Source organism: Nocardioides ganghwensis (assembly GCF_014779655.1).
Classification (GTDB): domain Bacteria; phylum Actinomycetota; class Actinomycetes; order Propionibacteriales; family Nocardioidaceae; genus Nocardioides; species Nocardioides ganghwensis.
This window is the reverse complement of sequence record NZ_JACXYX010000009.1, coordinates 1-56,189: the sequence shown is the minus strand read 5'-3', so window position 1 is coordinate 56,189 and position 56,189 is coordinate 1. Positions and strand designations below refer to the sequence as shown.

Annotated in this window: 49 protein-coding genes, 5 tRNA genes and 1 other RNA gene (1 of these 55 running past the window's edge); 20 read left to right on the top strand and 35 right to left on the bottom strand. The window is 71.4% G+C overall.

All coding sequences use genetic code 11. The features are described from left to right. On the bottom strand, positions 1–1,667 hold the 5' portion of the coding sequence (locus IEZ24_RS12255) for an OmpL47-type beta-barrel domain-containing protein (RefSeq protein ID WP_165356018.1). It extends 5,269 nt beyond the left edge of the window; only the first 1,667 of its 6,936 coding nucleotides appear in the window; its start codon is at positions 1,665–1,667; its stop codon lies beyond the left edge, outside the window. 197 nt (positions 1,668–1,864) lie between these two features. On the opposite strand from IEZ24_RS12255, the gene IEZ24_RS12250 reads away from it, so the two are divergent. Further along, positions 1,865–2,890 carry an ArsA-related P-loop ATPase gene (locus IEZ24_RS12250; RefSeq protein WP_191192855.1) on the top strand — a complete coding sequence of 342 codons (1,026 nt, stop codon included), beginning with the start codon at positions 1,865–1,867 and terminating at the stop codon, positions 2,888–2,890. Further along, positions 2,887–4,038, top strand: coding sequence for an ArsA family ATPase (locus IEZ24_RS12245; RefSeq protein WP_129454137.1), 1,152 nt, complete (start codon positions 2,887–2,889; stop codon positions 4,036–4,038). The genes IEZ24_RS12250 and IEZ24_RS12245 overlap by 4 nt, the downstream gene beginning before the upstream one ends. Here IEZ24_RS12245 and IEZ24_RS12240 read toward each other — a convergent pair. Further along, entirely contained in the window at positions 4,028–4,315 is a 288-nt protein-coding gene (locus tag IEZ24_RS12240) for a WhiB family transcriptional regulator (protein WP_129454136.1), read from the bottom strand. The genes IEZ24_RS12245 and IEZ24_RS12240 overlap by 11 nt on opposite strands. A gap of 195 nt (positions 4,316–4,510) precedes the next feature. On the opposite strand from IEZ24_RS12240, the gene IEZ24_RS12235 reads away from it, so the two are divergent. Beyond that, entirely contained in the window at positions 4,511–6,925 is a 2,415-nt protein-coding gene (locus IEZ24_RS12235) for a penicillin-binding protein (RefSeq protein WP_191192854.1), read from the top strand. Positions 6,926–6,927: 2 nt separating this feature from the next. Here the strand turns inward: IEZ24_RS12235 and IEZ24_RS12230 are convergent, their stop codons facing one another. After that, positions 6,928–7,386: a GatB/YqeY domain-containing protein gene (locus tag IEZ24_RS12230; RefSeq protein WP_129454135.1), complete on the bottom strand. Its 459-nt coding sequence runs from the start codon at positions 7,384–7,386 to the stop codon at positions 6,928–6,930. 26 nt (positions 7,387–7,412) lie between these two features. On the opposite strand from IEZ24_RS12230, the gene IEZ24_RS12225 reads away from it, so the two are divergent. From IEZ24_RS12225 to IEZ24_RS12215, 3 genes are all read left to right on the top strand, one after another. Then, positions 7,413–8,336, top strand: coding sequence for a metallophosphoesterase (locus tag IEZ24_RS12225; protein WP_129454134.1), 924 nt, complete (start codon positions 7,413–7,415; stop codon positions 8,334–8,336). Positions 8,337–8,539: 203 nt separating this feature from the next. After that, positions 8,540–8,613: transfer RNA gene (locus IEZ24_RS12220), tRNA-Pro, on the top strand. A gap of 63 nt (positions 8,614–8,676) precedes the next feature. Further along, on the top strand, positions 8,677–9,264 hold the full coding sequence (locus IEZ24_RS12215; protein WP_129454133.1) for a hypothetical protein: 588 nt from the start codon (positions 8,677–8,679) through the stop codon (positions 9,262–9,264). Here the strand turns inward: IEZ24_RS12215 and IEZ24_RS12210 are convergent. The 9 genes from IEZ24_RS12210 to ffs all read right to left on the bottom strand — a co-directional run bounded on the left by IEZ24_RS12210 (position 9,216) and on the right by ffs (position 17,118). Further along, positions 9,216–9,707 carry a hypothetical protein gene (locus IEZ24_RS12210; RefSeq protein ID WP_129454132.1) on the bottom strand — a complete coding sequence of 164 codons (492 nt, stop codon included), beginning with the start codon at positions 9,705–9,707 and terminating at the stop codon, positions 9,216–9,218. The two genes, IEZ24_RS12215 and IEZ24_RS12210, sit on opposite strands and share 49 nt — an antisense overlap. A gap of 53 nt (positions 9,708–9,760) precedes the next feature. Further along, the gene (locus tag IEZ24_RS22360) at positions 9,761–10,816 is read right to left on the bottom strand and encodes a helix-turn-helix transcriptional regulator (protein ID WP_242498411.1); all 1,056 of its coding nucleotides are present in this window, start codon (positions 10,814–10,816) and stop codon (positions 9,761–9,763) included. Positions 10,817–10,826: 10 nt separating this feature from the next. Then, entirely contained in the window at positions 10,827–11,876 is a 1,050-nt protein-coding gene (locus IEZ24_RS12200; RefSeq protein ID WP_129454131.1) for an aspartate-semialdehyde dehydrogenase, read from the bottom strand. Beyond that, positions 11,873–13,159, bottom strand: a complete 1,287-nt coding sequence (locus tag IEZ24_RS12195) for an aspartate kinase (protein WP_129454130.1) — start codon at positions 13,157–13,159, stop codon at positions 11,873–11,875. Before IEZ24_RS12195 ends, IEZ24_RS12200 begins: the two co-directional genes overlap by 4 nt. A gap of 90 nt (positions 13,160–13,249) precedes the next feature. Further along, positions 13,250–13,831 carry a DUF5063 domain-containing protein gene (locus IEZ24_RS12190; protein WP_129454129.1) on the bottom strand — a complete coding sequence of 194 codons (582 nt, stop codon included), beginning with the start codon at positions 13,829–13,831 and terminating at the stop codon, positions 13,250–13,252. Further along, complete coding sequence (gene recR, locus IEZ24_RS12185) at positions 13,828–14,424, bottom strand: recombination mediator RecR (RefSeq protein ID WP_129454128.1); 597 nt, start codon at positions 14,422–14,424, stop codon at positions 13,828–13,830. Before recR ends, IEZ24_RS12190 begins: the two co-directional genes overlap by 4 nt. A gap of 12 nt (positions 14,425–14,436) precedes the next feature. Continuing rightward, positions 14,437–14,823, bottom strand: coding sequence for a YbaB/EbfC family nucleoid-associated protein (locus tag IEZ24_RS12180; protein WP_129454127.1), 387 nt, complete (start codon positions 14,821–14,823; stop codon positions 14,437–14,439). 29 nt (positions 14,824–14,852) lie between these two features. Continuing rightward, the gene (locus tag IEZ24_RS12175) at positions 14,853–16,970 is read right to left on the bottom strand and encodes a DNA polymerase III subunit gamma and tau (RefSeq protein WP_129454126.1); all 2,118 of its coding nucleotides are present in this window, start codon (positions 16,968–16,970) and stop codon (positions 14,853–14,855) included. Positions 16,971–17,027: 57 nt separating this feature from the next. Then, positions 17,028–17,118: signal recognition particle sRNA small type (ffs, locus tag IEZ24_RS12170), an RNA gene on the bottom strand. Between the two features lie 106 nt (positions 17,119–17,224). On the opposite strand from ffs, the gene IEZ24_RS12165 reads away from it, so the two are divergent. Further along, positions 17,225–17,310, top strand: a tRNA-Ser gene (locus IEZ24_RS12165). 60 nt (positions 17,311–17,370) lie between these two features. Here the strand turns inward: IEZ24_RS12165 and tsaD are convergent. The 9 genes from tsaD to IEZ24_RS12120 all read right to left on the bottom strand — a co-directional run bounded on the left by tsaD (position 17,371) and on the right by IEZ24_RS12120 (position 27,228). Beyond that, positions 17,371–18,393 carry a tRNA (adenosine(37)-N6)-threonylcarbamoyltransferase complex transferase subunit TsaD gene (tsaD, locus tag IEZ24_RS12160; protein WP_129454125.1) on the bottom strand — a complete coding sequence of 341 codons (1,023 nt, stop codon included), beginning with the start codon at positions 18,391–18,393 and terminating at the stop codon, positions 17,371–17,373. 4 nt (positions 18,394–18,397) lie between these two features. Beyond that, complete coding sequence (locus IEZ24_RS12155; protein WP_129454124.1) at positions 18,398–19,699, bottom strand: UDP-N-acetyl glucosamine 2-epimerase; 1,302 nt, start codon at positions 19,697–19,699, stop codon at positions 18,398–18,400. 51 nt (positions 19,700–19,750) lie between these two features. Next, positions 19,751–20,818, bottom strand: coding sequence for a sugar phosphate nucleotidyltransferase (locus IEZ24_RS12150; RefSeq protein WP_129454123.1), 1,068 nt, complete (start codon positions 20,816–20,818; stop codon positions 19,751–19,753). 45 nt (positions 20,819–20,863) lie between these two features. After that, positions 20,864–22,099 carry a S8 family serine peptidase gene (locus IEZ24_RS12145; RefSeq protein ID WP_129454122.1) on the bottom strand — a complete coding sequence of 412 codons (1,236 nt, stop codon included), beginning with the start codon at positions 22,097–22,099 and terminating at the stop codon, positions 20,864–20,866. Further along, positions 22,099–23,517 (bottom strand): type VII secretion protein EccB, encoded by a 1,419-nt coding sequence (locus tag IEZ24_RS12140; RefSeq protein ID WP_129454121.1) that lies wholly within the window; start codon positions 23,515–23,517, stop codon positions 22,099–22,101. The genes IEZ24_RS12145 and IEZ24_RS12140 overlap by 1 nt, the downstream gene beginning before the upstream one ends. Before the next feature lie 15 nt (positions 23,518–23,532). Further along, a complete protein-coding gene (eccD, locus tag IEZ24_RS12135; protein ID WP_129454120.1) occupies positions 23,533–24,915 on the bottom strand; it encodes a type VII secretion integral membrane protein EccD in 1,383 nt (460 codons plus the stop codon). Between the two features lie 150 nt (positions 24,916–25,065). After that, a complete protein-coding gene (locus IEZ24_RS12130; RefSeq protein ID WP_129454119.1) occupies positions 25,066–25,356 on the bottom strand; it encodes a WXG100 family type VII secretion target in 291 nt (96 codons plus the stop codon). Between the two features lie 38 nt (positions 25,357–25,394). Continuing rightward, positions 25,395–25,706, bottom strand: coding sequence for a WXG100 family type VII secretion target (locus tag IEZ24_RS12125; protein WP_129454118.1), 312 nt, complete (start codon positions 25,704–25,706; stop codon positions 25,395–25,397). 142 nt (positions 25,707–25,848) lie between these two features. Beyond that, the gene (locus IEZ24_RS12120) at positions 25,849–27,228 is read right to left on the bottom strand and encodes a hypothetical protein (protein WP_129454117.1); all 1,380 of its coding nucleotides are present in this window, start codon (positions 27,226–27,228) and stop codon (positions 25,849–25,851) included. Positions 27,229–27,342: 114 nt separating this feature from the next. Here IEZ24_RS12120 and eccCa point away from each other — a divergent pair, with 114 nt between their 5' ends. Beyond that, positions 27,343–31,341, top strand: a complete 3,999-nt coding sequence (gene eccCa / locus IEZ24_RS12115) for a type VII secretion protein EccCa (protein WP_242498410.1) — start codon at positions 27,343–27,345, stop codon at positions 31,339–31,341. Positions 31,342–31,455: 114 nt separating this feature from the next. On the opposite strand, the gene IEZ24_RS12110 is transcribed toward eccCa, so the two are convergent. Next, on the bottom strand, positions 31,456–33,078 hold the full coding sequence (locus IEZ24_RS12110) for a helicase HerA-like domain-containing protein (protein WP_129454116.1): 1,623 nt from the start codon (positions 33,076–33,078) through the stop codon (positions 31,456–31,458). A gap of 57 nt (positions 33,079–33,135) precedes the next feature. Between IEZ24_RS12110 and IEZ24_RS12105 the strand changes: the two genes are divergently transcribed. After that, positions 33,136–33,432: a type II toxin-antitoxin system VapB family antitoxin gene (locus IEZ24_RS12105; RefSeq protein ID WP_129454115.1), complete on the top strand. Its 297-nt coding sequence runs from the start codon at positions 33,136–33,138 to the stop codon at positions 33,430–33,432. Then, positions 33,432–33,935 carry a LytR C-terminal domain-containing protein gene (locus IEZ24_RS12100; protein WP_129454114.1) on the top strand — a complete coding sequence of 168 codons (504 nt, stop codon included), beginning with the start codon at positions 33,432–33,434 and terminating at the stop codon, positions 33,933–33,935. Before IEZ24_RS12105 ends, IEZ24_RS12100 begins: the two co-directional genes overlap by 1 nt. Before the next feature lie 7 nt (positions 33,936–33,942). Here IEZ24_RS12100 and IEZ24_RS12095 read toward each other — a convergent pair whose 3' ends face one another. Next, on the bottom strand, positions 33,943–35,460 hold the full coding sequence (locus IEZ24_RS12095) for a potassium/proton antiporter (RefSeq protein WP_129454113.1): 1,518 nt from the start codon (positions 35,458–35,460) through the stop codon (positions 33,943–33,945). A 201-nt stretch (positions 35,461–35,661) separates the two neighbouring features. Between IEZ24_RS12095 and IEZ24_RS12090 the strand changes: the two genes are divergently transcribed. Genes IEZ24_RS12090 through IEZ24_RS12080 form a run of 3 tightly spaced genes read left to right on the top strand, consistent with a single transcriptional unit; the run spans position 35,662 to position 38,382 of the window. Continuing rightward, positions 35,662–36,105, top strand: coding sequence for a hypothetical protein (locus IEZ24_RS12090; RefSeq protein WP_129454112.1), 444 nt, complete (start codon positions 35,662–35,664; stop codon positions 36,103–36,105). 1 nt (position 36,106) lies between these two features. Continuing rightward, on the top strand, positions 36,107–37,057 hold the full coding sequence (locus IEZ24_RS12085) for a hypothetical protein (protein ID WP_129454111.1): 951 nt from the start codon (positions 36,107–36,109) through the stop codon (positions 37,055–37,057). Next, positions 37,054–38,382: a hypothetical protein gene (locus tag IEZ24_RS12080; protein WP_129454110.1), complete on the top strand. Its 1,329-nt coding sequence runs from the start codon at positions 37,054–37,056 to the stop codon at positions 38,380–38,382. The genes IEZ24_RS12085 and IEZ24_RS12080 overlap by 4 nt, the downstream gene beginning before the upstream one ends. On the opposite strand, the gene IEZ24_RS12075 is transcribed toward IEZ24_RS12080, so the two are convergent. Together IEZ24_RS12075 and IEZ24_RS12070 are read right to left on the bottom strand one after the other, a co-directional pair. After that, positions 38,367–39,749, bottom strand: a complete 1,383-nt coding sequence (locus IEZ24_RS12075) for a vWA domain-containing protein (protein WP_129454109.1) — start codon at positions 39,747–39,749, stop codon at positions 38,367–38,369. The genes IEZ24_RS12080 and IEZ24_RS12075 overlap by 16 nt on opposite strands. Beyond that, the gene (locus IEZ24_RS12070) at positions 39,746–40,618 is read right to left on the bottom strand and encodes an AAA family ATPase (RefSeq protein ID WP_129454108.1); all 873 of its coding nucleotides are present in this window, start codon (positions 40,616–40,618) and stop codon (positions 39,746–39,748) included. Before IEZ24_RS12070 ends, IEZ24_RS12075 begins: the two co-directional genes overlap by 4 nt. A gap of 83 nt (positions 40,619–40,701) precedes the next feature. On the opposite strand from IEZ24_RS12070, the gene IEZ24_RS12065 reads away from it, so the two are divergent. After that, on the top strand, positions 40,702–41,601 hold the full coding sequence (locus IEZ24_RS12065; protein ID WP_129454107.1) for a DNA polymerase beta superfamily protein: 900 nt from the start codon (positions 40,702–40,704) through the stop codon (positions 41,599–41,601). Positions 41,602–41,737: 136 nt separating this feature from the next. On the opposite strand, the gene IEZ24_RS12060 is transcribed toward IEZ24_RS12065, so the two are convergent. Then, a tRNA-Ser gene (locus IEZ24_RS12060) sits at positions 41,738–41,822 on the bottom strand. A gap of 81 nt (positions 41,823–41,903) precedes the next feature. On the opposite strand from IEZ24_RS12060, the gene IEZ24_RS12055 reads away from it, so the two are divergent. From IEZ24_RS12055 to IEZ24_RS12045, 3 genes are all read left to right on the top strand, one after another. Then, the gene (locus IEZ24_RS12055; protein WP_129454106.1) at positions 41,904–42,365 is read left to right on the top strand and encodes a hypothetical protein; all 462 of its coding nucleotides are present in this window, start codon (positions 41,904–41,906) and stop codon (positions 42,363–42,365) included. 63 nt (positions 42,366–42,428) lie between these two features. Then, positions 42,429–42,522 (top strand) — tRNA-Ser (locus IEZ24_RS12050). Between the two features lie 163 nt (positions 42,523–42,685). Next, a complete protein-coding gene (locus IEZ24_RS12045; protein ID WP_165356017.1) occupies positions 42,686–42,862 on the top strand; it encodes a hypothetical protein in 177 nt (58 codons plus the stop codon). Positions 42,863–43,045: 183 nt separating this feature from the next. On the opposite strand, the gene IEZ24_RS12040 is transcribed toward IEZ24_RS12045, so the two are convergent. The 7 genes from IEZ24_RS12040 to IEZ24_RS12010 form a co-directional block, all read right to left on the bottom strand. Beyond that, positions 43,046–44,047: a TrmB family transcriptional regulator gene (locus IEZ24_RS12040; RefSeq protein ID WP_165356016.1), complete on the bottom strand. Its 1,002-nt coding sequence runs from the start codon at positions 44,045–44,047 to the stop codon at positions 43,046–43,048. A gap of 140 nt (positions 44,048–44,187) precedes the next feature. Further along, on the bottom strand, positions 44,188–46,035 hold the full coding sequence (locus IEZ24_RS12035; protein WP_129454105.1) for a phosphoenolpyruvate carboxykinase (GTP): 1,848 nt from the start codon (positions 46,033–46,035) through the stop codon (positions 44,188–44,190). A 185-nt stretch (positions 46,036–46,220) separates the two neighbouring features. After that, entirely contained in the window at positions 46,221–47,123 is a 903-nt protein-coding gene (locus IEZ24_RS12030; RefSeq protein WP_129454104.1) for a sulfite exporter TauE/SafE family protein, read from the bottom strand. 110 nt (positions 47,124–47,233) lie between these two features. Further along, positions 47,234–47,461: a hypothetical protein gene (locus IEZ24_RS12025; protein ID WP_207206737.1), complete on the bottom strand. Its 228-nt coding sequence runs from the start codon at positions 47,459–47,461 to the stop codon at positions 47,234–47,236. 1 nt (position 47,462) lies between these two features. Continuing rightward, positions 47,463–48,890 carry a glycosyltransferase family 2 protein gene (locus IEZ24_RS12020; RefSeq protein WP_129454103.1) on the bottom strand — a complete coding sequence of 476 codons (1,428 nt, stop codon included), beginning with the start codon at positions 48,888–48,890 and terminating at the stop codon, positions 47,463–47,465. A gap of 44 nt (positions 48,891–48,934) precedes the next feature. Further along, complete coding sequence (locus tag IEZ24_RS12015) at positions 48,935–51,187, bottom strand: putative bifunctional diguanylate cyclase/phosphodiesterase (RefSeq protein WP_129454102.1); 2,253 nt, start codon at positions 51,185–51,187, stop codon at positions 48,935–48,937. 39 nt (positions 51,188–51,226) lie between these two features. Next, positions 51,227–53,065 (bottom strand): phosphoenolpyruvate carboxykinase (GTP), encoded by a 1,839-nt coding sequence (locus IEZ24_RS12010; RefSeq protein WP_129454101.1) that lies wholly within the window; start codon positions 53,063–53,065, stop codon positions 51,227–51,229. Between the two features lie 205 nt (positions 53,066–53,270). Between IEZ24_RS12010 and IEZ24_RS12005 the strand changes: the two genes are divergently transcribed. Beyond that, positions 53,271–53,343, top strand: a tRNA-Arg gene (locus tag IEZ24_RS12005). 80 nt (positions 53,344–53,423) lie between these two features. On the opposite strand, the gene IEZ24_RS12000 is transcribed toward IEZ24_RS12005, so the two are convergent. Beyond that, positions 53,424–54,470 (bottom strand): site-specific integrase, encoded by a 1,047-nt coding sequence (locus IEZ24_RS12000; protein WP_165356015.1) that lies wholly within the window; start codon positions 54,468–54,470, stop codon positions 53,424–53,426. Between the two features lie 109 nt (positions 54,471–54,579). Further along, positions 54,580–55,221: a helix-turn-helix domain-containing protein gene (locus IEZ24_RS11995; RefSeq protein ID WP_129454099.1), complete on the bottom strand. Its 642-nt coding sequence runs from the start codon at positions 55,219–55,221 to the stop codon at positions 54,580–54,582. A 133-nt stretch (positions 55,222–55,354) separates the two neighbouring features. On the opposite strand from IEZ24_RS11995, the gene IEZ24_RS11990 reads away from it, so the two are divergent. Both IEZ24_RS11990 and IEZ24_RS11985 read left to right on the top strand, forming a co-directional pair. Continuing rightward, positions 55,355–55,552 (top strand): helix-turn-helix transcriptional regulator, encoded by a 198-nt coding sequence (locus tag IEZ24_RS11990; RefSeq protein WP_129454098.1) that lies wholly within the window; start codon positions 55,355–55,357, stop codon positions 55,550–55,552. A 41-nt stretch (positions 55,553–55,593) separates the two neighbouring features. After that, a complete protein-coding gene (locus IEZ24_RS11985; protein WP_191192853.1) occupies positions 55,594–56,151 on the top strand; it encodes a hypothetical protein in 558 nt (185 codons plus the stop codon). Positions 56,152–56,189 lie beyond the last annotated feature (38 nt).

Below are 56,189 nucleotides of genomic sequence, written 5' to 3'. Positions count from 1 at the left end.
ATGCCCGCGGGGCCGCGGGTCGCGGGGGCGTCGGTGCCGTTGTCGGGCGAGTAGTCGGCCATGCTCAGCCAGCCGGTCTCACTGTCGACGGAGAAGCGGAACGGGTTGCGGAAGCCCATCGCGTAGATCTCGGGGAGCGTCTTGTCGCGGCCGACGTCCTCGGACTCGGGGAACAGGTTGCCCTCGGGGATGGTGTAGCTCGAGCCGACACCGGGCTCGCCCGGCTCGTCGAGCGGGGTGATCCGCAGGATCTTGCCGCGCAGGTCGTTGGTGTTGGCCGAGGTCTCGCGGGCGTCGTGGAACGTGCCGGCGCGCTCGGACAGCGGGGCGTACCCGCCGGACGGCTCGGAGTGCGGGTTGACGTCGTCACCGACGCCGATGAAGAGCGTGCCGTCGTCGTCGATGTCGAGGCCGCCACCGGTGTGGCCGGGCTCGTCGGGCAGGCGCCGCGCGGGGATGCGGATGATCACTTTCTCCGAGGCGGGGTCGACCGACCCGTTCTCGAAGGTGAAGCGGGAGACGGTCGACCAGAAGTTGTCCGGGGAGGAGTCGTCGGGCGAGGCCGCCGAGCGGTAGAGGAAGATGTGGCCGTTGGTCGCGAAGTCCGGGTCGAGCGCGACTCCGAGGAGGCCGTCCTCACCACCGGAGTAGACCGGCAGCGACAGCACGGTCGTGACCGCCTGGCTGACCGGGTCGTACATGCGCAGCTGGCCGCGGACGAGCTCGGTGTAGAAGACCTTGCCGTCGTCGGCGACGTCGATGGCGAAGGGCGCCGAGGTGTTCTGGTCGAGCGGGATGCGCTCGTAGTTGCTCCACACGGTGCCGCCGCAGTCGCCCTCGTCGAGGCCCGCGACGTACTTCACGCCGCCGATGATCATGTCCATGAACTCGGGCTCGTCGTAGTTCTTGGGGAAGTGGCCCAGCGCGGTGCTCCAGAAGCGACCGCCGTCGTAGGGCTTGCACCAGGTGATCGGGTGGTCGTAGCCCTGGGCGTTGGAGCCGGGGTTGTAGGTCGACTCGTCCATCGTCTGCAGCACGTGGGCCTCGCCGCGGACGTTGCGGTTGAAGTTGTACCACTCGTCGTTGCGCATCCACCGCGTCACCTTGGCGGTGCCCTGGAAGTGCTCGGTGGAGGGGTGGGTGACGTCCTCGTTGCGCACCACCGCGGGGATGTCCTGTGCGGAGTGACCGGGCATCAGCGCGCCGATCATGCCGTCCCACCACGGGTAGTTGCCTCGCATGTCGGTGGCGTTGTGGATCGCCGCGATGCCGCCGCCGGCCTGCATCCACCGCTCCATGGCGGCCTTCTCCGCCGCGGTCCACGGGTCGCCGTTGATCTGGAAGGCGATCATCGCGTCGAACTGCGCGAGGTTCTCGTCGGTGAAGACCGAGGAGTCGGAGGAGACCGTGACGGTCATCCCCTCCGCCTCCAGCGCCGCCTTGATCTTGGGCGTGCCGTAGGCGATCGCCTCGTCGTGCCACGGACCGGCGGGCGCCTCGTTGAAGAGCAGGACGTGGCCGTGGCCCTCGTGCGCCTGCGCAGGAGCGGCGACGACGGCGCCGAGCAGCACGCTGCCGACGAGAGCCAGTACGGCGAGCAGGGCGGTGCCGGCGCGCGAGCGCCGGCCGGTTGATCCTCGCGGGATCGATCGCGGGGTGGTGGACATCCCAGGGCCTCCAGGGTGCAGACGGGTGGCAGGCGGCGAGTGAGGTCGCGCTGTGACATGGGTCACGAGTGGTGTGGCGACGCTCGCAGACTTTTGTGCGTTGGTCAAGCAAAAGTTGTCCATGAGCGTCTAGAAGACGCCGGATCAGTCGTGGAACGCGCCGACGGGTCCTCCCACCCGCTGGCTATCCTCGGCTCGTGACCGCCCCCGCCGACCGGCCTGTCGACTGGCCGAAGGTGCGCCTGCACGTCGTCACCGGCAAGGGCGGCACCGGAAAGTCCACGGTCGCCGCCGCCCTCGCCCTCGCCCTCGCCGGCTCCGGGCGCAACGTGCTGCTCTGCGAGGTGGAGGGCCGCCAGGGGATCGCCCGGATGTTCGACGTCGACCCCCTCCCCTACGAGGAGCGCCGGATCACCAAGGGCGCCCCCGACGAGGACGGCCGGGCCGGGCAGGTCCACGCACTGCACATCGACGCCGAGTCGGCGCTCCTGGAGTACCTCTCGATGTACTACAAGCTCGGTCGCGCCGGGAAGGCGCTCGACCGCTTCGGCGTCATCGACTTCGCCACGACCATCGCCCCCGGCGTGCGCGACGTGCTGCTCACCGGCAAGGTCTACGAGGCGGTGCAGCGGCCCAGGGGCAACCGCAACCGGGAGCAGGTCACCTACGACGCCGTGGTGCTCGACGCGCCGCCCACCGGGCGGATCTGCCAGTTCCTCGGCGTCAACTCCGAGCTGGCCGGACTGGCGAAGGTCGGTCCGATCAAGTCGCAGGCCGACAAGGTGATGGAGCTGCTGCGCTCGCCGCGCACCGCCGTGCACCTCGTCACGATCCTCGAGGAGATGCCGGTGCAGGAGACGTCCGACGGGATCGCCGAGCTGCGCGCCGCGGGGCTGCCGGTCGGCGGGATCGTGGTCAACCTGGTCCGCCCGCAGGCGCTCAGCACGGGCGCCCTCGCACAGGTGCGCAACGACGCGGTCGACCCCACCGCCATCACCTCCGACCTCGCCCGCGCCCGGGTCGACGTCGACGCCGCGCTGGTCGAGTCGCTCGTCGCCGAGGCCCGCGACCACGCCGTACGCCGCCATCTCGAGGACGAGCAGCGCGCGCTCGTCGCGGCGGAGGGCCTGCCGACCTACGAGCTGCCGCGCATCGCCGGCGGCATCGACCACGGCGCGCTCGTCGAGCTCGCCCAGCTCCTGCGCACCCAGGGGATGGCATGAAGGTCACCCCACCCGTGCTCGACATCGACGCGCTCCTGGACGACCGGACCACCGAGATCATCGTGTGCTGCGGGTCGGGCGGCGTCGGGAAGACCACCACGTCGGCCGCGCTGGCGCTGCGCGCGGCCGAGCGGGGCCGCAAGGTCGTGGTGCTGACCATCGACCCGGCGCGACGGCTCGCCCAGTCGATGGGCATCGAGCAGCTCGACAACACCCCGCGGCCCGTCCCGGGCGTCGGCGCCGGGGCCGGCGGCTCGCTCGACGCGATGATGCTGGACATGAAGCGGACCTTCGACGAGGTCGTCGAGTCGCAGGCCAGCCCGGAGAAGGCCCGGCAGATCCTGGAGAACCCGTTCTACGTCGCGCTGTCGAGCTCGTTCGCCGGGACCCAGGAGTACATGGCGATGGAGAAGCTCGGCCAGCTCCACCGGCAGGCGCTCGACGACGGCAGCCACGACCTGATCGTGGTCGACACCCCGCCGTCGCGCTCGGCGCTGGACTTCCTCGACGCCCCCGAGCGGCTCTCCAGCTTCCTCGACGGCCGGTTCATCCGGCTGCTGCTGGCCCCGGCCCGCGGCCCGGCGCGGTTGATGACGGCCGGCTTCTCGGTCGTCACGAACGCGCTGACCAAGATCCTCGGCGCCCAGGTGCTGCGTGACATGCAGACCTTCGTCGCCGCGTTCGACACGCTCTTCGGCGGGTTCCGGCAGCGGGCCGACCAGACCTTCGCCCTGCTCCAGGCCGACGGGACCGCGTTCGTCGTGGTCGCCGCACCCGAGCCGGACGCCCTGCGCGAGGCCGCCTACTTCGTGGACCGGCTGACCGACGACGAGATGCCGCTGGCCGGCCTGGTGGTCAACCGGGTCAGCCCGGCTGCGCGCACCGACCTGTCGGCCGAGGCGGCGATCACCGCCGCCGACCGGTTGCGGTCCGGCGACTCCTCGTCACTGACTGCCGGCCTGCTCCAGCTCCACGCGGACCGGGTCCGCATCGTCGAGCGCGAGCAGCACCTGTGCGAGCGGTTCGCGGCCTCGCACCCCCAGGTGCCGACGGCCTTCGTCCCGGCGCTGGCCGAGGACGTCCACGACCTCGACGGCCTGCGGACGATCGGCGAGGGCCTCGCGGACCAGGACGGGGTCAGACGCTGACGGAGCTGGACTCGACCTTGGTGCGGGCGGTCTCCAGGATGGAGCGCCACGACGAGTCCGGCCGGCGACGGAGCAGCGCACGGCGCTCACGCTCGGTCATGCCGCCCCAGACGCCCCACTCGATCTGGTTGTCCAGCGCCTCGGCCAGGCACTCCGTACGCACGGGGCAACCGGCGCAGACCTGCTTGGCCTTGTTCTGCTCCGCACCTCGCACGAAGAGTGCGTCCGGCGTGTCGCCCTTGCATGCGGCGCGCGCCGCCCAGTCCTCGACCCACATGATCTCAACCCCACGGTGTGTGTCGAGCCGGTCGGCCGCCCCCATAGCGGCCATCCCCGACTCCGCATGAAAAGTAAACGACCTGCCCCCGGTCCAGACAGGGCCGAGTGGCTCAAATCGCATAGTCCGATGTGACTACCCGGCTGCGCGGCTGGAATTGAAGGTGCTATGCGTCCTCCCCGTACTCTGGTGCCCATGCCAACACGCTCGTCCTCCCGTCCCGAGCGTCCGCAGGGACGCCCCGACGCCGGTCGTGTCGCCTCCCACCTCGCGGTCATGGGTGCCGTCGCGGTGGTCATGGGCGTGCTCGTGGCCTGCCTCGCCATCCCGTTCGCGGGCCTGGTGGGCGTGGCGGCCAAGGACGTCAGCAAGGGCATGGTCAACCTCCCGGAGTCCCTCGAGGCCAAGGACCTGTCGCAGAAGACCCGCATCTACGACGTCAACGGCAACCTCATCGCCTCGCTCTACGACCAGAACCGGATCAACGTCCCGCTGAGCTCGATCTCGCGGCCGATGGTCAAGGCGATCGTCGCGATCGAGGACTACCGCTTCTACGACCACGGCGCGCTCGACCTCAAGGGCACGCTGCGCGCGTTCATCACCAACCAGGCCAACGGCGGCGCCGTGCAGGGTGGCTCCTCGATCACCCAGCAGATGGTCAAGCAGACGCTGCTCTACCAGGCGGAGACCGACGAGGAGCGCCAGGCCGCCACCGAGGAGACGTACGCCCGCAAGATCCGCGAGCTGCGCTACGCGATCGCGTTCGAGAAGAACCACACCAAGGACTGGATCCTCGAGCGCTACCTCAACATCGCCTACTTCGGCGACGGCGCCTTCGGCGTCCAGTCCGCCGCGCGCCACTTCTTCTCCAAGAACGCCAAGGACCTCAACCTCCTCGAGTCGGCCACACTCGCCGGGCTGGTCAAGAACCCCGTCGGCTACGACCCGATCGACAACCCCGAGCGGGCCGAGAGCCGGCGCAACGTCGTGCTCGAGCGGATGGCGCAGCTCGGCATCCTCACCGAGAAGAAGGCCGAGCGCCTCAAGGGCAAGCCGATCGGGAAGACGCTCAAGATCGAGACCTCCCCCAACGGCTGCCAGCAGTCGCGGGCGCCGTTCTTCTGCGACTACGTCGTCAACTGGCTGCTCAAGGACCCCGTCCTCGGCGACACGCCCAAGGAGCGCCGCCGCACGCTCAACAACGGCGGCCTGACGATCAACACCACGATCGACCTCGACATGCAGAAGGCCGCCGACGAGGCGGTCTCGAGCCACGTCTTCCAGACCGACCAGGCCATCGGCGGCCTCGCCATGGTCGAGCCCGGAAGCGGCGACGTCCGCGCGATCGCGCAGTCGCGTCCGATGGGCAAGGACAAGAAGGGCGGCGAGACCTACCTCAACTACGTCGTCCCGAAGAAGTACGGCGACGCCAACGGCTTCCAGGCCGGCTCGACCTTCAAGGTCTTCGTCCTCGCCGAGGCGATCAACCAGGGCATCCCCCTGAGCACCACGATCAACTCGCCGCCTGAGATGAACATCCCCGACGAGGAGTTCGAGAACTGCGACGGCCCCTACGCCGGCGACGGCGAGGGCTGGAACGTCTCCAACTCCACCGGCTCGGGCACCTACAACCTCTACACCGGCACCCAGGAGTCGGTGAACACCTTCTTCGCCCAGCTCGAGGTGCAGACCGGCATGTGCGAGCCGCTCAAGCTCGCCGCCGACATGGGCGTCAAGGTGCCGCTCGCGCAGAAGGTGCCGTCGTGGATCCTCGGCGTCTCCGACAGCAACCCGCTCGAGATCGCCCAGGCCTACGCCACCTTCGCCGCCCGCGGCCTGCACTGCGAGCCACGTCCGGTCACCCAGGTGCTCGACTCCTCGGGCGGGGTGCTCAAGGACTTCCCCACCGAGTGCGAGCAGGTCATGCCCGGCGCCACCGCCGACGCGGTCAACGACATCCTGCGCGGCGTGATGGAGCCCGGCGGCTTCGGGTCGAACATCGCGATCGACAAGCCGTCGGCCGGCAAGACCGGCACCAACCAGAACAACATGTCGGTGTGGTTCGCGGGCTACACCCCCACCATCTCGACGGCCGCGATGGTCGCCGGCGCCAACGAGTTCGGTGAGTGGGTCAGCCTCAACGGCCAGGTCGTGGGCGGCGTACCGATCTACGAGGCCTTCGGCTCGACGGTCGCGGGACCGATCTGGGGCGACGCGATGGCGGCCATCTCGGCCAAGCTGCCCTACGAGGACTTCCAGGCGCCTCCCAGCGACGAGATCGCCGGCGTGCTGAGCACCGTGCCTGACGTCGCCGGCCAGAGCGTCGAGGCGGCCACCGCCACCTTGCAGGGTGCCGGGTTCACCGTCGCCGACGGTGGTCAGGTCGACTCCGAGATCCCCGCCGGGACCGTGGCCTACACCTCACCTTCCGGGGGCACCCAGCTCAGCAGCGGGGACACCGTCACGCTCTACACCTCGACCGGCACGGTCCCGCCGCCGCCCGACAGCTCCGGCGGCGGTGGCGGCGGTGGCGGCGGTGGCGGCGGGAACGGCGGGAACGGCAACGGCAACGGGGGGCGGGGCAACGGCAACGGCGGCGGCCGCGGCTGACGTCAGCCCAGCTGGCGGCGTACCTCCGCGGCGACGGCGCCGCCGTCGGCGCGACCCTTGACCTGCGGCGTCACCACGCCCATCACCTTGCCCATGGCGCGCATGCCCTCGTCGGCGGCGCCCGTCTGCGCGATCGCCGCGCTCACGAGGTCGGCGATCTCGGCCTCGCTGAGCTGCGCGGGGAGGTACTCGGCGATGACCTCGCCCTCGGCGGCCTCCTTGGCGGCCATCTCCGTGCGCCCGCCCTCCTCGAACGCCACCGCCGCCTCGCGGCGCCGCTTGGCCTCGGTGGAGAGCACGCCGATGATGTCGTCGTCGGAGAGCTCGCGGGACACCTTGCCGGCGACCTCCGCGTTGGTGATGGCGGTCAGCACCATCCGCAGGGTCGAGGAGCGCAGCTCGTCACGCGCCTTCATGGCGGTGGTGAGGTCGGCGCGGAGACGGTCCTTCAGGGCACTCATGGAACCCATTGTGGCAGCCTTGGCGAATGCCTTTCCTCCCCGCCGTACGCCGCACCCTCGCGCTCGGCGCCCTCGCCGGAGCAGGCGTGGCGACGTACGCCGCCTGGGAGGCGCGGCAGTACACCCTCCGCCACGTCACCGTCCCGCTGCTGCCGCCGGGGCACGAGCCGCTGAAGGTGCTGCACCTCAGCGACATCCACATGGCCCCCGACCAGCGGGCCAAGCAGGAGTGGCTGCGCGGACTCGCCGACCTCGAGCCCGACCTGGTCATCGACACCGGTGACAACCTCGCGCACATGCGCGCGGTGCCGGTCGTGGTCGACGCGCTCGGCGGGCTGCTCGACGTGCCGGGCGCCTACGTCCTGGGGTCCAACGACTACTACGCCCCCGGCATGCGCAACCCGCTGCGCTACCTGCTGCCCGACGACGGGAAGCGCAACACCTCGACGCCGCAGCTGCCGTGGCCGGACCTCAAGGACAGCCTCGACTCCGCCGGCTGGCTCGACCTGACCAACGGGTTCGGGACGCTGACCGTGGGCGGCACCCGGATCGCCTTCGCGGGCGTCGACGACCCGCACCTCAAGTACGACGACCTCGAGCGGGTCGCGGGGCCCGCAGACCCGGAGGCCGACGTACGCCTCGCGGTCGCGCACGCGCCCTACCTCCGCGTCCTCGACCGGTTCGCCGCCGACGGCTACGACGCGATCATCGCCGGCCACACCCACGGCGGACAGGTGTGCCTGCCGGGCGGGCGCGCACTCACGACCAACTGCGACCTCGAGCCGGCCCGTGCCCGCGGCCTGCACCGCCACCCGGCCGACTCCTCCCCCGGCGACGACGGCTCGTCCTGGCTGCACGTCTCGGCCGGGCTCGGCACCAACCCCTACGTACGCTTCCGCGTCGCCTGCCGGCCCGAGGCGACGCTGCTGACGCTCGTTCCCACTGCCTGATCCGGTGCGAGCGCGCGCCCGCCCGCAGAGTCCCCGCTCGAGCGGGGACTCCGGCACTGGGAGGGGGTTGCAACGCCCTCGGAGTGTCGGACTTCCCCCGCAAGTTCGATCCCGGCCGATGGGCGCGGGGCGATTTCGGGAGGCCCTGACCGCTCCGGTATGCTCGCCGACGTTGCCCTGACGAGTTCTCTCGGTCGGGGCGGCGGGCTGTGGCGCAGCTTGGTAGCGCGCCTCGTTCGGGACGAGGAGGCCGCAGGTTCAAATCCTGTCAGCCCGACATCCGGAGCCCCGGACCCACATCGCTGGGTCCGGGGCTCCTGTCATGTGGCACCCTGCCCCCATGGCAGACGGAACCGCAGACGACACGGGGACGGACGGCACGCCCCGCGGGGGTCCCTCGCTGGAGATGCCCTCCTTCACGCGGCGACGGAGGAAGGCCGAGGGGGCAGAGCCCGCGTCCGAGGCCGTCATGGACACCGCCGCGCCCGCGCCAGACGCCCCACCCGGGCCCGCGCCGGCCGCTCGCGTACGCCGACCGCTGCCCCGCCCGTCGCTGGCCGGCCTCCCCGCCGCGGCCGTCACGGGCGTCGTGGTGGGTGCCCTGGGCGTGCTGCTCGTCTGGCTGGCCGGCGTGGGGTGCGAGGCCGTACGCGGGACGTCGTCGTGCGGAGGCGGTCCGGGCCTTCTCGTGCTCGTCGTCGTCCTGGGTGTGCTCGCCTGGACGGGCAGCCTGCTGCTGCGCGTCCTCGCCGTGCCTGACGCCGGGTCAACGAGCGTCCTCGCAGTGGGGATCCTGGCGGTGCTGGTGATGGTCTTCCTGCTGGGCTCGCTCGAGCAGTGGTGGACGGCCGTCGCCGTCCCGGTGGCGGCGGTCGCGGCCTACTGCTCGGCGTGGTGGGTCACCACGGCCGTCGTCGGCGAGGACTGACCAGGACCGTCCGTCTCGGCGTGACGCCGTCCCTGGACCGCTGTGGTCGCCACGAGGGCCAGCACCGCGAGCATGCTGACCATCAGGGAGGGGACGGTCAGCGAGGCGACCAGCGCGTGCGGGCCGCGTTCCCATACGTCAGCGGTGTCCTTGTTGACCCATCCGTCCTCGCCCAACCTGACGACGGCCGTGACCAGCTCCAGGACCACCCCCACGACAGCCGCCGGCAACGACACCGACAGGACCCAACCGAGCACCCGCTGCGTCCGTGTAACGGCGGCTCGGCGGTAGCGCCAGGCGAGCACCGTCGCCGTGACGAGCAGGGGCATCTGGACGAGATGGAAACCGATGTGGAGGAAGCTGGTGTCCCCCATCGCGGCGAAGGGGAAGACCACGAGGAAAGCGATCCACACGAGTCCGAGCAGGATGAGCGGGGTGCGCACGGCAACCTCCTGGGGCAGGGAGCTGGATCCTCCTGAACCTAGGAAGCTGCACGTCAGCCGGCATCGGCCCTTTCGCCTAAGTCGCCCCTCCAGGCGAGCACCGCGTGCACCCGACGGTTCTCCAACGGGCCTTCGGGCAGGGCGAGCTTGGCGAAGACCGAGCGCAGGTGGGCGTCGACCGTACGCTCGGAGATGACGAGCCGCTCGGCGATGCCCGCGTTCGACAGGCCCTCCGCCAGCAGTCCGAGCACCTCGCTCTCCCGGGCGGTGAGCGGATCCAGGCGAGACGGGCCGCCACTCGCAGGGGTGGGCTCCACGGGCTCGGGAAGGGTGAGCGCACGGGAGCTCCCGACCACCACCAGCGCGAGCGCGGCGTACATCGCGGTGATGACCAGCGTAGCCGAGCCGTCCGTCGCGACCGCGCCGCACAGCATCACCAGGGCGGCGCCGGTCAGGCTGGCCAGCGCGACAGCGGCGAGTCTCCGCGTGGCCTCACCCGTGGCCCGGACCGCGGCGGCGAGGCTCACCGCCGGCCCCAGCAGCACTGTGGACAGGAAGGCCAGGTTGAGGGTCATCCCGATTCGGTCCCCCGGTCCCCAGTCGACGAGGACGTCTGCCTCGAGCGGCGCGAAGTCGCCGAAGAACAGCACGAACCCGGCCACGGCAGCGAGACCGAGGGCAGTCACCAGCACCAGGGGCCACCGCGCCAGGCCCCGTCCGAGGTAGCGCACCGCCAGCAGCGGCAGGAGGGAGAACGCCGCGATCAGCGGCAGGTGCCCGACGCCTCCGGCGACGGCCAGCGCCCATGCAACAGCGGAGTCCGGCGCAAGGCCCGACGCGAGGGAGGCGCCGGCGAGCAGGACGGGCCAGGCCAAGGCGCCGAGGACCAGTGCTGCGACCGCCTGCCTCCACCTGACCCAGCCCTCGTCGAGGCGCAGGTGCACCCACGTCATCGCGCCGGCGGAGGCGGCTGCCGCGACCGGAAGGGCGTACGACGTCCCCCAGAACGGTGTGCCCGCGGCGCGGGCGTACGCCGTCAGCGCCGTGGCGCCGACCGCGAGGACGGCGACCCACATGGCGAACCGGACTCGGGTGGGGTGCGCGTGCACCCCACCAGTATCACCGCGCTGCGGCGACCAGCTCGGCGATCTGCACGGTGTTGAGGGCAGCGCCCTTGCGCAGGTTGTCGTTGCTGATGAAGAGCGCGAGGCCGCGGTCGCCCGGGACGCCGGGGTCCTGCCGGAGCCGGCCGACGTAGGACGGGTCCTTGCCGGCGGCCTTCAGCGGCGTCGGGACCTCGTCGAGCTCGACGCCCTCGGCGGACGCGAGGATCTCGCGCGCCCGGTCGGGGGTCATCGAACGCTCGAACTCTGCGTTGACCGCGAGCGAGTGGCCGGTGAACACCGGGACGCGTACGCAGATGCCGGACACCAGCAGCTCGGGCAGGCCGAGGATCTTGCGGGACTCGTTGCGGAGCTTCTGCTCCTCGTCGGTCTCGTTGAGCCCGTCGTCGACGATCGAGCCGGCCATCGGCAGCACGTTGTAGGCGATCGGCTCGACGTACTTCACCGGCTCGGGGAACGTGATCGCCGAGCCGTCGTAGGCCAGCTCGCGGGCCTTGTCGCCCGCCTCGGCCACGCCGTTGGCGAGCTCGTCGACGCCGGCGACGCCCGAGCCGGAGACGGCCTGGTAGGTCGAGACGACGAGCCGGGTCAGGCCGGCCTCGTCGTGCAGCGGCTTGAGGACCGGCATCGCTGCCATCGTGGTGCAGTTGGGGTTGGCGATGATGCCGCGCCCGGCCTCGATGACACCCGCCATCGCGTCGGGGTTGACCTCGGCCACCACCAGCGGGATGTCGGGGTCCTTGCGGAAGGCGCTCGAGTTGTCGACGACGACCACCCCGGCGTCGACGAACTTCTGGGCGAGTGCCCGGGAGGTCGTCGCACCCGCGGAGAAGAGGGCGATGTCGAGACCGGCCGGGTCGGCGGTCTCGGCGTCCTCGACGGTGATCTCGCGATCGCCGAAGGGCAGCACCGTCCCGGCGGAGCGCGAGGAGGCGAAGAAGCGGACCTGGTCGGCCGGGAACTCCCGCTCGAGCAGGATCTGGCGCATCGCGACGCCCACCTGGCCGGTGGCGCCGACGATGCCGATGTTCACCCTGCTGCTCATCGGCCGGTCCCCCCGTAGACCACGGCCTCGACCTCGTCGGCGTCGAGGTCGAACGCCGAGTGCGTGGCGCGTACGGCGTCGTCGACCGAGCTCTCGTCCACGACGACCGAGATCCGGATCTCCGAGGTGGAGATCATCCCGATGTTGACCCCCGCGGAGGCCAGAGCGGCGAAGAACTTCGAGGTGATGCCCGGGTGCGAGCGCATGCCCGCGCCGATCAGCGAGACCTTGCCGATCTTGTCGTCGTAGAGGAGCTTGTCGTAGCCGACCTCGGCCTGGATCCGGGCCAGCGCGGTCATCGCGACCTGGCCGTCGGTGCGCGGCAGGGTGAAGGAGATGTCGGTGAGGCTCGTCGCCGCAGCGGACACGTTCTGCACGATCATGTCGAGGTTGATCTGCGCCTCGGCCAGCGCCTCGAAGATCCGCGCTGCCTCGCCGACCTTGTCGGGGACGCCGACGACGGTGATCTTGGCCTCGCTGCGGTCGTGGGCCACGCCGGCGATGATGGGCTGTTCCATGGTGTCTTCCTCGCTGGGTCCGCTGGTCTGGGGGTCACTGACGACCCAGGTGCCTTCGAGCTGGCTGAACGACGACCGGACGTGGATCGGGATGCCGTAGCGACGGCCGTACTCCACGCACCGCAGGTGCAGGATCTTGGCGCCGCACGCGGCGAGCTCGAGCATCTCCTCGTAGGAGACCTTGCTGAGCTTGCGGGCGGTCGGCACGATCCGCGGGTCGGCGGTGAAGACGCCGTCGACGTCGGTGTAGATCTCGCACACATCGGCCTCGAGCGCCGCCGCCAGCGCGACGGCCGTCGTGTCGGTGCCGCCACGACCGAGCGTGGTGATCTCCTTGGTGTCCGCGGAGACGCCCTGGAAGCCGGCGACGATGACGATGTGGCCCTCCCCGATGGCCTGCGTGATGCGACCGGGCGTGACGTCGATGATCTTGGCCTTGCCGTGCACCGAGTCGGTGATGACGCCGGCCTGCGAGCCGGTGAACGAGCGGGCGGTGAACCCGAGGTCGCTGATCGCCATCGCGACCAGCGCCATCGAGATCCGCTCGCCGGCCGTCAGCAGCATGTCCATCTCGCGCGCCGGCGGGAGCGGCGAGACGCCGTTGGCCAGGTCGACCAGGTCGTCGGTCGTGTCGCCCATGGCGGAGACGGCGACGACGACGTCGTGCCCGGCCTTCTTGATGTCCACGATGCGTCGGGCGACGCGCTTGATGGCGTCGGCGTCGGCGAGCGAGGAGCCGCCGTACTTCTGCACGACAATGCCCACGATTGGTCCTCGGGATCGGGGTGCGGCCGTCAGCGGCCGCGGTGCTCTGGCGTGCCTGCCGGCGCCGTTGCCGCCAGGCCACCGACGATTCTACGGGCGGGCGGCAGGTGCGTCCTCGAGCATCTCATCGGCGACGGCCACCGCGTCGGCGTCGGCCTCGAAGTCGGTGTCGAAGCGGTCGTGGGCGACGACCGTCAGCAACGCGTTGAGCGCCGCCCCCGCGAGATTGCCCCAGTTGTTGACGTAGGAGAACTGCCACCACCACAGCGCCTCGTCGACGTTGCCCCCGCGGAAGTGGCGCAGGCCGTTCTCGAGGTCGATGGCGATCGAGGCGAGGTCGTCGGAGAGCCGGCTCTCGACGAGCTCGGGGATGTAGGGGTCGAAGACGAACGTGTAGGCGTCCACGTCCTCGAGCATCTCCGCGAGCCGCAGGCGCAGCTCGTCGATGTCGGCCTCCGGGCCGACGTCGGGCTGGAACTCCTCGCGCGGCGTGAAGTCGGTCTGGGCACCCAGCCGGGCCCCCGCGAGCAGCACCTGGCTGATCTCGAGCAGCAGCAGCGAGATCGCCTGCGCGCCGTTGCCCTCGCGCGCGATGGCGCGCAGGGCGAGCAGGAAGCTCTCCACGGAGTCGGCGATCTGCTCGCCGAACCGGCTCTGGTCGGCGTCTGTCATTGGGCTGCTCTCCTTCCGGCGAATGCACGTCCGAGCGTGACCTCGTCGGCGTACTCGAGGTCTCCACCCACCGGCAGTCCACTCGCCAAGCGGGTCACGCGCAACCCCATGGGCAGGAGCAGGCGCGTGAGATAGGTCGCGGTGGCCTCGCCCTCGAGGTTGGGGTCGGTGGCGAGGATGACCTCGGTGACCGTCCCGTCGGCGAGGCGCGGCATGAGCTCCTTGACGTGGAGCTGGTCGGGTCCGATGCCGTCGATGGGTGAGATCGCCCCGCCGAGGACGTGGTAGCGGCCGCGGAACTCCCGCGTGCGCTCGATCGCCACGACGTCCTTGTACTCCTCGACGACGCACAGCACGCTCGGGTCGCGCCGCTCGTCACGGCAGATCCGGCACTGGTCGTCCTCGCTGACGTTGAAGCAGGTGGAGCAGAACTTCACCCTGGCCTTGACCTCGATGAGCACGTCGGCGAGGCGGCGTACGTCGGTGGGCTCGGCCTGCAGCAGGTGGAAGGCGATCCGCTGCGCGCTCTTCGGGCCCACGCCGGGGAGCCGGCCGAGCTCGTCGATGAGGTCCTGGACGACACCCTCGTACAAGGTGGGTTCGCCTCAGCCCAGGCTCGGGGGCGGGAAGCCGAGACCGCCGCCGGCCCCGCCGCCGAGGCCGTCGGTGAGCGGGCCGAGCGACTCGCCGGCCAGCGCCTCGGACTTGGCGCGAGCGTCGCGGTAGGCGGCGACGATCAGGTCGGAGAGGTCCGACAGGTCGTCGGGGTCGGTGCCGTCGAACTCGCCCGCGCGGATCGTGACACCGACCAGCTCGCCCACACCGTTGGCGGTCACGGTGACGGCGCCGCCGGCCACCGTGCCGTCGACGGTCTGCCGGGCGAGGTCGGCCTGCGCCTCCTCGAGCTGCTGCTGCATCTGCTGGGCCTGCTGGAGCAGGGCGTTCATGTCGAAGCCGCCGCCGCCGAGGGCGTCGAAGGGGTTCTGGGTCATCGGGTCTCCCGCGTGGTGGTGGTCATGGGTCAGTCGTTCCTGATCTCCTCGATCAGCTTCGCGCCGAGCGTCTGGCTGAGCAACGACTCGGTGTCGAGGGCCGCCGACTCGGCGTCGGGGTCGTCGGGGTCGGCGTCGTCGTCGGGCGAGTGCACCGGCGCGGCCGGCTCAGCGGGGCCGCCGCCTGCGCGGGCCGCCTCGAGGGCCTCGCGCGCGGGGGCGGCGGAGACGGGTGGCGCGGCCGGAGGCGCGGGCTCGGCGGTCGGCACAGCCGCGTCGCCGGTGACCCAGGCGGGAGGGCCGTCGGGGGTCTCCGGGGGTGGGGCGGTCGGCGCGGGGGCGGTCGGCGCGTCGGTGGAGGCCTGGCGTACGACGGGGGCCTCGGCAGCGGCACCGGAGGGGTCGACGATCGACTCCACGCGCCAGTCCATCCCGACGACGTCGATCGCGGCCTGGCGCAGGATCTCGTCGCACCCGCCGTTGACGAAGGAGTCTCGCGCGCCCGCGTTGGCGAAGCCCACCGTCAGGCGCTTGCCGTCGACGTCGACGACATGCGCGTGCTGGGAGAGCACCATCCAGGCGAGGCGGCGACGGTTCTTGGTCTGCTCGAGGATGTCGGGCCACAGGCGGCGTACGTCGACGAGGCTCAGACCGCCCCGGGGACCGGCGGGCTGCTCGGCCACCGGCGCGTCGGGGCCCGCGGCGGCAGCGGCCGGAGCCGGGTCGGCGGGCGGCGGCTGGTGGGCGGCGGGTGCCTGCTGGGCGGGTGGGCCGGTCGGCATCGGCGGCGGGGGCGGGGGACCGTCCTGCGCCGCGGCCGGGGCGCCCGCGGGCGCGCTCGGCATCGGCGGCGGGGGTGCCGGCTCGTCGCGCACCGGCACCGGCGCGGGCGCCGTGGCCTCGACCGGTGGCGGCGCCGCCTGGGGCGCAGCCGCACGAGGTGCGGTCGCCCGGGGCTCGGCCGCCTGCGGGGCGGCGGTGACGTCCATCCGACGCTCGAGCCGCTCGAGGCGTGCCATCACGCCGTCGGAGGTGTGGTCGGCCCCCGGCAGCAGGACGCGGGCGCACAGCAGCTCGAGGAGCAGCCGCGGCGCCGTGGCGCCGCGCATCTCGGTGAGACCGGCGGCCACGATGTCGGCGGCGCGGCTCAGCTCGATCGCGCCGAAGCGGGCGGCCTGCGCCACCAGCCGCTCGCCGGCGTCCTCGGAGACGTCGATGAGACCGGTCGCGGGCGCGTCGGGGACGGCGGTGACGATGACGAGGTCGCGCAGCCGGCGCAGCAGGTCCTCGGTGAAGCGACGCGGGTCCTGGCCGGTCTCGACGACCTTGTCGACGACCGAGAAGACCGCGGCACCGTCGCGGGTGGCGAACGCCTCGATCACCTCGTCGAGGAGCGAGTCGGGCGTGAAGCCGAGCAGGTCGCTCGCCAGCTTGTGGGTCACGCCGGCGGGACCGGCACCGCCGAGGAGCTGGTCGAGCACGGAGAGAGTGTCGCGAGCCGAGCCGGCTCCGGCGCGCACCACCAGCGGCAGCGCTGCCGACTCGATCGCCACGCCCTCCTCGCCGGCGAGCTGGGTCAGGTAGTCGCTCAGGAGGCGCGGGGGGATCAGCCGGAACGGGTAGTGGTGGGTGCGCGAGCGGATCGTCGGCAGCACCTTGTCGGGCTCGGTCGTGGCGAAGATGAACCGCAGGTGGGGCGGCGGCTCCTCGACGAGCTTGAGCAGGGCGTTGAAGCCCTGCGTGGTGACCATGTGGGCCTCGTCGATGATGTAGACCTTGTAGCGGTCGCGCACCGGGGCGAAGAACGCCTTCTCCCGCAGGTCTCGCGCGTCGTCGACACCACCGTGGGAGGCGGCGTCGATCTCGATGACGTCGATCGAACCGGGGCCGCCCCGGGCGAGGTCGCGGCAGCTGTCGCACTCGCCGCACGGGTCTGAGATCGGCGCCTGCGCACAGTTGAGCGCGCGGGCGAGGATGCGCGCGGAGGTGGTCTTGCCGCAGCCACGGGGCCCGGAGAACAGGTAGGCGTGGTTGACCCGGTTGGCCGCCAGCGCGGCTCGCAGCGGCTCGGTCACGTGGTCCTGCCCGATGACCTCCTGGAAGGTCTCGGGCCGGTAGCGGCGATAGAGCGCGAGCGGTGACTCCACGTCGTGAACCCTAACCGTGCCCACCCACAGCGACCACCGCGCAGGGTCCGGACATGAAGAGGCCCCCCACGCACCCGTCAGAGCTCACTTACCCTTGCTGCCTTCCGGCCCTGGGGGAGTTGGGCGAGGTGACGCCGCGTGGGGGGTTGCCGGGGAGTCTAGGCGAGCCCGTGACGGCCGCCCAAACCCGGGGCGGACCCGGACGCCGGTACGCGATTTCACCGCCCACCGGACCGACCGGTACTCTCCTCGGCGGAGGTATCGCCTAGTGGCCTATGGCGCTCGCTTGGAAAGCGGGTTGGGTTAATAGCCCTCGGGGGTTCGAATCCCCCTACCTCCGCCGCTGACGAAGGCCCCGCACCGAGTCCGGTGCGGGGCCTTCGGCGTGCGTACGCCCGCCTCAGACGAGCTGCGCGGTCTGGAGCTCGATCGTCGGGTGCACCGTCACGTCGAGGCTCGAGGGCTTCGCACCGTCGCGAACGAGCAGGTCACCGATGGCGGCGATCATCGCGCCGTTGTCGGTGCACAGGCCGAGTCGCGGCACGCGCAGCTCGATGCCGGCCGCGTCGCAGCGCTCCTGCGCCAGCGAGCGCACCCGGCTGTTTGCCGCCACCCCGCCGACGATCACGAGGGTGTCGACGCGCTGGTCCTGGCAGGCCAGCAGGGCCTTGCGGGTCAGCACGTCGGCGACGGCCTCCTGGAAGCTCGCCGCCGTGTCGGCGACGTCGAGGTCCGGGGTGCGCTCGACGTAGCGCGCGACCGCGGTCTTGAGGCCGGAGAACGAGAACCCGAGCCGGGAGTCGTTGCGACCGGTCAGCGGGCGCGGGAAGCGTACGGCGGTCGGGTCGCCGCCCGCGGCGACCCGGTCGATCACCGGACCGCCCGGGTAGGGCAGCCCCAGCAGTCGTGCCACCTTGTCGAAGGCCTCCCCCGCGGCGTCGTCGAGGGTGTCGGACAGGTGCTCGATGGGCGTCCGGGTCAGGTCGCGCACGTGCAGCAGCGAGGTGTGGCCGCCGGACACGATCAGGCCGACGCTGCGCGCGGGGAGAGGGCCGTGGTCGAGGGTGTCCGCGGCGGCGTGGCCGGCGAGGTGGTGCACGCCGTAGAGCGGGAGCCCCGTCGCGGCGGCGATCGCCTTGGCCGCGGCCACGCCGACGTGCAGCGCCGTGGCCAGCCCGGGCCCGGTGGTGACGGCGATGGCCCCGACGTCGTCGAGGGTCAGGCCGGCGTCGTCGAGCGCGGCCTGGATGGTGGGCACGATGGCGTAGACGTGGGCGCGCGCCGCGATCTCGGGGACGACGCCCCCGAAGCGCACGTGCTCCTCCATGCTGGAGGCCAGCGCCTGGCCGAGCAGGACGCCGTCACGGACCAGGCCGACGCCGGTCTCGTCGCAGGACGTCTCGATTCCGAGGACGATGGTCATGGCGTCAGCGCAGCCTCGCCGCGAGCCCGTAGCGCCACTCCTCGGAGATCAGCAGGCTGCCCTCGTCGAGGCGGCGCTCGACCGCGTCGACGAGCATCGCCGAGGCCTTCTCGGGATAGACGCGCTCCCACGACAGCTCGGCGCGGTGCTCGAAGACGTGGTGGATGACGCTGGTCATCAGGTCCTTGTCGACGGGCGGGGCGAGGAAGTTGCTGCCGGCGAGGAACGTCTCCGACCGGTCGGAGCCGAAGCGCAGGGTCACGCACGGCACCTCGAGGACGTTGGCCTCCTCCACGATGCTGCCGGAGTCGGTCACGATCACCGCGCACATCGACATCGCTGCGACCACGTCGAGGTAGCTGTCCCACACGGGCGTCGAGATCAGCGCGTCGCCGTACCTGGCCTCGAGGTCCTCGAGCCACTGGCGGCGCCCGAAGTTGTCGATGGCCGACTCGGTGCCGAGCAGGCGGATGAACAGGACGTGGTGGCCCTGCTCGAGCAGCGACTCCATCGCGTCCATGAGCAGGTTGAACCGCTCGCGGTTGGTGGTGTTCTCGCGACGGTGCACGCAGAAGCGGAGGAACGAGCCGTCGCCCATCTGCGGGAACTTCTCCAGCACCTGGTTCTTGTCGCTGCCGGCGATCGCCTGCTCGAGCGCGTCGACGACGGAGTTGCCGACGACGTCGATCGCCGCCGGGGCGAACCCCTCCTCGAGGAGGAACTCACGGTTGAGCTCGACCGGTGCGGCGTGCAGGTCGGACCCGGCGTCGGCCACGCGGGTGTTGAACTGCTCGGGGGACGGCTCGCGGCTGCCCTTGGACCAGCTCGCCCGGTCGATCGACTGGTCGCGGAACGAGGCCCAGTCGAGGTCGGCGCCCTGCTCGATCCACCCGCGCAGCACCTCGGGTCGCGGCGAGAGCGTACGCAGCCCGGCCTCGACGTGCACGAGCGCCTGGCGCTCGCCGAAGGTGGCCAGCGCGCCCGCCATGGCCGTGGTGGTGTCGCCGTGGACGTAGGTGATGGGGAAGCCGCCGCGCTCGGCGAAGCCGCGCAGGTACTGGGCGAGCTTGGCGGTGATGCCGGACACGAGGTCGTTGACGCCGCCGCGGACCTCGAGGTTGATGTCCTCCTGCACCCCGAACTCGTCGAGCATCGACTGCGACAGGTTGTGGTCGTAGTGCTGGCCGGTGTGGCAGAGCACGACGTCGTGACCGCGCTCGCGCAGCTCGTGGTAGATCGGCGCCTGCTTGATGATGTCGGGCTTGGTGCCGACGACGACGATGTGCTGGCTGTTCTCGTGGGACATGGGTTCCTTCGACGGAGGCCTGGGGAGCAGGCCGGGGAGGTGGTGCGTGGTTCAGAGGAGATCTTCGCGCGTGCTGGCCGCCAGGAGCGAACGGAGGCGGTCCAGGGTGCCGGTGTCCAGCGCCTTCTCCTTGTCCAGCACGTAGACCGCGTCCTCGTGCGTGACGATGATCAGGCCGCGCGCGCCCAGGGTGACCACCGGCCGCCCGTCCATGCTGGCGACGAGGGTGTCCTCGGCGTCGAGCTGGAGCGCCGGGCCGATGGAGGTCACCCGCTGGTCGTGCAGCACCCGCTCCAGCCGGGTCCACGTGCCGACGTCGGTCCACCCCAGCTGCCGCGGCACGACCAGGCACTCCATCCCCGCCCACATCAGCGGGTAGATCTCGTGCCCGCCGATGGCGGCACCGCGGTAGCCCAGGTCGGAGGTGTGGCCGCGCGCGAAGCGCTCGATCGAGTCGAAGATCAGCGGCAGCGCCGACCGGTAGGCGTCGCACGCCCGCCCCACCCGTACGCCGTAGCAGGCGGTGTTCCAGTAGAGGGAGCCGGACTCGCTGAGCTCCTCGACCGTCTCGAGGTCGGGCTTCTCGTGGAAGGACTCGATGACCTCCACCGCCCCGTCGCCGCCCTTGGTGTGGATGTAGCCCAGGCTCGGGTCGTAGCGCGTGGGCTCGGCGCCCAGGACGACCATCGACTCGGGCGACTCCTCGAGCTGGGCGAGCATGTCGCGGGAGGCGGAGTTGAACGCCTCCTCCTCGTTGATCAGGTGGTCCGACGGTGCGATCAGCGCGGGCGCGTTGCCGTAGCGGTGCGACAGGGTCGCGATGCTGAGCGCGAACGCCGTCGCGGGACCGGCGGGGTCCTCCTCGAGGATGAGGTTGTCGGCGGGCACCGGGCCGAGGTTGGCGCGCGCCGCGTCGGCGAAGCGCGCGCGGGTGGAGACGTGGATCCGGCTCGGGTCGACGATCTCGCTCAGCCGCTCGATCGTGCCGGTGAGCAGCGGCCGGTCGCGGACGACGGGCTGGAACTGCTTGGGCGCGCGGTCACGGCTGATCGGCCACAGCCGCGATCCCTGGCCACCGGCCAGGATGACGGCGATCGGCTCGTCCGGGGTCTCGGTCATGCCTCGATTCCACCACGCCGTGCCCACCGGCGTCGGGGCAACGGCTCACGAGCGCCGCAGCAGCGGGCGCAGCATCACGGCCAGCGCCAGCAGCGACCCGGCGACGAGGCCGGACCACAGCAGGATCGCGCGCGGGGTGGTGAACAGGTCGACCTGCTCGGGGGCCGGCGGCGCCTGGGTGTCGGCACGGGTCTCCCGCTCGGTGGACTCGACCCGGCCCTGACGACCGGGCTGGATCAGCCGGGTGAGCGCGTCGTGGGCCTGCACCACGCCCGCGCCGTTCCACGGGTTGGCGACCACGTCCTCGCCGGCGCGCGCCACACCCGAGCCCTCGGTGGTCGCCTGCAGGCGTGCGACGAGCTGGGCCGGCGTCTCTCGCGGGAAGCGTTCGCGCAGCAGCGCCAGGATGCCGCTGACCTCGGCGGCGGCCCACGAGGTGGCCACCTGCTCCACCACGCACACCTGCTCCGTGGCGTTGGCGGAGATCGCGCCGAGCGTCGGCGCCGCGACGTCGGTGTCCGCGTTGGGCACGACGTAGGTGCTGGGGTTCTCGTCACCCGGCGGCGCCGCGCTGACGGCGAGCACCCCCGGGTAGTCGGCCGGATAGACGGAGGCGTCGCTGTCGGGCGTGCCCTTGAACCCGGAGTCGTCGGTGTCGGTGTCGGCGTTGCCGGCGGCTGCCACGACCACCAGGTCCAGCGCGACCAGCCGGGCGACCGCGGCCTCGAGCCTGGGGTCCGACTGGGGCACCGCGAGGGAGATGTTGACGATGTCGAACTGCTGCTGGGGCTGGGCGTCGATGACCGCCTCGATCCCGGCGACGATGCCGGCGGACGTCACCGGCCGCTCGCCCTGGGCGGTGTCGGCGTCGTCGGCGTCGTAGACCTTGACGTCGAAGACCTCGGCGTCGGGGGCGACGCCCTGCGGACCGGCGATCAGGCCGGCGACGATCGTGCCGTGCCCGGAGAGGAAGGCCTCCGCGACACCGGGGATCCTGACCCCTCCGACCCGGGCGAGCCCGTCGACCGGCACCACACCGCTGTCGACGACCGCGACCTTCACGCCGCGACCGGTCGCGAGCTCCTGCGCCTGCTCGACGTGCATCCTGTCGAAGGCGAGGTTGTCCTCGGTGTGGGTGTCGGCGAGTCGCTCCGAGCCCGGGACCTCGCCGGGGAGGCACGGCGCGGGGTGGTCGGCCGCGGCGGGGCCGGCCCACACGGGGACGACGGAGGCGGCCAGCACGCCGGCCGCGACAGTCGTACGCAGCAGCGAGCGAGCCATCAGCCGGCGTCCGCCGTCGAGTCCTCCGGCGGGGGCGCGTCCGCCGGCACGCGTCGCGCCGCGTTGGTGGACAGCGGCACCCCCGGCTCGAAGAACTCCAGCCACGAGCTCGGCACCAGCGGCGGGTCGACGTCGGCGTAGCCGATGTAGTCCGGCACCTCGGGGCCGATCAGCTCGTACTTGGCCCCCTTGGTGTCGATGACGAACGGCATGCCGGCGTCGGCCGCCACGCCCGATCCGGAGAGCACGTAGGCCCCGGCGCTCGGCTCCACCTCGACGGCGTGACGTCCCTGCCGTACGTCCGCCGGGTCGGCCGCACCGGTCGGGTTGGTCGCCAGGCTGAAGGACGCGGTCGACCGGGCGTCGGGGTGCAGCTCGGCGCACAGCGCGCCGTTGGCGATCGCCTGCGGGACGCTGTCGGGCCACTCGGCGGGGGTCTTGGGGTCGGCGAACGACGCCGCGAGGTCCTCGGGGACCTCCCGCGCCGCCACGCCCACGACGCCGTAGACCATCGCGTCGAAGTCGCTGAGCCGCTCCGGCTTCTCGTCGCCGAGCAGGTAGTAGGCGCCGGTGTCGGAGAGCAGCAGGTCGCCGATGCGGAAGCGCGTGAGGTCGGTGCCGGTGCTGCCGTAGGGCACCCGCTCGCCGCGACGGGTGACCCCGAAGGAGCCGCGCTCCAGCTCGTCGCCCGGCGGGAAGAGGTTGAGCCACGCCTCGTCGACCTCGGTCGCGGAGGCGCCGAAGCCGAGCCGGTTGCCCAGCGTCGAGGCCTGCGTCTCGTCGACCGGCATGGGGAAGCGGTAGGCGGTGCCCTGCTCGCTGCCGACGGCGGGCGCGGTGGCGATCAGCCACTGGGCGCCGTCGCTCTGGACGAGGAAGGCCGACTCGACCAGGTCCTCGACGGTCGGCGTCTGCTGAACGGCGAGCTTGATGCCGACGCCGGCACCGGTGCACGCGGTCCAGCCGTCGTCGACCAGCTCGTCCGCGGCGGGCAGGCCCGCCGGGGCGGCATCGATGCCGAGGTCCGGGCCGAGCTGCACGGTGCGGATGTACTTGTCGCGCACGGTGTAGGGGGTCAGCTCGTCCTCGCCGAGCAGGAGCTGGGCCGAGACGTAGTTGGGGACCCGCTGGAGCATGGGGTCGTCGCCGGCGCGGAGCACGACGTACTGCTCGCCGGTGTCCTTGGAGATGACGAAGCTGCCCTTGTCGAGCCACTGCGCGGGCGGACGGCCGAGCAGGAAGCCGGCGATCGCGGCCCCGGCCAGGAGCAGCACGGACAGCGCGACCCCACCGATCAGCACCCGACCGGGACGCACCGGCTCGACCTCACGGCCGCCGGGGGCTCCCGAGACGAACGCGGTGACCAGGCGGCGGCGGCTGAAGGCGTGGGCCTCGACGAGGTCCTTCTTGGTCGCCATCGAAACCAGCCCGCCTCAGCCCGCCACCGCGGAGACGAACCCGGCCGCCAGCACCATCAGCGGCAGCAGCGCGAGGAGCGTCATCGTCTCGACGATGTCGCCCATCCGACCACGGCGTACGGACGCCGACGCCGGCACGAGGGTCAGCGAGAGCAGGACGGCGCCGATGCCGGCCAGCCCGATCGCGGCGCCGGCACGCCAGCCGTCGTGGATGAGGAGCATCGAGAGGGCGACCGAGACCAGGCCGAGGATGCCCGAGACCAGGCCCGCGAGCACCTCGGCACCGGTGCGGTACTGGCGGGTGCGGAACATGACGGCCAGGCAGCACACGGCGGCGAGGACCGTGCCGTAGACGCCGCGGCCGACCGCGAAGGGGGCGAAGAGGACGAGCAGGGTGCCGACCGTGGCGGAGACCGCGAGCAGGATCTCGTGGCCCGTACGGGCGTCGCCGGCCACCTCCTCGGGATCGATCTCGTCGGGGTCGGCGGTGATGTCGTGCAGCGAGTAGAGCTGGTCGACGTTGGTGCCGGTGACCCCGAGCGCGAGCCACGGGAAGATGCTGCCAGCCAGCACCACGAGGGTCAGCAGCACCGTGAAGACGGTGTCGGCCTCGAGCGAGGCCACCTGGATCAGGACCGAGCTGGCGACCAGGACCGCGCCCACGACGATGGCGGGGATGACCAGCGGCCGGCCGTCCTGGAGGCCCACCACGGCGACCAGGCCGACCGCGAGGACGCCGAGGCCGGCGACGAGCAGCGGGTCGGTGAAGAACGCGTCGTCCAGCGGCCAGGTCCAGCCGGGCAGGTCGCCGGGGGCCAGCAGCAGGCCCGCGACGCCGGCGTAGAGGGCGGCCAGCAGCGAGACGACCACGCCGGCCTCGGGCTCGCGCTGGGCGCGGGCGAGCACGATGCCCCCCACGACCAGCAGCGCGGCGATGACCGCGGCGGCCACGCCGCCGAGCAGGCTCTCGCCCCGGAGCAGGAGGGCCAGGGCGCCGAGGCCGAGCAGGATGCTGCCGGCACCGAGCGCCGTACGCCGGCCGGCCGCGGCCTCCCACGGCTTGAGCTCGTTCTCGACGACGTCGGCCATCGCCTCGACCACGTCGTCGTAGACACGGGGCGCCTTGTCGTCGACGCCGGCGGTGACGGTGAGCAGGCCGCCGTCCTCGATGCCCTGCATCGTCAGTCCTGCGTCGTTGGCCAGGATGCGGCCCTCCTGCGTCACCAGGCGGTAGCCGCCGTAGACGGTGGAGGCGTCGAGGAGTCCGACCGAGCGGGCGAGCTCGGGGACGAGCTCGGCGACCGGGATCGAGCCCGGCAGCACCAGATCGACGCGGCGCGACCCCGAGGCGATGGTCACCCGGACCAGGCCCGAGGCGACCGAGGACCCCTGACTCATTGGTGTTTCCCCCTGTGTGTGGTGCACCTGCGCCCGCCCGAGGGGCCGGGGCACTGAACGGGGAGCAGCCTAGGCGAAAGCGGCTCCCGGGACGCCGCGAGGCCGATCATCCCCGGAGGGACGACCGGCCTCGAGCGATCGCTGGGTGGCTCAGAAGCGGTTGGCACCGCGAGCGTCGGCAGCCTTGTACTCGGCGTTGGACGCGTCGACGCCCTGGCTGGCCTGCTGGAGCAGGAGGGTCATCTCCTGCATGGCCTGGTCCCACTTGGCCTTGGCCTGGTCGTACGCCATCTTGGCGTTACCGTTCCAGTCCGACTTGAGGGGGTTGAGGTCGTTCTCGAGCTGGTCGAGGCGGGCCTCGATCTCCTTGGCGGCCTTCATCACGTCGGCGGCACCGGCGTCGAGGCTGCCGTGCTGGACCTTGATTCCGTCGAAAGTCATGTCTCGATCTCCTAGATCTCAGATGTCGGGTGCCGGCGTCAGCCGAGACGGCCCTGGAGGTTGGCGTGCGTGGCGGACTGGGCCTCGTCGGTCGAGACGTTGTCGCGCTCGGTCTCCTTCATCGAGGCCGCGAGCTGGTCGAGGGCCTTGAGGATGGTCTCCTGCTTCTGGTCCCAGGCGATCATGAGGTTGTTGAACGCGGTGGCGCCCTGGCCGCCCCATCCACCCATCATCGTCTGGATGTTGCCGGACAGGACGCCGCACTTGTTCTTGACGTCGCCGCGGGCCTGGTCGACGAAGTCGGCGCCCTTGGAGAGGGCCTTCTCTGTCTGGCCGTACATCTCGCTCATGGAAAGATCCTTCTCCCTCGGCGGCCGAGCCGACCGAGATTCTCGTGTGTTGGTGATCCACTGGACTGTGGTCCGGTGCTCGGGGAGACGTCCCGGCCCCCCGCGCTGACGGGCATCTACCCGACGAGATCGGGGCTAAACATCACGACGTCATTTCCCACAGGCGGCGGAAGACGCCGGCCGCGACGACCGCCGAGGCGAAGGCGAAGCTGCCGCACAGCGACTCCGCGACCTCGGCCCGGCGCGACCACCACACCGAGCGCCAGCCCCGACCCGTCGCCACGGCGGCGACCAGCGCGATGACGCCCAGACCGACCACGACGTAGAAGAAGGTGTCGACGTGCCCGGCGCCCGGGCCGGCGACGAGGTGGATCGCGAGCGCCGTCAGCGCGCCGAGCCCGGCCAGTCGCAGCAGCGCACGCGCCGCCGAGTGCCGGTAGGAGCGGGCAGCGAGCAGAAGCGAGCAGCCCGCGAAGAACACCAGGCAGCGGGCGCCGATGCGGTCGAGGTCGATGCTCGCGCTGTGCAGCAGGAGCGGGCTGGCGATCACCACCGTCACCAGGATCGCCGCGGCCGCGGCCGTGACGATGCGGGAGGCCCGGCGTACGAGGCGCTCCATCGCGGCGGCGGAGACGACGATGCGGCCCCGCCGTCCCGAGCGCTGGCTGTCGCGGGCCGACCACGCCGTGACGGCGAGGCGGTCGAGGTCGAGCAGCGCGTCGTCGGGCACGTCGACCGCGAGCGAGGGCGCGAAGCGCGCGGCCATCATCGAGCCGAGGACGAGCAGCGTCCAGGCGACGCGGGCGTCCCAGCCGAGCATGGCCGGCAGGGCGCAGCAGGCGAAGACGGTGAGGCCGCTGACGATCCACACCGTGCTGACCTCGTCGCCGTCGACCGCGAGGGCGCGACCGATGCCGGCGACCACGGCTGCGGAGATGCCGGCCGCGCCGAGGATCGCGGGGAGCAGGTGGACGCCGGGCTCGTGGAGCGCGGCGAAGGCGGCGGCCGCGGCGAAGGCCGGCGCGGCGGCCGCGCGCTGGCGCGCGTGGCGACCGAACGGCAGCGCGCCCACGAGGGCGCAGGCGAGCAGCAGCGCGACCGCGACGGTGCGTACGGTCTCCTCGCCCGTGCGGGCGGCGTACCAGCCGGCGAGCGCGGCGACGAGGGCGGCGACCGTGGCGATCAGCGAGGCGAGCTCGGGGGTCTCGGGCGCGTTCTTGGCGGCCTCGAGCAGGGTCACCCTGCGCGGGCGGTGCACCCCAGTCGTCGCGACCAGCACGTCACCGGCCTGCACCCCGGCCTCCCCCAGCGGGACGGCGGCGTTGAGCCGCTCTCCGAGCGCGGTCTGCAGCAGCGGGATGCCGGTCGCGTCCCCCACCTCTGCGGCCTGCCTGGCGTACTCGCGCGCCACGTCGACCGGGGTCGCACCGGTGGGCACGACGAGGTCGAGCACCCCGGCAGGACCGTGGATGCTCAGCGGGATGGTCGCCCCAGCAGGGCTGGACATCGCGACGTCCGACACGGATTCCCCCTTCGCGTGCATCGGGCGGGCGCTTCTGCGTGCACGATAGTCGCGGCGCTGCAGGAGCACACCTATCATCGTCGCGACTTGATCGGGTGAGGCAACGGGGGATGCGTGAGCACGACACTGCGGGGCGGACAGCGGCTCGACGAGCCGGAGATGCCGGGCGGCCAGATCGTCCTCCAGCCACCGCCGGAGCTGCAGGAGGGCGAGGGCGCGGGCGGCGTCTTGATGAACGCCATCCCGATGCTGGGCAGCCTCGGCTCGATCGTGCTCGTCGCGACGATGGGCGGCGCCAACCGGAGCCGCAGCTTCCTCGCGGCCGGCATGTTCCTCTTCGCCACGCTCGGCTTCATCATCGTGCAGATCGACCGCCAGCGTAAGCAGCGCGCGCAGCAGGTCACCGGCTCGCGGACCGAGTACCTCCGCTACCTCAGCAACATCCGCAAGGTCGCCCGCGAGGCCGCCGACCAGCAGCGCCGCGCGCTGAGCTGGCACCACCCCGAGCCGTCCGCCCTGCCCTCGCTGGCCGAGGACCGGACGCGGCTGTGGGAGCACACCGCCTCGGACGACAACTTCCTGCACGTGCGCTACGGCCTGTGCTCCCAGCCCCTGTCGCTCGAGCTGGTGCCGCCGGAGAGCGCGCCGGTCGACCAGGTCGACCCCGCCGCGGCGTCGGCCCTGCACCGGCTGCTGGTCGTGCACCGCCTCCAGCCCAACCTGCCGGCGTCGATCGACCTGCGCGCCTTCGACCGGATCGAGCTGTGCGGCGGCGCCGAGGAGGTGCGCTCGACGGCACGCGCCATGATCTGCTCGGCGACGGCCTTCCAGAACCCCGACCAGCTGATCGTCGCCGTGCTCAGCTCGGAGCAGAACCTCACCCACTGGGACTGGGTGAAGTGGCTCCCCCACGCCCAGAGCACCCGGGAGGTCGACGCCGTCGGCCCGATGAGGCTCGTGTCGACCTCGCTCGACGATCTCGGCAACCTGCTCCCGCCCGACCTCAGCGACCGGCCCCGCTTCGGCGCCGACGAGCGCGCCGCGACGCCACACATCCTGCTGGTGATCGACGGCGGCCACCTGCCTCCCGGCAACCACATCGTCCCGCCCGACGGCCTCCACGGCGTGACGCTCCTCGACCTGCCGAGCCGCTGGGACGAGCTCGAGGACTCCACGCGCCTTCGCCTGGAGTTCGCCGACGCCCCCGACGAGCTCGGCAAGCGGCCGGTGCAGGCGCTGCGGCTGCGCGGCGAGCCGGTCAAGGCCCTGGCCGACCAGTGCGACATCGCCACCGCCGAGGCCTTCGCCCGTCGCATCGCCCCGCTCAAGACCGCGAGCGCCGAGTCCGCGTCCGCCGGCGGCGCCGTCGACATCACCTCGACGACCCCCGACCACATGGACCTGCTCGGCCTCGGCGACATCTTCGCCTACGACCCGGCGGCCGCCTGGCGACCCCGGCCGGCCCGCGACCGGCTGCGCGTACCGATCGGCATCGGCGACTCCGGCGGCCTGATCCACCTCGACATCAAGGAGTCCGCCCAGCAGGGCATGGGACCCCACGGCCTGGTGATCGGCGCGACCGGCTCCGGAAAGTCGGAGTTCCTCCGCACGCTGGTGCTCGGCCTGGTGATGACCCACTCGTCCGAGCAGCTCAACCTCGTGCTCGTCGACTTCAAGGGCGGCGCGACCTTCGCCGGCATGGCCGACATGCCGCACGTCTCGGCCGTCATCACCAACCTCGCCAACGAGCTCACCCTCGTCGACCGCATGCAGGACGCCCTGTCCGGCGAGATGACGCGCCGCCAGGAGCTCCTGCGCGACGCCGGCAACTACGCCTCGGTCCGCGACTACGAGAAGGCCCGCGCCAACGGAGAGCCGCTCGAGCCGATGCCGTCGCTGTTCATCGTGGTCGACGAGTTCTCCGAGATGCTCTCGGCCAAGCCGGAGTTCATCGACCTCTTCGTCGCCATCGGCCGCCTCGGGCGCTCGCTCGGCCTGCACCTGCTGCTCGCCTCGCAGCGGCTGGAGGAGGGTCGGCTGCGCGGCCTCGAGTCCCACCTGTCCTACCGGGTCGGCCTGCGCACCTTCTCCGCCGGCGAGTCCCGCGCGGTCCTCGGCGTCCCCGACGCCTACGAGCTCCCCGCCGTGCCGGGTCTCGGTTACCTCAAGCCCGACCAGTCCACGCTGCTGCGGTTCAAGGCGGCGTACGTCTCGGGGCCGCCGTCGAGCCGCACCCGGGTCACCCGCGACGAGGGCGGCGCGATCCGCGGCATCCTGCCTTTCACCATCTCCGAGGTGCAGGCCCTCGAGCCGACCGAGGACGTCACCGAGGTCGCGACGCCGCAGCCGCAGCAGCAGGGCGAGCAGCCCTCGCTGCTCGACATCGCCGTGCAGCGGATGATCGGCAAGGGACCCGAGGCGCACCAGGTGTGGCTGCCGCCACTCGACGTGCCCGACACTCTCGACGAGCTCATGCCCGACCTGGTCGAGAGCCCCGACCTGGGCCTCACGTCGCCGCAGTGGCGCAACGTGCCCGGGCTGGTCATCCCGCTCGGCACCGTCGACCGCCCGCGCGAGCAGCGCCGCGACACCATGACGCTCAACCTGACCGGCGCCGCCGGCCACGTCGCCGTCGTCGGCGGGCCGCGCTCGGGCAAGAGCACGCTGCTGCGCAGCATCGTCACCAGCATGGCGCTCGTCACGACGCCGCTGGAGTCGCAGTTCTTCGTGCTCGACTTCGGTGGCGGCACGTTCGCCCCGCTGACCCGGCTTCCGCACGTCTCCGGCGTCGCGACGCGCTCCGAGCCCGACGTGGTGCGCCGCGTGATGGCGGAGGTCGAGGGCATCGTCGACCGTCGCGAGGCCTACTTCCGCGAGAACGGCATCGACTCCATCGAGACCTACCGCTCGCGACGCACTCAGGGCCGTGCCGACGACGGCTGGGGCGACGTCTTCCTCGTCATCGACGGCTGGAGCACGCTGCGCGCGGAGTTCGACGACCTCGAGATGGAGATCCAGCAGCTCGCGGCGCGCGGCCTCACCTTCGGCCTGCACATCGTCACCGCGTCCACCCGCTGGGCCGACTTCCGCGCCGCCATGCGCGACGTCTTCGGCTCCAAGCTCGAGCTGCGCCTCGGCGACCCGCTCGACTCCGAGGTCGACCGGAAGGTCGCCGCCCTCGTGCCGGTCGGCCGACCCGGACGCGGCCTGGTGCCGTCCAAGCTGCACTTCCTCGGCGCGCTGCCGCGCATCGACGGCAAGGGCGACCCCGACACCCTCGGCGACGGCGTCGACGACCTCATCGACCGGATGGCGGCGGTGTGGAAGGGCCCGCAGGGACCCAAGCTCCGCCTGCTGCCGGAGATGGTCACCCTCGCGGCGGTCCGCGAGGACGCCGTACGCCGGCAGGTGCCGGAGAAGCAGATCCTGCTCGGCATCAACGAGAAGGAGCTCGCGCCCATCGGCCTCGACGTCGACGCCGAGCCGCACATGCTGATCTTCGGCGACGGCCAGTCGGGCAAGAGCGCGCTGCTCCGGACGTACGTCCACGAGGTCATGCGCACGCGCACGCCCAAGGAGGCGCAGATCGTGCTCGTCGACTACCGCCGGTCGATGCTCGGCGAGGTGCCCGACGAGTACCTGCTCAACTACCTCACCTCCGCCACGCAGGCCACGCCGACGCTCAAGGACATCGCGAGCTATCTCGAGGGCCGCATCCCGGGTCCCGACGTGACGCCCGAGCAGCTGCGCAACCGGTCGTGGTGGACCGGGGCCGAGGTGTTCGTCGTGGTCGACGACTACGACCTGGTCGCCACGGCGCAGTCGTCGCCCGTCTCGTCGCTGCAGCCGCTGATGGCGCAGGCGCGCGACGTCGGTCTGCACGTCGTCGTGGCGCGGCGTACGGGTGGCGCGTCCCGCGCGCTCTACGAGCCCGTCATCCAGTCGCTGCGCGACCTCGCGATGCCCGGCGTGATGCTGTCCGGCCCGCGTGACGAGGGCGTCCTCATCGGCAACCTCCGCCCCCAGCCCGCTCCCGAGGGCCGCGCTCGCGTCGTCACCCGTGACGGCGGCACCCAGACCGCACAGCTGGCCTGGCTCGACCCGACGATGTGACCGCCCGGCGTCGTACGCCGCGCGGGCCGACAGTCCTTTCCGTGCGCTTCTCGGCCGGTGCAACGGCCGAGGAGCTCGGCAACCACCGGTTGACCGGTGGTTGCCGACAGGGCCTCAGCGGCGGCCGCTCTTGAACATCCCCCGCGCGATCTCGCGGGCCGCGGTGCGCATGAAGTCCTTGAAGGCCGTCGACTTCACGACGGTCTCCACCATCGAGTCGGGTTCCGCAGCCGGCTTGCGCGTCGACTTCTCGGTCACGCGCGCGTTCTTCTGCTCGCGCGCCATCTCCTTGACGCGGGCGTCCTCGGCGGCCTTGCGCGCGCCCTCCTCGAGCTTCTTGGCGAGCAGCTCGCGGGCGGACTCGCGGTCGATGGCCTCGGCGTACCTCGCGGTGAGCGGCGAGGCGGCCACGGCTGCCTCCATGTCCGCGGCGGGGGCGGGGTCCATCAGCGACTCCGGCGCCCGCAGCCGGGTCCACGCGACCGGCGTCGGGGCACCGCGCTCGTTCATGACCGTGACGACGGCCTCGCCGATCCCCAGCGACGTGATGACCTCCCCGAGGTCGTCGTACGCGCTCGTCGGGTAGGTGTTGACGGTCGCCTTCAGCGCCTTCGCGTCGTTGGGCGTGTGCGCCCGGAGCTGGTGCTGGATGCGCGAGCCGAGCTGGGCGAGCACCTCGTCGGGCACGTCGGTGGGCGACTGCGTCACGAAGAAGACGCCCACGCCCTTGGAGCGGATGAGGCGTACGGTCTGCGCGATCTGGTCGAGGAAGGCGTCGGAGGCGTCGTTGAACAGCAGGTGCGCCTCGTCGAAGAAGAACACCAGCTTGGGCTTGTCGAGGTCGCCCTCCTCGGGCAGGTCGTGGAACAGGTCCGCGAGCAGCCACATGAGGAAGGTCGAGAAGAGCGCCGGCCGGTCCTGGAGGTTCGGCAGCTCGAGGAGGCTGACGATGCCGCGTCCGTCCTCGGTGGTGCGCAGGAACTCCTTGGTCTCGAACTCGGGCTCGCCGAAGAACACGTCGGCGCCCTGCGCCTCGAACGCCACCAGCTCGCGCAGGATCACCCCGGCCGTCTGCGGCGACAGCCCGCCGATCGTCTTGAGCTCGGCCTTCCCTGCCTCGTCGCCGGTGAGGTACTGCAGGACGGCCCGCAGGTCGGCGAGGTCGAGCAGCGGCAGCCCCTGCTTGTCGCAGTAGTAGAAGACCAGGCTCAGCGAGGACTCCTGGGTCTCGTTGAGGCCGAGCACCTTGGCCAGCAGCGTCGGGCCGAACGCGCTCATCGTGACCCGGACGGGCACCCCGATGCCCTGGCCGCCGATCGCGTAGAACTCCGTCGGGAAGCCGGTCGCCGTCCACTCCTGCCCGACGCTGGCCGTGCGCGCCGACAGCTTGTCGCTGGGCTCGCCGGGGACGCTGATGCCGGACAGGTCGCCCTTGATGTCGGCGGCGAAGACGGGCACGCCGTTGGCGCTGAGCTGCTCGGCGAGCAGCTGGAGGGTCTTCGTCTTGCCGGTGCCGGTGGCGCCCGCGACGAGGCCGTGGCGGTTGAGCATGCCGAGCGGGATCCGGACCCGTACGTCGCCGAGGTTGTCCGCGTCGAGCATCAGGCCGCCGAGCTCGAGGGCGGCGCCCTCGAAGCGGTAGCCAGCGGCGACGGCCTCCGAGATGGGGTCGCTCGGAGCGGCCGGCTCCGGCGCGGCCTCGGTCGGCGTCGGCTCTGCCTCAGGCGTCTCGGTCATGGCGCGAGCCTAACCAGCGCGTGGGACGGCGACGAGGGCGTCGATATAGTCACGGGCGTGATCTTCAAGCGGGTGGGCGACGGCCGGCCCTACCCCGACCACGGGCTGGACTCGCGCGGCTGGGCGGACCTGCCCCCGCGCCAGGTGCGGCTCGACGAGCTGGTGACCACCAAGGACACCCTCCGGCTCGACACCCTGCTCGACGAGGACTCCACGTTCTACGGCGACCTGTTCGCCCACGTGGTGCAGTGGCGCGGCGACCTCTACCTCGAGGACGGCCTGCACCGCGCCCTGCGTGCCGCGCTCCAGCAGCGCAGCGTGCTGCACGCGCGCGTGCACCAGGCGGGCGACTGATGAGCGGCGCCCTCAAGTCCGCCCTCACGCTCGCGGTCCTCGCCGTGCTGGTGCTCGTCGCGGCGCTGTGGGGCTGGGCCGCGCTGACCGAGCCGTTCCCCGAGGACGAGCCCGTCGCCATCTGCGAGGACGAGACCGTCACGGCCGGTTCGGAGGTACGCCGCGACCAGGTCGTGGTCAGCGTCTTCAACGGCAGCGGGCGCAGCGGCCTCGCCGGCGCCACGAGCGCCCAGCTCGGCGAGCGCGGCTTCGTCGCGGGCGACGTCGGCGACTCCCCCCTGCCCGCGGCCACCACCCAGATCTGGTCCTCCGACCCGACGAACCCCGCGGTCCTGCTCGTCAAGCGGCAGTTCAAGAGGGCCGAGGTCGTGCAGGGTGACGCCCTGGGCCCGGGCGTCGTCGTGGTGGTCGGCGAGAAGTTCCAGGCGCTGCGCAAGAAGCAGGTCGAGTCCGTCGTCGCCAAGGCCGACGCCACCTACTGCCGGGCCACCGGCTCGGAGTGACGCCCCGCTAGTCCTTGTCACGGCGCGACGGGTCGCCGAGCCACAGCGCGAGGCGCCCGCTCTCTGAAACCTGCCGCATCCGGGCCTCGGTGGCCTCCCTCAGCTTGCGGGGCGTGACCACCAGGAGGTCGTCACCGTGGCGCAGCACCGTACGTCGCTCCGGGACGATCACCTCGCCGGACCGGATCACCAGCGAGACGGACGCCCCCTGCGGCAGTCGCAGCTCGCCGACCTCGACGCCGTGCATCTTCGACGAGGGCGCGATCGTCACCTGGAGGAGGTCGGCGGCGATCCTGTCGAGCGGCGCGGCCTCCACGTCGAGCCCCCGCGGCTGGGAGCGTCGCGCCACCCGCAGCCGCCGCGCCACCCACGGCAGGGTCGGCCCGGTCAGGAGGGTGTAGACGACGACCATCACGAAGACGATGTCGAACAGGTCGTCGGCGCCCTCCACCCCCTCCGACAGCGGGATGGTGGCGAGGACGATCGGCACCGCGCCGCGCAGGCCCGCCCACGAGATGAAGGCGAGGTCGCGCGGTGCCATCGGCTGCACGACGCTGCTCACCAGCACCGACAGGGGACGCGCGACGAGCGTGAGGACGAGGCCGGTCACGAGCGCCTGCACGACGGTGTCGAGGTCGATCCTGCTCGGCGAGAGCAGGAGCCCGAGCATCACGAACAGCCCGATCTGTGCCAGCCACGCGACGCCCTCGGCGAACGATCGGGTCGCCACCCGGTGCGGCAGCTCGCTGTTGCCGAGGATGAGCGCGGCGACATAGATCGCGGCGAACCCGGAGGCGTGCAGGGCGGAGGCGGCGCCGTACGCGGTGAACGCCAGGCACAGCACCGCGAGCGGGTAGAGGCCCGAGGACGGCAGGGCCACCCGGCGCATCACCCACGCGCCCGCGAAGCCGCACGCGGCGCCGACGAGGCCGCCGGCGAGGAGCTCGAAGACGATGATGCCGCCGGTCTCGAGCAGCCCCGACTCCCCCACCGCGCCGGTGGAGATGATGCCCACCAGGACGACCGTGGGGGCGTCGTTGAGCCCGGACTCCGCCTCGAGCGCACCCGTGAGGCGCTTGGGCAGCGGCAGGGCCCGCAGCACCGAGAACACGGCGGCGGCGTCCGTCGGCGAGCAGATCGCGCCGAGCAGGATGGCCAGCTCCCACGGCAGGCCGAGCAGGTAGTGGGCGCCGACCGCGACCACGGCGACCGAGACCGCCACGCCCACCGTCGCCAGGGACATGCCGAGCCGGACGCTCGAGCGCATCTGCCGCCAGTCGGTGGTGAGACCACCCTCGGCGAGGATGACCGCGAGGGCGCCGAACCCGAGCGCGTGGGCGAGCTGGGCGTCGTCGAACTGGATCCCGAACGGGCCGCCCTCCCCGAGCAGCACCCCGATGAAGAGGTAGAACAGCAGCGAGGGGAGCCCGACGCCGGCGGACAGCCGTACGGCGAGGATCGCCGCCAGCGTCACGACCGCTCCGACCAGCACGAACACGTCGAGCTGGTGGACGTCGAACGTCATGCACACCTCGTGTCGCTCGCGGGTTCGGGACCGGTGTCGATCCTATCGGCCGCGACCGGCCCGGACGGCGGCCTCCGGCGGCGGTGGACGCCACCGTCGCGGACCTGTCGGAGTGCCGGCTGCGGCAGAATCAGGTCGCCGGAAGGACGTTTGGCGGACCCGGTCCCCGGGTAGGCGACCACGGACGAAAGGGTGTGATCGATGTACGGCGACACCGCAGCGGGGCGCAAGCGCGTCGCGCAGCTGCGCGAGCAGGGTGGCGACATCCGCGCCCTCGCCGCCCGTCTCGTCGCGCAGGCCGAGGCCGTCCCGTGGCACGGGAAGGCGGCCGACGCCATGCGTGAGCGCATCAAGGAGCGCGCCGACCACCTGCGCGCCGCCGCCGGCCACCACGAGACCGCAGCCGAGTCCCTGGCCCGCCACCTCCAGGAGGTCGACACGCTCAAGGAGGCGATCGACGTCCGCTCCCACAAGGCCGCCGCGCTCGTCGAGGACGCCCGTACGCGGGCCAGCGAGGCCGCGGGCCCGGACGGGTCCCCCGCCGAGAGCGACCCGACCGACCCGACCGACGCCACCCTGCTGGCCTTCGACCCTCCGCCCGCCGGCCACAAGGACTGGCTGACCGTCACTCTCCCGGGGCTCTGACATGGTGACCATCGACCTGACCACGCCCCCCGCGCCACCGACCAGCTTCCTGGACGGGATGGCCCGGCGCCTGGCCCTCACCCTGCCCGAGCTGCGGCTCGTGGCCGAGCTCGCCGGCGGCGCCCCCCTGCCGTTCGACGTGCAGCCCGACGCCGACGAGTCCAGCAGCGCCGGCTCCCTCTCGGGTCGCCTCGGCCAGGGTCGCGGCGCCGTCGAGGACACCGCCTACTCCGAGGCGCTCCGTACGCTGCACGACCCGCACGAGACGCTGCGACGCCGCGGCCTGGTGACCGACGACGGCGCCGACCCGGGCGTCGTGGGCGCGGTCGGCCTGCTGGCGACGCCCCGGCTCGCGCTCGACGTCGACGTCGCCGCGGGCGCCACGCAGGTGAAGGCCTGGCACCGCCAGGCCGGCAGCGCCGTCGCGAGCCTGTCCACGTGCGACGGCATCGTCTTCGAGCTCGCCTGGTTCCCGGTGGAGCAGTGGACCACCGAGCTCGCTCGCGTCACCGCCCCTCCGGAGGACCTGCCCATCGGCCCCTCCCAGGTGCCGGAGGTCCTCGACGTCCCCTACGCGCTCGCCGACGCCGTCGGCGAGGCCCTGCGGTCGGGCCGCTCCGACCTCGTCCCGGTGCTCGTCGGCCAGTCCGGCGGCGCGGTCGTCGCCGACGGCGACGCGCTCGGTGACGCCGAGGCCGCTGCCACCGTGTCGGCGGTGCACGCGGAGAGCCGCGGGCGCCTGCGCATCCTCGCCGCCGAGGTCTCCGAGCACGCCACGACGTCGGTCGGCGTCGTGTCCTGGGTGCTGCTCAAGGACGGCTGGCACTCCCTGACCCCCCGCCACGACGACGTCGCCCGCGTCGCCGTCGTACGGGTGGACCCCGACGACCTGGCCACCGAGCTCGCGCCCGTCCTGGCCCAGGTCACCCGCCGAGAGGAGCCGTCCACGTGAGCGACCTCGACATCCCCCGCACCCACGCCGCCGACGCCCCCGAGGACTCCTCGGCGAGCGTCGCCGCCGACAAGTACGACCAGATGCTCGCGCTGGCCGACCTCTTCGACTCCTCGGGCAACGAGATGCGCACCCGCGCCCGGCTCGGCACCGAGATCCTCGGCGACGACGACGTGGTCGACACTGCCGAGCTGTCGAGGGCCACGTGGGGTCAGGCGGAGGAGGACATCCGCGCCGCCACCACCGGCAAGCACGGCCTGCTCACCCGCTCCGTCGAGCTCGACGCCGACGCCCTCGTCGTACGCGCCACGGTGCTGACCTACCGCTGGATCGACGAGCTCCAGGAGGCCGCCTACAAGACGCTCGGGTCCATCGCCGGCCGCGCCATCGGCTACCTCGCACCCGAGGTCGCCCTCGGTGGAGCGATCGTCAGTGCCGGCCTCATCGAGACCGACACGCTCGATCGCGACGGCGTCACGGCCTACCTCAACGAGCTCGCCGAGAACAACCCCGACCTGATGGACCACCTCTCGGGCGGCGGTGGCCTGCTCGACGGCCTGCACATGCGCTCGCTGCTCACCGCGGGCGTGCTGGCCTCCGACCAGGCCAGCCACGCCGCGCGCGGCGGCCTGCGCGCCATCGGCGTGGAGCCGTTCGGCACCGACGCCGTCTCCGCCTTCCGCGACTCCGCCGGCTCCTTCGTCGAGGCCAGCGAGCCGGAGGCCGAGGTCGGCACCCGCGCCGGCGCAGCGCCGCGCTCGCTCGAGGAGCTGATGGCCAACCTGCTGGCCGAGGACCGACGGATCAGCGTGCAGCGGGTCGGTGCCGGTCGCTACATCGCCTACCTTCCCGGCACGATCGGCCACGAGCCCGGCCGGCTGCGCCTCGTGGGGGCCGACCCGACGACGTCGGCGGGTCACGTCATCCGGGCGATCGAGCAGGCCGTGACCGAGGACGACGCCCGGGTGATGCTCGTCGGCTCGGCCTCGGGCGGGACGATCGCCGCCGAGATCGCGGCGACCGCCGCGTCCGACCGCTTCGTCGTCGACCAGGTCGTCACCGCCGGCGCCCCGTCGGCCCAGGTGCCGCGCATCCCGGAGGCCACCCGCGTGCTGTCCCTGGAGGACCGCTCCGACCCCGTGGCGCTGCTCGGCTCGCTGATCAACGCCCGGACCGCCAACCGGCTCACGGTCGTCTTCGACGGCGGAGACGCGGAGGGCACTCCGCTCTACGTCGCCGGGGCGAAGGCCGCCGACACCGCGGAGCACCCCGAGCTGCGCGCCGAGATCACCCGGATGCAGGACCTCGGCTACCTGGCCGGGTGAGGCTGGACGACCTCGTGCACGAACTCGCCGAGCTGGGCGAGGTTGCGGCACTCCACCATCGGCACCACCTCGCCGTACCGGTCGGCCGCACTGTCCCCCGTGCCCCAGTGGCGCGGGTGCTCGGGGTTGAGCCACCACGCGTGGCGCGCCCGGCCGGCGAGGTCCGCCAGGACGGGCAGGGCGAGGTCGCTGTAGTTCGACCGACCGTCCCCCAGCACCAGCAGCGACGACCGCGGCCCGATCGCGTCCCCGTGCTCCTCGGCGAAGCGGGTCAGCGCCCTGCCGTAGTTGGTCCGTCCCCACAGCGCCGCCTGCGAGATGCTGGTCGCCAGTGACTCCATCACCTCGACCACGTCGGCGCCGGGCCGGAAGGTGTCGCTCACCTCGACGACGTCGTCGACGAACGTGAACGCGCGGACGCCGCTGAAGGCCTCGCGCAGCGCGAACACCAGCATGAGGGTGAACTGCGCGAAGCTGGCGACCGAGCCGCTCACGTCGCACAGCACCACGAGGTCGGTGCGGTGCGGCCGCCTGGGCCGGTGGTGGGTCTCGAGCGGCACCCCGCCCGTGGCGATCGAGGCGCGGACGGTGCGGCGTACGTCGAGGGGTCCGCGCCGCCGCGCGTGCTGCTCCTTGGTGAGGCGGGCGGCGAGCCGGCGGGCGAGGGGATAGATCTCGCGGCGCATCTCCTCGAGGTCGCTGCGGCGGGCCGCGGTGAAGTCGAGGCGGTCGATGGTCGGCCGGACGGTCACGGCGGCCACGTGCTCGGGGCCCTTCTCCTCCGCGATCCGCCGGCGGGCGTCACCCTCGACCAGCCTGGTGAAGTCGCCGACGCGCCGTCCCGCGGTCCGCTCGGCCTGGTCGGGGTCCATCCCCTCGGCCAGCAGGCCGCGCACCAGGCGCTCCACCAGCTCGGCCGGCGAGACCCGCTGGAGCGAGGTGTAGGCCGACCAGCTCGACAGCCCCGGCCCCCGGCCCGGCATCGCACCGAACCGCGCCACCGCCTCGACCGCGAGGTCCTGCAGCGCCTGCACGTCGCCAGAGGCCAGGGCGTCGGCGAGCGCCTCACGGAAGCGCTCCAGCTGCGGGCCGGTGTCCGGCGGCCCGGCGACCGGCTCGAGCCCGTCCCCCGCGACCCCGCTGCCGATGAGCCGCGGGAACCAGATGTCGAAGACGGCGTCGAAGGTGACCCGCTGCGGCTGCCTTTTCACCAGCGTCGCGGCGTACGCGGCGCGCACGGTCTCGCGGTCGTGCCACTGCACCTTCTCGAGCGCGCTGATCGCGTCGAGGCCCTCGGCGAGCGACACCGACAGCCCCGCGGAGCGCAGTGCCTCCACGAAGCCGATGTGGGTGTCGAGAAGAGTCATGACAAGGCCAGCTTGAGCTCCTTGACGGCCCGCTGCTGGTCGGAGGCGTGCTTGAGCACGACCCCCAGCGTGCGGGCGACGGTGGCCTCGTCCAGGTCGCCGATCTCCAGGGCGACCAGCGTGCGAGCCCAGTCGACCGACTCCGCGATCGACGGTGCCTTCTTGAGCTCGAGCTCGCGCAGGCGTACGACGACGTCGACGAGCTGGGCGACGACCCGGTCGTCGAGGCCGGGGACCTGGCTGGTGACGATCGCCCGCTCGCGCTCGGCGTCGGGATAGCCGAGGTGGAGGAACAGGCAGCGACGCTTCACCGCCTCGGAGAGCTCGCGGCTTGCGTTGGAGGTGAGCACGACGAAGGGTCGTCGGGTGGCGGTGACGGTGCCGAGCTCGGGGATCGTGACCTGGAAGTCGCTGAGCACCTCGAGCAGCAGGCCCTCGACCTCGACGTCGGTCTTGTCGACCTCGTCGACCAGCAGGACCGTCGGCTCGTCGCGCCGGATCGCGCTGAGCAGCGGCCGGGTGAGCAGGAACTCCTCGGTGAAGATGTCGTCGTGCACCTCGCTCCACGCGGCGTCGCCCTGGGACGCCTGGATGCGCAGCAGCTGCTTCTTGTAGTTCCACTCGTAGAGGGCGCGCGCCTCGTCGAGGCCCTCGTAGCACTGCAGCCGCACCAGCTCCGCGCCCGTCGACCGCGCCACCGCCTTGGCCAGCTCCGTCTTGCCGACGCCGGCCGGTCCCTCGACCAGCAGCGGCTTCTCCAGCGCGCCGGCGAGGTAGGCCGTGAGCGCGGTCGCGTCGTCGGTGAGGTAGCCGGCCTCGCTCAGGCGGGTGGTCGCGTCGTCGGCGGAGGCGAACCAGGTCGTCGTCACGGGGCGAGCCTAACCGTCGTCGCCGACGCCTCCTGACCGCAATCACGTCGCCCGGACCCGTGCGACCTCCGTACGCTCTGCCCATGTCGAGGCCCCGGTCGAACGTCGTGGTGATCGAGGGCAGTCGCGCCCTGCCCAGCGGCTTCGCGCACCCCCATGCCTCGGAGGAGGCCCGGGAGATCGCCGAGGCAGGGATGATCCTGCGCGTCCAGGTCGGCTCCGGGATGCACGGCACGTCGATCACCGGGCAGGACGACCGCGACGAGATGGGCATCTGCCTCGAGCCGGCCCGGTTCGTGACGGGCCTGGCGCGGGTGCCGCGAGGGATCGACTCCGCGGACCGCGAGGTCGAGTTCGAGCAGTACCAGCGCCACACGGTGTGGGACCGGCCCGGTGGCCTTGCGAACCGCTCCGGCGCGGGAGACCTCGACGTCGTGGTCTACTCCGCGCGCAAGTGGTGCCGCCTCGCGCTCGCCGGCAACCCGACCGTGCTGCTGGCGCTGTTCGTGCCCGACGAGGAGGTCGTCCTCCGCAACGAGGTGGGAGCAGAGCTCGTGGCCAACGCCCACCGGTTCGTCTCCCGGCTGGCGGCGGAGCGGTTCCTCGGCTACCTCCGCTCGCAGAAGCAGGCCATGACCGGCGAGGTCGGCGCCCTCACCAATCGGCCCGAGCTCGTCGCCGTGCACGGCTACGACACCAAGTTCGCCATGCACGCGCTCCGTCTCGGCGTGCAGGGTGTCGAGCTGCTCACGACCGGGCGGATCACCCTGCCCGTGCCCGAGCCGGACCTGTCCCGCCTCCGCGCCGTCCGCCGCGGTGACCTCGGGCTCGACGAGGTCGTCGCCGCGGTGGGTGACGCCGAGCGGCGGCTGGAGGAGCTCCGCGACAGCTCGGACCTGCCACCGCAGCCCGACCGGGACTGGGTCGACGACTGGCTGCACCGCTCGCACCTGGCCTACTGGCAGTCGCCGCGCCCCCGGTAGCCGCCACGCCCGGCCGACGCCCCCGCGGGTCGCTTCGCTCATGCTCTGCAGCCGCCACGCCCGGCCGACGCCCCCGCGGGTCGCTTCGCTCAGGCTCAAGATGCCTCTGCGGAGCCTTCGCTTCGCTCATGCTCTGCAGAGGGGGCGGGATTCGAACCCGCGGTAGGTCTCCCTACGACCGCTTTCAAGGCGGTTCCGATCGGCCGCTCCGGCACCCCTCCTCGTACGACGCCGGGGCGCCGCACACCGCGGGACTCTACCCAACAGGTTCGGCCCCGCCCGCACGTGATGAAATCTCCCGCGTGACGTCCGAGCCCGCCACCGTCCACCGCCTCGCCCCGGCCATCGCCGCGCGCCTGCTGGGCGTGGTGCTGGTCGCCGTCGCCGCGCTGATCCTGGTGAGCACGCTGCTGATCGCGGTCCTCGACCTGCACACCGTGTTCCTGCTGGTGCCGGTGCTCCTCACGGTGGTGGTGCTGACCGCGACCTGGTGGACCTGGCGGCAGAGGGGCTGGGTCGTCCGGCTCACCGCCGAGGGCTACCGGGTGCAGTGGGTACGTGGGGTCGGCGCGGCCACCGGCCGCTGGAAGGACGTCGAGGACGCCGTCACCACCACGATCGCCGACGCGCCCGTCGTGGTGCTGCGCCTGCGCGACGGTCGCACCACGACGATCCCCGTCGAGATGCTCGCCGTCGACCGCGAGGCGTTCGTGCGTGACATCCAGGAGCACCTCCAGCGCGGCCACGGCCTGCGCAAGTGGTGACCTGATTCGGCGCAGGCCCGCCGCGCCTTGTAACCTTCTGTGCGCCCGGCACTCGACGGGCATGGAGGCGTCGCCTAGTCCGGTCTATGGCGCCCGCCTGCTAAGCGGGTTTGGGGCTAAAACCCCATCGAGGGTTCAAATCCCTCCGCCTCCGCCACGATCGGCCCCCTCCTGCAGGAGGGGGCCGACACCGGCCTCCCTGCGTGCATTTGCAAGAACCTGCAATGCACAGACCTGCAGCCGCATCGGCGCGACGTGGCGACGGAGGCTGGGAGACAATGATCCGGTCATCCCCTGTGACACAACTGAGGTGAAGAGCAATGACCCCTGTACGCCGCATCGCCGCCGCCGCCCTCGTGGCCGCGCTCGGGCTCGGATTCGTCGGCATCGGGGCTGGCCCTGCCAACGCCGTCGACACCACGTGGGGCTACAAGGTAAAGGGCGGCAGCACGCAGTCCATCGACACCACCTGGGGCTACAAGAAGAACTTCCGCTGATCGGACGTGCCATGATGTGCACGCAGTGAAAGTGCCGGGACCCGGACCCCTCAACCCCCCACGAGTTTGGTCCGGCAGCCTCCCCCACAGGCGAGTCCTGGCAGCGAGGGCAGCAGCTTTTCGGAGCTGCTGCCCTCGTCCTCTTTCTCCCGCCTCCCGGCGTGTCCGCCAGCCGCGCAGCAGTCAGTCGGCCGAGGCGTCGGTCTCGCGGCCGGAGATGCCGCGCTTGCCCATCTCGTAGCCGAGCTGGAAGCGCGTCTCCACCTCGAACTCGTTCTTCAGGTCCGCGACGTAGGCGGCGTAGGTGCGCGGGCTGACCCCGAGTCGCTTGGCGCCCGCCGGGTCGGCCCGTCCCTCGAGGAGCATCCGGATCGTCATCGCACGCTGCTCGGCGGCGATGTCGCGCATGAGTGAGGTCTCGCTGCTCGTGAACGGCCTGGCGCGCTCCCAGTGGCGCTCGAACATGTCGACGAGGTAGCCCACCATGGACGGCTCGCTGATCACCATCGCGACGTTGAGGCCCTGGTGGCTGGGGATGATGGCGATCCGGCGGTCGACCACGATGAGCCGGTTGAAGAACTCGTCGAGCGTCCGGACCTCGGCCCCCTCGGCGGTCACCGCGGAGACGTACTTGCGGGTGTCGGCGCCGCGCCGGGCCGCGTGCTGGTAGAGCGTACGCATCTTGACCCCGCGCCGGAGGGCGGCGATCTCGCGAGCGCCCGCCTCACCCAGCTGCTTGACTCCTCGCCGGTCCTGGGGCTGGGCCGTGAGCAGCTCCTCCTCGGCCTCGCTCACCATCGAGGCGAGGAAGTTGGCGATGGTCTCACCGCGGATCTCCGCGAACGGTCCGCCGACGGCGCTCGGCGAGCGCCGCCACGCGTGCGACAGCGTGCTGAAGGCCTGAGCCCAGTGGGCCGACTCGGCGATCAGCTCGGCGCCCTGCTGGCCGAGCGGGGCCACGACCTGCGCCTGGACGGCCGCCGGGTCCACGGCGCGCCACGTGAGGCCGTCGTCGCTGCGGGACACGAGGCCGACGTCGACGAGCAGCTCGAAGGCGGCGTGCAGCTCACCACGCGCGGCGATGCGCCTGTCCGTGGCGTCGATGCCCCCGGAGGCGACGATCTCCTCGTAGAGGGGGGTCGACTGCTCCTCGAAGACGATCCGCTCCTGCGGCCCCAAGGGCATGGCACATCCTCCGCTCGACCGATGTCCCCGTGGGGAGGATGGTGCCACACGCGCCCCCGTCATCATGGGACGAAATCGGCTGGACCCGCCCCTCCTCGTACGACGGGAGGGGCGGGTCCTGGCACGTGACGCGCCGGCGATCAGGCGCCGAGGCGGGCCTTCAGCGTGTCGAGCTCGCTCCAGAGCACGGCGGGGAGGTCGTCGCCGAACTTCTCGAACCACTCCTCGATCTGCGGCAGCTCGGCCTTCCACTCCTCGACGTCGACGGCGAGCGCCTTCGCGAGCTCGTCCTCGGTCAGGTCCAGGCCGTCGATGTCGAGCGAGCCCGGCGCGGGGACGTGGCCGATCGGGGTCTCGACCGCGGCCGCCTGGCCGTCGATGCGCTCGATGACCCACTTGAGGACGCGGCTGTTCTCGCCGAAGCCCGGCCAGAGGAAGCCACCGTCGTCACCGCGGCGGAACCAGTTGACGTAGAAGATCTTCGGCAGCTTGGCCGCGTCGTTGTCCTTGCCGATGCCGACCCAGTGGCCGAAGTAGTCGCCGGCGTTGTAGCCGATGAACGGCAGCATCGCCATCGGGTCGCGGCGCACCACGCCGACCGCGCCGACCGCGGCAGCGGTGGTCTCCGACGAGAGGGTGGCGCCCATGAAGGTGCCGTGGTTCCAGTCGCGGGCCTCGGTCACCAGCGGGATCGTCGTCTTGCGACGGCCACCGAAGAGGATCGCGTCGATCGGGACACCGCGCGGGTCGTCGTACTCGTCGGCGAGGATGGAGCACTGCTTGATCGGGGTGCAGTAGCGGCTGTTGGCGTGGCTGGAGAGCTCACCGGTCTCCTCGGCCAGCTCGGGGGTCCAGCGCTCGCCCTTCCAGCTCGTGGCCTCGGCCGGCGTGTTCTCCAGGCCCTCCCACCAGACGTTGCCGTCGGGGGTGAGCGCCACGTTGGTGAAGACCGAGTTGCCCTTGCGGATGGTCTCCATCGCGTGGGGGTTGGTGTGCTCGTTGGTGCCGGGGGCCACGCCGAAGAAGCCGAACTCCGGGTTGACCGCCCAGAGGCGGCCGTCCTCACCGATGCGCATCCAGGCGATGTCGTCGCCGATGGCCTCGACCTTCCAGCCGGGGATCGTCGGCTTGAGCATGGCCAGGTTGGTCTTGCCGCACGCGCTCGGGAAGGCGGCGGCGACATACTTGGTGACGCCCTGGGGCGAGGTGAGCTTGAGGATCAGCATGTGCTCGGCGAGCCAGCCCTCGTCGCGCGCCATGACCGAGGCGATGCGCAGCGCGTAGCACTTCTTGCCGAGCAGGGCGTTGCCGCCGTAGCCGGAGCCGAAGCTCCAGATCATCCGCTCCTCGGGGAACTGCACGATGTACTTGGTGTCGTTGCACGGCCACGCGACGTCGGCCTGGCCGGGCTCGAGCGGCATGCCGACGGAGTGGAGGGCGGGGACCCACTGGGGGTCGTCGCCGGCGGCCTCGAGCTCCTCGATCCGACGCAGCACGTCGGTGCCCATGCGGGCCATCACGCGCATCGAGACCGTGACGTAGGCGGAGTCGGTGATCTCGATGCCGAACATCGGGTGCTCGGCGTCGAGGTGGCCCATGACGAACGGGATGACGTACATCGTCCGGCCCTGCATGCACCCGGCGTAGAGCCCGCGCATGAGCTCCTTCATCTTCTCCGGGTCCATCCAGTTGTTGGTGGGTCCGGCGTCGCGCTCGTCGACCGAGCAGATGTAGGTGCGGTCCTCGACGCGGGCGACGTCGGTGGGGTCGGACGCGGCGTGGAACGAGTTGGGCATGACCTCGGGGTTGAGGCGGGTGAACGTCCCGGTCGCCTCGAGGGAGGCGGTGAGCTGCGCCCACTCCTCGTCGGAGCCGGTGCACCAGTGGATCGAGGCGGGCTGGGTCAGCTCGGCGACCTCGGTGACCCAGGCGAGGATGCCCGGGTGGGTGGTCGGCGGGGTCGTCTGGGTGTCGATCGTTGCGGTCATGACCGTTTCCTTCAGCGTGCGTAGCGGCTGGTTCGCGCGGCCTCGTTGTCGGCGACTTGCGGGGACGCTAGCGGCGTGTGCACGGCCGGACATATTGGATCGATCACAGACGTGTGACGCGGGTCTCGCTACCTTCCGGTACCCGACTTCCGTCGATCCTCGACGGAAGGGATCGTCGTCGGGGGTCAGGCCGCGACGCGCTCCGGCGCAGCCGCGAGCTCGGCGGTGTCGGCCTTGTGGGCGCGCCACGAGTGGCTCACCGCGAAGCCCCAGACCGCGGCGATCGCGACGTAGAGGCCGAGCGCGACGCCCCCGGGCACCGTGACCAGGTCGGCGTTGACGAGCGTACGGGTGTTGGTCAGCACGATCAGGCCGCCGACCAGGGAGCCGAGCATCCGCGCGGGGATGACCTTGACCAGCATCGCGGCGAAGGGAGCCACGACCACGCCGCCGATGAGCAGGCCGACGACGATCTGCCACTGGATGCCGGCGAAGCCGAGGGCGGTGAGGAAGCCGATCGAGGCGGCGAGGGTGACCACGAACTCCGAGGTGCTGACCGAGCCGATGACCTTGCGCGGCTCCATCCGGCCGTTGGCGAGCAGCGCCGGGGTGCCGATCGGGCCCCAGCCGCCACCGGCGGTCGCGTCGACGAAGCCGGCCACGCCGCCGAGCGGCACGAGGAACCGGCGACCGACAGGCTGCCCCACCCGGCTGGAGTCGAAGCCCTTCACCGTGAACCGCACCAGGAGGTAGGAGCCGAGACCGAGGAGCAGCACGGACATGACGACCTTGGCCAGGTCGACCGGCATGTTGACCAGCAGCGTGGCGCCGACGAACGCGCCGATCGCGCCCGGGACCGCGATGTTGCGCACGACGCGCCAGTCGACGTTGCCGAAGGAGTGGTGGGCGATGCCGGACGCGGCGGTGGTGCCGAGCTGGGCGAGCTGCACCATCGCCGAGGCCATCGCCGGGTTGGTGCCGATCATGAGCAGCAGCGTCGTGGACGTGACGCCGTACGCCATCCCGAGGCTGCCGTCGACGAGCTGGGCGGCGACGCCCACGAGGGCGAACATGACGAGCTTCTGCACGGTGACTCCTCCGCGGGGACCAGGACGATGTCACTAAAGTACAGTGTGTTGATAGGAATTACCTAATCGCTTGTCGGAGTGTCCTTTCAGGTCCTGAGCCCCAGCCGGCGTCAGATCGGTGCGTCGGGGTCGATGCTGCGCGTCTCCGAGCGCCGGTTGCGCGCACTGAGGTGGTCCCGCAGGTAGAGCTTCGGCAGGATCTTCGCCACGGCGAGGGTCACGTAGACGATCGTGTTGATCGCCACGAAGGCCGCGAGGACGGCGATGAGCTCGTTGCGGAGGATGCTGTCGGGGAGCAGCACGCCCATCGGGACGACGGCTGTGGGCGCAGCGACCACGTCAGGCTCCCGTCCGGACGCCGGAGTCGGGCTGGACGACGTGCTTCCAGTCCGCCTCGCGGGCCATCGTGAGGTCCCAGATGCCCTTGACGTAGACCACGTTGAGGAACATCGCGTAGAAGAGCTCCGGGAAGAGCGAGAGTCCGAGCAGCCGGGCCCTCCAGCCCCCGCGCCAGACGGTGACCACGCGCTCGAGCGTGAAGACGAGGCCGATGCCGATCCAGAACGGGAACCACACCCAGGTCGAGGTCGCCAGCACCATCAGGACGATGAGGAGCAGGTAGGACCCGAGGGCGATGACGCCGTAGCCGATGCCGAGCTGCTGCATCCAGTAGCGGAAGGTCTGGGGGCGCAGGCCGTACGCGCCGAGGTTCTCGAGTGCACCCCGCTGCCACCGCAGGCGCTGGGCCCACAACGCGCTCCACGTCGGCATCACCTCGGTGACGACCGTGCACTCGCGCGGGGAGACCATGAGGGCGCCGAGGGTCTTGAGCGCGATGGTCAGCTCGTTGTCCTCGGTGAGGGCGACCGTGTCGTAGACGTCGCCGGGGACGCCGGGCAGGATCTTGCCGCGCTCGTCGGCGACCGCCCGCAGCGCGCGCGGGCGGAACACCGAGGCGGTGCCGGTCAGCACGAAGACGCGGCCGCGGCGGCGGCGCAGGTCGCGCTGGTAGCGGGTGTACTCGTTGCGCTGGAACTGACCGATCAGGCCGAAACCGTCCTCGCCGTAGAAGAGGCCGCCGACCGCCATCAGCGCGCGGTCGTCGGTGAGTCGCCGGGTCGCCCCCGCGAGGAACCCCGGGTCCAGCGTGGTGTCGGCGTCCATCACCATCACGCAGTCGTTGTCGCCCTGGCCCGGCAGGATCTCGCGCAGCGCCTGGTTGAGGCCGCCGGCCTTCTTGTGCCGGTTGTCGACGGTCTCGAACACCTCGACGCCCGCCGCGCGAGCCAGCCGTACGGTGCCGTCGGTGCAGTTGTCGGCCACGACCACGATCCGCGCCGGCGGTGGCGACTGCGCGAGGAGCGAGTCGAGGGTCTGGGTGATGCACCCCTCCTCGTTGTGCGCCGGGATGAGGACGGTGATCGTGACGGGTCCGGCGTACTGGCCGCGGGTCTCGGCCATGACGAGCTTCGGGGCCAGCGGCATCCGGTTGCCGTCCTCGCTGCGCCGGGCCCGGGTCAGCAGGCGACGTTCGAGGCCCGCCACGCCGGCGGCCAGCAGCAGGGCCACGCCCACCGCGGCGAGCAGCACCCGCGGGGACGGCATCTCGGTGTCGTAGAAGACGCGCCAGATGCCGAAGAGGACGCCCTCGTCCGGGGACCGGCCGACCTCCGGGTCGCTGGAGGCAACGGCCACCCACAGGATCACCGCACCCAGGGCGGCCGTGCCGATGATCGCCACCCCGACTGATCGCTGCAGCCACTGCATGTCGTCCCGAGCCTCCTAGATCCACGGCAGGCGTCCGCCGCCGGTCAGTCGTGCGGTGCCGTCCCGACGGCGGCCGGCAGGAACTTGTCCACGAACTCGTCGTAGGGCACCGGCCTCCCGATCAGGTAGCCCTGGGCGAAGTCGACGCCCTCCTCGCGGCACACCTCGAGGATCTGCGGGTCCGACACGAACTCGGCGACCGTCCGCTTGCCGAGGTCGCGGGCGATGCCGACGATCGAGCGCATGATGGTGCGGTCGACCGCCGACTCGTGGACGTGCGCGACGAACTCGCCGTCGATCTTCACGTAGTCGAAGAACAGGTGCTTGAGGTAGTAGAACGACCCGAACCCAGCGCCGAAGTCGTCGAGCGCGAAGGCGCACCCCAGGTCGGTCATCCGGGCGGCGAAGTCGCGGGCGAGGGCCACGTCGGCCACCGCGGCGGTCTCGGTGATCTCCAGGATGAGCGCCGAGGGGTCGACCTCGTGCCGGGCGAGCGAGGCGACGATCGCGCGCTCGATCTCGGGGTTGCCGATGGAGTGGCCCGACAGGTTGACCTCCAGCTCGAAGCGAGGGTCGTGCTCGCGGCGCAGGCGGGCGAGCAGCTCGAGGCTCTTGTCGACCACCCACGCGTCGACCAGCGGCATCAGTCCGACCCGCTCGGCGATGTAGACGAAGCGTGACGGCGGCACGAGCTCGTCCTCGTCGCGCAGCCGGAGCAGCACCTCCGCCGAGCTGATCCGTCCGTCGGAGATGTCCATGATCGGCTGGAGGTGCAGCTCGAAGCGGTCGTGCTCGAGGGCGTCCTCGATGCGGCTCTGCCACTGCAGGCGGGCAGCGGCCCGCGGGCCGCGGGTGTCGCCCTCCGGCAGGACGGCGACCTGGTTGCGGCCGGCCTCCTTGGCGTCGTACATCGTCATGTCGGCGAGGGCGAGGATGTCGGCGCTGTGCTCGGACGCCGCCTGGAAGGTGACCGCGCCGACGCTCGCAGTGACCCGGCGCGCGACGCCGTCGAGGGTCGCGGCGTGGGCGCCGATGCGCTCGACGACGAGGTCCGCCACACGCTGGGCGGCGGCCTGGTCGCCGTCGGTGAGCAGGATCGCGAACTCGTCGCCGCCCAGGCGCGCCACCACGTCGGTGGTGCGGATGGACCGCCGCAGCAGCCCGGCGATGTTGACGAGCAGCTCGTCGCCGGCGTTGTGCCCGAGCGAGTCGTTGACCTGCTTGAAGTTGTCGAGGTCGAGGAGCAGCAGCGCCCCGGTCGGACCATGGCGACGGCACCGGTCGAGGTGGCGCTGCAGCTCGTTGTCGAAGCGTCGCCGGTTGGCCAGCCCCGTGAGGACGTCGTGGTCGGCGAGGTGCGCGAGCCGGTCGAGGTAGCGGCGACGGTCGGACATGTCGACCACGTTGACCATCACGATCTGGCCCATCTCGGGATCCGCCACGACGGTGCTGCTGAGCGCGACGTGCACGTCGTTGCCGCCCGAGTCGCGCAGCAGGCACTCGGTGTCGAGGGAGTCGCCACGGTCGAGCAGCAGGCGATCGAGGTGGTCCTGGATGCGGTCCTCGCCGGGCGTCTCGAAGGCCCCCAGGCGGTGCCCGACCATCTCGGGCGGCTCGAGCCCGAGCAGGACCGCCATCGACACGTTGACCCGGATGATCGTGCCGGCGGAGTCGAGGAGCGCCACCCCGTGCGGCGCGTCGTCGAAGAGCCTCTCGACCCGCTCGCTGGCCGTTCGCGCGCGCCGCGTCTGTCGCGCGAGGTCGCGGACGATGCGCTGGAGCACCGGCGCGAGCACGACCGCGACCGCCCCCCACATCACGGCGCGACGCCAGTCACCCAGGACGTACGCGGGAGGGCCGATGACCACGACGGGGACCACGAGGGTGGCAACGGACAACCCGCTCGCGATCCAGAGCTGGCGCGGGGTGCCGGTGATCGCCAGCCACAGGATCGGCAGCAGGAGCAGCACCGTCATGCCCGAGGACGAGCCCCCGGTGCCCGCCCCGGCGGCGTCGTTGACGAGACCGGCGAAGGGGAACAGCAGGTAGGCGGCCAGCGGGTCCAGCCAGGTCCGCTCGTGGCGGCGCCGGCTCGCCACGAAGACCAGGGCCGAGGACACCAGGGCGAGGGCGGCCAGGGCGACCACCCACCAGGGCCGCTCGTAGGGCGGCAGGAGCACGGTGAGCAGGCCGAGCGCCGCCACGACGCCGAACGGCCAGGCGAGCGCGGGCGTGCCGCGTCGCAGGTCGGGGCGGGCGGACCCTCGTGCGGGGGTCTCCGAGACAGGACGTCGCACCCGACCACCCTAGTGGCGGTCGGGTCGCGACGGGGCGGATCAGTCCTCGGCGTCGAGGTCGGCGGCGACCCGGCGGTGCGCCTCCCAGATCTCCTCGGGCATCCGCTCGAACTGGGAGAGGTGCTCCTCGCGGAAGCCCATCTCCTGCTGCCAGCGCTCCTTGTCGATGGTGAGGATGCGCTCGAGGTCCGCTGCCGGGACGTCCATGCCGGTGAGGTCCAGCTCGTCCTCGGTCGGGATGATGCCGACCGCCGTACGGCGTCCGCTGACCTCGCCGTTCTTGAGCTGGAGCAGCCACAGCAGCGGCCGCAGGTTGTCGCGGTAGCCCGGCCACAGGAAGTGGCCGTCGTCGGGGTCCTTCTGGAACCAGTTGACGTGGGCGAAGATCGGCTGCTCCTTCGCCGCCCCGACGACGTCGAGGTAGTGGCGCGCGTAGTCGCCCTCGCCGTAGGCCATGAACGGACGGTTCGACATCGGGTCGTAGCGCAGCTGACCGTCGACGCCCTCGGCCGCGAAGGTCGCCTCGGCACCCAGGGTCAGCCCGTCGTACACGCCCTCGGCGAGGTCGGTGATCGCGCGGATCAGCGGCTCGCGGTCGCGGGTTCGGCCGCCGAAGATGATCGCGTCGATCGGCACACCCGCCGGCGCGTCGTAGTCGGGCGCGATGTTGGGCACGTTGTCGAGCGTCGTGGTGAAGCGGCTGTTGGGGTGCGCCCAGGCGGCGGTGTCGTTGTCCTTGCGGTCCGCCAGCGGGGCGCCGGTCCAGTCGAGCCAGCCCTTCACGTTGCTCGGCGGCTTCGGCGTGCGGCCCTCCCACCAGACCTCGCCGGTCGTGGGGTTGTAGGCGACGTTGGTGAAGATCGCCTGCGTGCCCTCCTCGATGGAGGCCAGGGCGTTGGGGTTGGTCGTCTCGTTGGTGTCCTTGGCGACCCCGAACACGCCGTACTCCGGGTTCATCCCCATCAGCCGGCCGGACTCCTCGTCGACCCAGAGCCAGGCGATGTCGTCGCCGTAGAACGACACGTGGTAACGATCACCGAGCGCGTCGGGGGCCGCCATCATCGCGAGGTTGGTCTTGCCGGAGGCGCTCGGGAAGCCACCGCAGACGTGGTAGGTCCGGCCCGTCTCCTTGTCGTGGATGCCGATGAGCATGTACTGCTCGGCGAGGAACTTCCTGCTCGCCCAGCCGTCGTACGCCCCCTGCCGCAGGCCGTGCGCGATCTTGCCGAGCAGCGCGTTGCCGCCGTAGGAGGAGCCGAAGTGCAGGATGGTGCGCTCGTCCGCGACGGTGACGAAGTAGCGCTGGTCGTCGGGCGTGCCCTGCCCGAGGTGCTCGAGGTCGCCGGTGACGTGGACCGCGCGGACGAACGAGTCGGGGTCCTCGAGGTCGTTGACGAACTGCACGCCGACGCGGGCCATGCGGATCATGTGGAGCACCACGGTGCGGGTGTCGGTGAGCTCGACGCCGGCCGCCCACGGCTCGAGCGGGTTGCCGGCCGGGGCCATCAGATAGGGGATGACGTACATCGTCTTGCCCTCGGATGCGCCGCGCATCCGGTCGTGGAGCATCGGCTTCATCTCCGAGGCCGGGCGCCAGTTGTTGTAGACGCCGCGGTCCTTCTCGTCGCTGGTCGCGACGATCGTGCGCTCCTCGGAGCGGGCGGTGTCCTTGTAGTAGCTGCGGGAGTAGTAGCGCCCCTCCCCGGCCCGCTGGAGCTCGCCGGCGGCGACCGCCTCCTCGAGCAACCGCGCGTCGTCGGAGGCGTTGACCACCTCGACGTGCTCCGCGCCGGTCAGCTCGGCGTACTCCTTGACGAACTCACGGACCTTCGGGTTGGTCAGCCCGGCTTCGTCCAGGACTGCCTCGAGATCTGCCATCGCGCTGCCTCTCGTCGTGCGGCGGTGCCTCGCCGCGGTGCGGGTGCTTGGCACCCTAGGGCACCGTCGAGGTGCGCGGCGGGGGTCGATGGTCCCGACTGCGCGACGAAGGTCCCGGCCGCGCACCGGTCCCTGATTTCGCTCGCCCGGAGTGCGTCGGCTATCCTCGTCCAGTCCTCGCAGGCCGGTCGGCCCGCTCGGACGGGCGCCTGTAGCTCAACGGATAGAGCATCTGACTACGGATCAGAAGGTTTGGGGTTCGAATCCCTACAGGCGCGCAGAGCAAGAAGCCTCTGACCTGCAGAAACGCAGGCCAGAGGCTTTTTGCGTTGAGCCCTCGTCCCGCCGCATCCATCGCTTACTCATCGCTTTCGGCAGCGGGAGCGACGAGGTCGGACAGCAGCGCGCGGACATCCGGACCCCGGTGCGTCCGTTGGATGTAGTGCTTTTCTGTGACCGCGGACGATGAGTGCCCCAGCTGAGCCGAGGCCGTGAGGGCGTCGAACTGCCTCGTAAGTACGGTGGCAACAGTCTTCCTAAACGTATGAGATGTCACCGCCGCCCAAGCAGGGTTCCGTCGCCCGAAAGCTCGCCACTGCTTAGAAACATTCCGCGAGTCGCGAAGGGTGCCGGTCGCCGAGGGAAAAACCACGTCGAACTCGTTCGCATGCTGCTCAACCCGACGCCGAAGCAGCATCTCGACAGCGAAAGGGGGCAGTTGCAGCACGCGTCTACCCGCCGCGCTCTTGGGACTCTCCTGAATCTTGATGCCACCGCCCGCTTCCCGAACCAGAGTTGCCGCGATGGAGACCGTTGGTGTCTCCGCGCCAAGATCCACGTGACTCCACCTCAGGGCCAACGCCTCGTTGATCCGCACGCCGGTGGCCAACAACAGATCGATCAGGTCTGGGAAATCGGCTGCCACGGCTGAGGGGTCCAATCGGACCGCTTGCCGCAGTGCGACCACCTCCTCTGCAGCGAGCGCGACTACGACCTTGGAGCCGACTGCAACAGGTCGCGTCTGCCCAGCCAGGTTGACCTGGAGGGCGTCGTGACGGACCGCAACACCCAGGATGCCCGTAAGCGCGGTTCTGACCGCCTTGGCGGCACTGGGGCCCGACCGATCTCTCACGGCCGTCAGGTGGCTGTCAATGAGTCCTACAGAGAGCTCATGCACTCGGAGTGAGCCCAAGGCTGGGCGCACGTGGCGCTCCACGACCTCGCGATACCGCTCCTTCGTTCCTACCGCCTTGTCGGAGTCGTTGACCTCACGTAGCCACATGTCGGCGACGGCGTTTAGGCGCGTGGCACCCGTGACGCTGTCGCCGGTCGGTCGAGACCGCGTCTGCAGTCGGAGCAACAACTCTGCTTCTGCCTTGGACCTCGTGGTTCCTGACGCCTCCACCAGGCGCGTCCTTCCATCGAAGTCGCGGAATCTTGCTCTGGCGCGCCATGAGCCAGTTCCACGATGGACGACGCTGATACGCCCCCAGGACCCAAGCCTCAGCGGCGGCCTAGGCACGGTCTTGTCCGGACGGCGGAGCTGGGTCATAACCTGCAGCGGCCCACTGTGCATCATCCGCCACATTCAACGCGGCAAGGGCTTCCATCTCCCATTGGTGTGAGGGGTCTGCGTCTTGCTCGCCTACGGCGGCGATTTCAGCCTTGAGCTCCTCCTCTATGACCGCTATACGAGTCGAGACCCACGTTCTTCTCTTCTCGTGCCGCTCGTCGTCAGTCAACACCTCGGCAGGCCGTACGCGCTTCATGAACTGCCATGAGAATGAACTGGAGTCGTTCGGCGGTCTCGTGAGAGACAGGTGTCCCGTGGCCCATCGCCACGCCATGGCAGTGTGGAGTGGGCCGCCTGAATACCCGGTTACGGCGCAGTCGATCGATGAGCCGCGCTCCCGAGGCATCAGGAGCGCATTGGGATTGACGTCAAGGGCGAGCGCTAGCGCGACGAGATCATCTACGTCCACGCGCCGCTCCCCCGACTCGATCCTGCGCAGGCCGAGGGGCGGGATGAGATGACCTCGTCGCTCGAGTTCCCTCGAGAGCTCTGCATAGGTCATGCCCGCCTCCGTACGGAAGTGCGCGATGTTCGCGCGTGTCGTCGCGGAGGTCGGCCCCGAGGGCAACTGCTTACCAGCCATGAGAAGGGAGCATAGACGATCAAAAATGAAGGTGCACGAAGCCCGTCCCTGAACTAATGAAAATCCATGGGAGAGTTCTAGTCCGCACCTGAGCGATCAAAGTGATCGCCTATACGACTGAACGGAACAAGTCATGGATGCCGCACCCAATGCCAACCACCTGCTGTCGCCGCAGGACCTGGCCGCTCTGATCGCTGTGCCGGTTGCCACGGTCTACCGCTGGAGGTCCGCCGGCTCGGGACCGCGCGGCTACCGGATCGGCAAGCACGTCCGATTTCGGATGTCGGACGTCGAGGCGTGGCTGGATGCGTGCGCTGACCAGCCAGCGTGAGCGTCACTCGTCATCTCGCGCCTACTAACAGCGGGCGGAACATGCAGGAAAACACCGCGGCCCGCTTCGGCATCGACACCATCGCCGTGCGGGGGCCGGCTTCGGCCGTCCACGAACGGATCAGTGGGCAACGACTGCGCCGGGCTATTGATCCGACGTCGGGCCAGTTCACGGAACACCTCGCCAGCGAACGGGTACGCCTCGATGACCGAGACCTCGAGGTCCAGTTGTGGCGGGAGCCATCGGGCGTAGTCGCGATGGAGTTCTCCGTGCCCAAGGCAGTCCGCGGGGACAACCGCCAGCCGGCAGGGGTGGAAGAGGCGGTCTTGGCGGTCCAGATGGCTCATCAGGCGGCGGCGACGGCGGTCCACTGGCGATGCGAACCTGAGCAACTCGTCATCACGCGGATTGATCTTGCGAGAGACTTCACCGGCATCGGGGACCCGCGTGGTCTGATCGACCGCCTGGCCCATGTTCCGCCGAACAGAATGAGAACCCGTACATACCTCGTGAATCGCCCCGGGTCTGGTGGAGGCTCTCAATCCATGGAGGATGAGAGTCATGGCAGCACCCAGGAAGTACCCCGACGAGCTGCGTGAGCGAGCGACCCGGATGGCGGTGGAGCTGCGGGCGGACC

Excerpts from the sequence above, each read along its gene's own strand:
- IEZ24_RS12245 (WP_129454137.1), top strand. The coding sequence starts at position 2,887 with ATGAAGGTCACCCCACCCGTGCTCGACATCGACGCGCTCCTGGACGAC.
- IEZ24_RS12240 (WP_129454136.1), bottom strand. The coding sequence starts at position 4,315 with ATGTGGGTCGAGGACTGGGCGGCGCGCGCCGCATGCAAGGGCGACACG.
- IEZ24_RS12235 (WP_191192854.1), top strand. The coding sequence starts at position 4,511 with ATGCCAACACGCTCGTCCTCCCGTCCCGAGCGTCCGCAGGGACGCCCC.
- IEZ24_RS12230 (WP_129454135.1), bottom strand. The coding sequence starts at position 7,386 with ATGAGTGCCCTGAAGGACCGTCTCCGCGCCGACCTCACCACCGCCATG.
- IEZ24_RS12225 (WP_129454134.1), top strand. The coding sequence starts at position 7,413 with ATGCCTTTCCTCCCCGCCGTACGCCGCACCCTCGCGCTCGGCGCCCTC.
- IEZ24_RS12215 (WP_129454133.1), top strand. The coding sequence starts at position 8,677 with ATGGCAGACGGAACCGCAGACGACACGGGGACGGACGGCACGCCCCGC.
- IEZ24_RS12200 (WP_129454131.1), bottom strand. The coding sequence starts at position 11,876 with ATGAGCAGCAGGGTGAACATCGGCATCGTCGGCGCCACCGGCCAGGTG.
- IEZ24_RS12190 (WP_129454129.1), bottom strand. The coding sequence starts at position 13,831 with ATGACAGACGCCGACCAGAGCCGGTTCGGCGAGCAGATCGCCGACTCC.
- IEZ24_RS12180 (WP_129454127.1), bottom strand. The coding sequence starts at position 14,823 with ATGACCCAGAACCCCTTCGACGCCCTCGGCGGCGGCGGCTTCGACATG.
- tsaD (WP_129454125.1), bottom strand. The coding sequence starts at position 18,393 with ATGACCATCGTCCTCGGAATCGAGACGTCCTGCGACGAGACCGGCGTC.
- IEZ24_RS12155 (WP_129454124.1), bottom strand. The coding sequence starts at position 19,699 with ATGTCCCACGAGAACAGCCAGCACATCGTCGTCGTCGGCACCAAGCCC.
- IEZ24_RS12150 (WP_129454123.1), bottom strand. The coding sequence starts at position 20,818 with ATGACCGAGACCCCGGACGAGCCGATCGCCGTCATCCTGGCCGGTGGC.
- IEZ24_RS12145 (WP_129454122.1), bottom strand. The coding sequence starts at position 22,099 with ATGGCTCGCTCGCTGCTGCGTACGACTGTCGCGGCCGGCGTGCTGGCC.
- IEZ24_RS12140 (WP_129454121.1), bottom strand. The coding sequence starts at position 23,517 with ATGGCGACCAAGAAGGACCTCGTCGAGGCCCACGCCTTCAGCCGCCGC.
- eccD (WP_129454120.1), bottom strand. The coding sequence starts at position 24,915 with ATGAGTCAGGGGTCCTCGGTCGCCTCGGGCCTGGTCCGGGTGACCATC.
- IEZ24_RS12130 (WP_129454119.1), bottom strand. The coding sequence starts at position 25,356 with ATGACTTTCGACGGAATCAAGGTCCAGCACGGCAGCCTCGACGCCGGT.
- IEZ24_RS12125 (WP_129454118.1), bottom strand. The coding sequence starts at position 25,706 with ATGAGCGAGATGTACGGCCAGACAGAGAAGGCCCTCTCCAAGGGCGCC.
- IEZ24_RS12110 (WP_129454116.1), bottom strand. The coding sequence starts at position 33,078 with ATGACCGAGACGCCTGAGGCAGAGCCGACGCCGACCGAGGCCGCGCCG.
- IEZ24_RS12100 (WP_129454114.1), top strand. The coding sequence starts at position 33,432 with ATGAGCGGCGCCCTCAAGTCCGCCCTCACGCTCGCGGTCCTCGCCGTG.
- IEZ24_RS12095 (WP_129454113.1), bottom strand. The coding sequence starts at position 35,460 with ATGACGTTCGACGTCCACCAGCTCGACGTGTTCGTGCTGGTCGGAGCG.
- IEZ24_RS12090 (WP_129454112.1), top strand. The coding sequence starts at position 35,662 with ATGTACGGCGACACCGCAGCGGGGCGCAAGCGCGTCGCGCAGCTGCGC.
- IEZ24_RS12085 (WP_129454111.1), top strand. The coding sequence starts at position 36,107 with ATGGTGACCATCGACCTGACCACGCCCCCCGCGCCACCGACCAGCTTC.
- IEZ24_RS12075 (WP_129454109.1), bottom strand. The coding sequence starts at position 39,749 with ATGACTCTTCTCGACACCCACATCGGCTTCGTGGAGGCACTGCGCTCC.
- IEZ24_RS12065 (WP_129454107.1), top strand. The coding sequence starts at position 40,702 with ATGTCGAGGCCCCGGTCGAACGTCGTGGTGATCGAGGGCAGTCGCGCC.
- IEZ24_RS12045 (WP_165356017.1), top strand. The coding sequence starts at position 42,686 with ATGACCCCTGTACGCCGCATCGCCGCCGCCGCCCTCGTGGCCGCGCTC.
- IEZ24_RS12040 (WP_165356016.1), bottom strand. The coding sequence starts at position 44,047 with ATGCCCTTGGGGCCGCAGGAGCGGATCGTCTTCGAGGAGCAGTCGACC.
- IEZ24_RS12035 (WP_129454105.1), bottom strand. The coding sequence starts at position 46,035 with ATGACCGCAACGATCGACACCCAGACGACCCCGCCGACCACCCACCCG.
- IEZ24_RS12020 (WP_129454103.1), bottom strand. The coding sequence starts at position 48,890 with ATGCAGTGGCTGCAGCGATCAGTCGGGGTGGCGATCATCGGCACGGCC.
- IEZ24_RS12010 (WP_129454101.1), bottom strand. The coding sequence starts at position 53,065 with ATGGCAGATCTCGAGGCAGTCCTGGACGAAGCCGGGCTGACCAACCCG.
- IEZ24_RS11995 (WP_129454099.1), bottom strand. The coding sequence starts at position 55,221 with ATGGCTGGTAAGCAGTTGCCCTCGGGGCCGACCTCCGCGACGACACGC.
- IEZ24_RS11990 (WP_129454098.1), top strand. The coding sequence starts at position 55,355 with ATGGATGCCGCACCCAATGCCAACCACCTGCTGTCGCCGCAGGACCTG.
- IEZ24_RS11985 (WP_191192853.1), top strand. The coding sequence starts at position 55,594 with ATGCAGGAAAACACCGCGGCCCGCTTCGGCATCGACACCATCGCCGTG.